The sequence below is a fragment of the Janthinobacterium sp. GW460-12-1-14-LB5 genome, assembly GCF_059423585.1.
The window spans coordinates 112,201-169,871 of record NZ_JBWKYD010000015.1 but is presented as its reverse complement, the minus strand read 5'-3'; the positions used below and the strand labels follow the sequence as shown (position 1 = coordinate 169,871).

Sequence of the window (57,671 nt, the reverse complement as noted above, 5' to 3'; positions counted from 1 at the left end):
GCCATTGCGCCGTCGCCAAGGTGAACTTTAATCTGCCGGTTCATGGTTACACGCGCACCACAATGACAGCCCTGGGTGACGCGCGCCAGCCGCCGCCTCACGGCCTTGTACAACTGAATGCGTTCGGAGTACATCTCGGGACTGCTTTCGTGACTCATCTTCTTTAATGCCACAGCATATTGAATATTTTCATAGCAACCTTTGTATACATTAAATGTTGACGTGCCAAGATCCAGATAGGCCAGGTCAAAATTCGGTGGAATGGCTTTGGTCAGCACATGAAGCGTGGCGCGGCGCTTGGTTTCATGATGGGTTAAGCTGCTGACTGGCAAATGCCAAGTATGCCAATCACGCCAGTTCAGTGTGCTGGCGGCCAACGACTGTAGCCACTTGGCCAGCGGCGACAAGAGACGCGCCGCATCTGCATACAGCTGGTGGTTACCCCACTGCGCCATATCACTTTGCTCGGCGTATGGCGTCAGACAAGATGGGCAGTGAAATGGGATTCCGAACCCTGCTTCCGCGAGCGCATAAGGGGGGGTAGACAAGCCGCATGCCGTGCAATTCGCCAGAATAGGAACGCCATGAATTGGGCATCTCGCTATCGCCTCAATCTGGTAAAGAAAGCTCTGGAAGCCATGTCGCAGGCACTCGGGACAGTATCTTAGCGATTTATCCGTGGCTATCAATGACGTCCACCGCCCTGCCCTCGCGCTCAGCGTTGATTCGATTGTCAGGCGTCGGATAGCCGCTATGCCCTTTTCTCCGGTTTGGTCTATCCAATGGCTGTCAAGAAGTGAGCGGGCATGTAGTTGTCCATATGTTGGCGCCTGATTTAGGTTCTGGCCAAAAACTGCCCCGCACAGTTCGCCAGCACCGATCCCGTTGGCAACTGCAAACTTCAGCAGCAACGTGTAGGCACCCTCGTATGGCAGCTGCCACTCGCGTAGCCAGGCAATTCCTGCCAGCTCGCCATGTAGTGGAGTCGCGTTGTGCATGTGTTATGTGATGTAAGTGACGCCCAATGAATCCTTAAATCCCGATTGGGCAACGGCGGCTTTCCAGCTATCTGGGTCTCCACGAAATCCAGGATGATCATATTCCAGGTTTGCCATGAAAAAACGGCGAATGCTGTCGGCCACCCAAAGCATGCCAACTTGGTTCAGGCCACCGCTGGCTTGTGCTGCCAGCTTGTACTGCGCCCACAGTGTTTGAACCTCGCTCTTTAACCGCCAGCCGTTTTCGTATGCCTGCCCCATAAGGAAATGGCTGTAGCTATAACCACTACCGTCTGGATATTCTGACACTTCCGGGTCGTCGTAGAACGACATGATGATTGCAAGGTCTTCGGGTGTTAGGACACCACGGAACTCGTACTGCTGGATCATGAAGCGCCCGATCAAGTCTATGCGCCCGGACTGAACCAAGGCTGTGCGTAACGAAGTCAACTCTGGCGTGCCAAAAAGCACTGCGATGAGTTGTACTTTATGTTCCATTGCAAGTTCGTTGGCAAGGTCACGCAGTGTGGTCAGTTCTGGCTCATGCCAATTCTGCGCTTCGTCGATGAATAACATGATGAGGTCGCTATTGCGTGTTTGTGCCTGCGTCCACATAAAATTACGCAGCCTTGCCCTGCGCTGCTCAACTTTCCCGACCGATGCCATCACGTGCGTACACGCAGTCAGCAGTTCCCCCATGAAGGTGAGTTCTGAAAAGCGAGGATGCCATGCCGCGCTAACAGAAAATATCGGCATACCGGGAAATGACTGCGCCAGTTGGTCGGCAAGGACAGAAATACCTTCCGTCTTGCCAAATCGCGGGTGCGCGAAAAAGCAGCATCCTGGTGCCCGCTGGAAAGCTGTATTGGCTAACACATCGTACGCTGAGCGTATCGAAGGCGTAGGCAGGCGAATTTTGCTACGCAATACAGGGTGACCAGCAAGTTGTTCAGGAGTACGTAGCCCCTCTCCATTAGCCTTTGCCTTATGACTCATGAGCATTCCTTCCAGTTAACGCAAAATCGTTTTCCATGTAGGGGGCTGTACCAGACTTGTTAACGGTTGACGAGGTGGTTCAGGTAGTGTCGCTGCGGGAACGAGCTTTGGTGGCGATTCTGAGAGAACGGCATGATCAATGGGAAGGCCTGTCTCTGCACTTGCTCTGGCCAAACGGGTCGCAGAGCGAGAGATCTTTCGAGGCTTTTTTGCGGCGTCTTTGGCTGTTTCCGTTTGCAGGTGACGTAAAAGCGCGACGATCGGATTGTCGTTGTATCTGACTTCTAATTGTCCAGAATCTCTTAGGGCGTTGATCTCTTTTCGCATTTCACGCGTATGCTTGGTTCTGCCCCATGCTCCTTGCGCCGAAAGTACGCCCAATTCCTCTCCCGACTCGTGAAACGCGCGCACTGTGCACATGTCGGTCGCGCGTATGTGCACACGCAATTTTCTTCCGATAAGGGCGAATGCACTGCTGAGTATAGGACTGGTGTAGCGAACTCGATCAATCTCAACGTATGGTCGCCGGCCGTTTTCTGGATCTCCACGAACTGTCTTGATTTCGACTTCAATGCCGAGATCAGGAATCGTGGCGGTCGGAGGTGGAAGCCTGCGAGGCAGCAAGCCCATCGACTTTATTGACGCATAGTCACGTAGCATGCTCAGTGATGAACGATTTCCGAGCCCCTCATTGGCTCCTGCGTTGTAATCTGCGATCGCCACGTCTATTACATCAAGAAGTTCTCCCCATCCAATCCCCAGATCAATCGCACTTTTTGCTGGATCGCCTCTCTTGGTGTCCGACGGGCCAGATCCCGTCGTCGAGGGCAAGCGCTGGAAACCGTAGGTTTCCAGCTTCCTAAATACGCGCTCCAAAGCGCTACGATGTTCCCAATGTCCGATGGGGCCATAGTTAACACCGCACCCGATCCTGCGTCTGGCACGTTCCGCGATCGCGTCAGAATAGTGAACAGCGGCGTTATCGACCATCATGGCGGCCCAGGCTCTGCCGGATAGCTCAGGAATAACGCCAGAGGGTAGGCCTGAGTCCGGAGTGTACGTCATGTTCGATACGATGAGCTTTCGCGGCTGCCAAGTCGACATGGCGGAAATGATGGCTTGCTCGATCGTGACTGCCGAGCATTCGGTGCGTATACCAACGCTGTAACCCAGTATCGCGCGCGAGAAATCATCGACTACAGGAACGATCCAAAGACGTTCTATCGCAACACGTTGCGGGCCCTTTGGCCCGGCAATCCGCACTGTGCCAATGCAGTCAATCTTGTGCGGATCAATACCTACCACATCGTAAGGAGCAAGGGATATCACGCCAGATGGCCTTCCTTTCCCAACTGATAAATGCGATTTTGCGACCTTTCCAAAACGGCCTGCAGTTGCTGCTTCAGTTTGGAAGAGGATGAGCTGTTTTGCATAGCGCTCGATCGAGCGCCGGCCTCTAGATTTACTATTAAGCGGATAGACATTTCCCGTCACACCAGCCTGCTCGCAGCTATAAACAAAAGCTGCATGCAAATCTTTGAACGAAATTCTGGCTTCATGAATATGTCCCTTTTCTGGGCGTTTGAGGATCAAGCCGTCAATTTTCGCTTTGATTTCAGGATGCATTTCCATGAACATATCGAAGGCACCAGCGGTAATCGCTTTAGTTCCCTGTCCACAAGGAAGCTCTACAGTCCTCCGATAATCTTTGGTTCGAAAATTTGGGATCAATGCAGTCCATCCGTAAGGCCTGCCATCTGCGGCTGTGACTACGCAGCGGTTCAGCTGTCGAAGAAGATCCGTGCGAGAGATACCGTACGGGCTACTTGATACCTTCAAGCGTCCGGTACGAAGGTAGGCTTCAATCGCCGACTGGTACTTTATAAATCGCTTTTGCTCCTCTTCCTCCAACGCGCCGACATCAACAGTTCGCCACGACGAGGTATCCGCCAATTCTGCCGGTAACGTATTGAAGGTCAACAATTTCATATCCCATTTTCTGTACAGATGACAGTTTCTGGTGAGAGGCTAGCAGTATCAATGTCTATTTTGTAGATGCCATGAAGCACATCTTGAAACACTGAAGCTGCATACAAGGGGAAAGCGGCCTCTCCGAAAATTCTTTCGACATCGGCAAACGTGAATTTCTCCTGGGACCGAAACATTGATGCAATCTCTGCGCTGTATCCGGCCAAAGAATGTTCTCGCGCCGCAGCGAGCCAAGCGACAATCCGCCGCATGTTTGCTAACTCCACTGGATTGCGGCGAATATCTATTTCGGTCCAAGACTCGTACCGCATCCCTGCAGTAGAGGCCAGCTCGATTAAACGTGCTACTTGCTTGGGATCGGAGCTCCGCTTGCGGTCATCTTGCGAATAAAAAATGTGTCTATAGCCAATTTCACCAGTTTTATAGGTGACGACTACTGTCACCGGAACATCTACATTGCCGTTTGGCAACGCAACAGTGCGGTTATCAGGTGCGTAATCGCATCGCGCAATATCAAGATCAAACTCGGCGATGAAAAAGTGATCCCATTCCAAATCACTGCGCAGTACCCAGTCGCGCTTGGTCCGAGGGCTGTAGACATACCATAGACTATTTAAGGCCTTCCCACGATGCCCATAGCTAGCGGCCAGCTTTCCTCGGAATTGGGTACCAAGCCTCGAACCAGCTGATCGCGACGACGCCATGAATCACTCCGACAAAAACACCTGTCAAGCATAGGTTGAGATAGAGGGTATCGGCAAGATGAAAGGAGGATTGTCTTGAAGAAGATCAACTTGCCGTTGATGAGTCGGACTGCGTATGAGGTAACTTAAAATACGATTTGAGGGAAAGATTTGAATTTGATTCCTAGAATGCCGTCAACAAACTTTGCGAGCGTTCCTCAATTACTTCCTCATGCCGCCACTGGCTCCCGCAGCCGCTGATAGGACGCGCGGCTATCGATGAATGCTTCAATCCCCCTCCGAACTGATATGTTCCGGTTTATCTGAACTTGCAACTGGGGCACCTGACGCCACCGGCGCGAGCTCTTGCTGCGCCTGCCAGAAGGTTTTAAACATAAGTGAGAAAACGAACCACCAGGCATACAAGCCTGCGTCCGATTCGCAAGCGTACCTAGTGATCAGTCCGTGTGCAACTTCATTACGCAAATTCGGACCGTTCTGATCGCAGAACAGGGCCGTCAGCTCGAACGTAAGATCGTCGCCGAACACCTCGGCCATTTGTGGCAGCTTTACCAAGGTGCTCATGCCATTTTCCATGACGATTCCCTCTTTCGACGTGGTGGTGGTGATGGCGCCACCGTATTGCAGGTGTGTCCTGACGATGTGTTCAACCTGTGGCACCAGAATGTGTACCGCCTGGACCAAGTCACCACAATAGCCGGCGTAGAGGCCTTGGGCCACGAGCATTGCCCGCTCGGGCGGCACAAACGGTGACGCGTCGCAAAGCGCTTCCATATCCCAGATGGTGAACACGTGCTGCATCTGCATGGCTGAGAGAGCCGGAGCGATGCCGGAGTGAACGACTAAACCGATCAATATCTTGTAGTCGCGCACCATATCTGCCCACAGCGCTGCCCCGCTGACGTCACCGTCGGCCGCCGGCTGGCGGGCGATCGTGTTGCCTTGCGCGGAAATCACGGAGCTGCTGAAAAGTCGCCCGAACAGGCTCTTGTCAAGATGCACCTGTGCATTTTTGCGTATCGTTTGTACACTGGCGCCGCCATAAATTTGGGCGAAGGCGGCGAGCGCGTCCAATGGATCCTTGTCGGAAATAGCCGCAATAGCCATGTTGACCAGTTCAGTGATGTCCTGACTACCAGATTGAACCGTCTGCATCTGGGCCAAAGCGGCTTGTCCGGCCGCACTGACTTTGCCCATCAGTGAGGTAATTGTAGTGTCGGCCGCGCGTACGGCGCGGTCTGGAACAGGCACGGTTCGGAGGAGTTTGATCGCATTTTCGTACGAGTGCAGCGCACCCAGTCCAACTAGCGCGTCGCCCTCTATTTCCCAGCAGGTTGCGGCGCGCACTGTCATAGATATTGCCTTTTCACGGGAACGTTCACGCGCATACCACTTTCCTGCTGCTCCGAAATAATTGACGGCCTGGCGATACCGGGCGGATGCTGCATTGGCCTCGGCCAGCGCCTCTAGGCGGGCAGCGATGTCGCCATGCATGGCCGCACCCAAGCGATTATCCAGCAGAATACGGGAGATCTCCAGCGGAACATAGCCGTGCCCGTGGTCTGCCAGCGCAGCTCCGACGAGTGCAGCTTCTATGGAGGTGATACGCGCCGCGTCCCGAATCGTCAGGGCCAATGACAGCGCCCGGCTCCAGCCTTCGCGACCACCGGCGAACCACGTATCGGAGTCCAGTGGCGATTCACAATAGGCGTCAATGGCCAGCGGTACCGTAGCGATACCGAGCTTGCGATTACGTACCCAGACCAGATCGGCAAGACGCGCGCGCAACTGCGGTTGCTCAACAGTGGCAACAACGCTGGCGAACAGTGTGACGTCGTCGTCAGTAAAGTCGGTTGGGATCGGCGATCGGCGATCGCCAAATTGCGCCCAAGGCTGGAAGGGAGTGGTCTTGTCCTCAGGTGTCAACATCATTGAAGTGACGCGAGCCAAGAGATGCAGGACGTCGCCGTCTTTGGTTCGGCCCTCCTCGTCTGCCGCTTTAGCGGCAATACCAAGGCGCTGGGACAGTACCCAGCTGTCTGTGCCGAATTCGTCCCGCAAGACGTTATCGTAGCCACTGGCACGGAAATCATCGACAGTTATGGAGGTATCGAGTGATGGTTGGTCGGTAGTCATATGGGCTTTCATCTGGCCGCCGGCACCACCAAGGAGCCTTCAACGGCAAATTGTCCCATGATAGCGGTTTCATCCCAAAAACCATTGGCAACGCAGTGATCCCAGAGATTATCAGCGACGGGAAATTTTGCGGCCAAAGAACGAAAGGCTTACGGGTTAATAATTACTTGATCGTAGGACGACATTTTGAGTACTCTCGCGACAGCACGTTGACACTTTGTTAGAAGCAGGGAATTTCGGCAGAAAAAGATCAAATTGCTGTCGTTTGACGGTTAGGCTCAAAAAGATCAACTTGCTGTCTCCAGCACGAAAAAGATCAACTTGCTGTCGAAGAATCGCGACAGCAAGTTAGGTCACTTCGTTGGGAGCTAAGAGGGGAGACGCGGATATTTTGAGTACCTAGAATGCTGTCGGCGTACTTTCCTCGAAAAAGTCTAGCTTTTTACGAAATTATGTAAAACGCCAAACACCCCTCTATTCCCCGCATTGCAGCCCCGAGGCGCCGGGGATTATATCCGAATGAAAAAGACAACAACCCGCCGCAAGCCAAAGCCGCCAGCAGCCTATTTTTCCTACCAGCTACGCCAGCCAGCAATCGACCTCTTCGGAGAGATTGTCGTCATTGAGGACGATTTGTACGACTGGGTGGCATCCGTCGCGCCGCTACACCTCAGCCCACGAGCCTTCGCCAACTACGTGCGCGGCTACGATGTGGCCGCCAAGGTGCGCCATGCGAAGTTGCATGGCCTGTTCGACGCAATCAAGGATCGCCCGTCCCGCCCATGGCATGCCCGCCTGGCCATGCACGCCATCATGTAAAAAGGCCCGCGATCTGCGGGCCCTTTTCTATGCTCGACGGACAATAGCTTGATTTATCGCTTCGACCACCTCGCTCACGAACGGCTTTACCTTGCTTTTCAAGGCCCGATGCTCCCCGGACGCGCTGGCAAGCGTGACCGTATAGTGAGTTCGTTGAAAGCACATCCAAATTAGCCCTGGAAGCAAGATAATGGCCCAGTGCCAGATAGACAGAGTTACCAAGTTCTTGCCACTTGTGAGCGCCAATAATTCAAAAATTATGAGCGCCGCTGGCAAGATCCTATTCGGCTTTTTCACCTCAAGCTTGACCGATGTAATGCCACTAATTGCATGAGTTTCGCCATCGACCATGAAACGGGCATTTGTGACGGTTACCCTGTCATTCGTGTAATACGTGGTTTCTGCCGCGCCGCTCATTGTTTCCCCTAAGAAATGAGATTCAATGTTATCAAGAATTCTCGATTCGGCCTAGCTCTTGTACGCCATCGGATAACGATCGTTCAGCACGTTGGCCGCCTTGTGCTGCTGGTACATGAAGTACGCGGCCACGGCGGCGGACAGGATCAGCATGTGTTTCTGGCTTAGCCCGCATCCTACGAGGTAATTCAGGACGTTACCAGACACCGAGGCCATGCGGCTACTTCCTGGCAGAACCAGAACCGAGTCGCGTTCCGTCAGGCGCGCTTGTGTAAAACCGATAGGATCACCATCGACCAGGACTGGTACGTGACTATGAACAGCGCATTGACGTGTCAGAGAACATGATTTACATGGCCATGGGCTCGTTGCTTTTCCGTCGACTAAATTTTCTTTAGGTTATTAAACCGTCTCTCGGCTAATTGCATGCAACTCGGACCATTCATGCCTCGGGGGTAACACCGTTGAGTGTGGCGGGACCGATCAGCGTGTAGCGATCTCTGCTTGTAAAATCACCTAGCGATATCTTTAAGGTTGAACGACAACGGCGCCACAAATGATGCCCCGGAGAAAACCAAACAATCCCCCACGGCAGCCCATGCCATCGGTACTCCGGCGTGTCATTTGGCAAGATACAAAACGTAATGATTCTCATTTATAGTATAGTGCGCACAGTTTTTCTTCCTATAACCTTGCGCCCATGCCATCGATGCCGACCTTACGCTCCGCTCCAGCCTTTGCCCATCATCCCCTCGCCGCCCGCCTGATCCTTGCCGGCCTGCTGCTTGCCAGCGTCCCTCCGTGCGCGCTGGCGCAAACGCTTGCCGGCACGCCGAATGCGCTGGCCACCGTGGTCGTCACCGGCCAGGCCGAGGCCGATGCGGGCGGGCAGATCGCCAAGAGCGCGCGGGCCGGCATGCTGGGCGAAAAAGACTTGCTCGATACGCCCTTCAGCGTCAACAGCTACACCAGCCAGCGCATGCTGGACCAGCAGGCGCTGACCCTGGCCGAGGTGCTGGGCGGCGACCCGTCCACGCGCTTCACGGGCCAGATCGGCGGCGTCACGGATTCCTTCTTCATCCGCGGCTTTCCCCTGAACGAGGGCAATTTGAGCGAAGTGGCGTTCGACGGCGTGTATGGCGTGTCGCCCAATTACCATTTATTTACCGAATACCTGCAAAGCGTCGAGGTGCTCAAGGGGCCGGCTGCCTTGCTCTACGGCATGTCGCCGAATGGCGGCGTGGGCGGTGTCGTCAACGCCGTGCCGAAACGTTCGCTGCCGCGCGACCTGACGCGATTGACCTTCGATTACGGTTCCAGCGCGCAGCTGGGCGCCGCCATCGACGTCAGCCGCCGCTTCGGCGAGGAGCGGCGCTTCGGCATCCGCTTCAATGGCTTGCACCGCCAGGGCAAGACGCCGCTCGACCACCAAAGCTCGCGCGCGGAAGTGGCGGCCGTCGCCCTCGATTACCAGGGCCAGCGGCTGCGCGCCTCGCTTGATGTGATCGAGCAATACCAGTGGATCGACGCGCCCACGCGCCCTTTCCTCGTGGCCGCGCGCCTGCCCGTGCCGGCAGCGCCCGATGGCCGGCGCAATATCGCCCAGTCCTGGGGCTGGTGGAAGTCCAACGACCTGGCCACCCTGGGCAAGGTCGAGTACGACCTGAACGACAACCTTGCCGTCTTCGCCGACGTGGGCGGCACGCGCTCCGACGTGTCGCGCTATTCGGACCAGACGCCGACCATCACCAGCGCGGCGGGCGACATGACGGTCACGCCCATGAACTGGAAATTCCGCGTGCGGCGCGCCAGCGGCGACACGGGCGTGCGCGCGCGCTTTCGCACGGGCGGCGTCGAGCATGCGCTGGTCGTGATGGGCAATGTCTACCGCGACGAGTTCGGCAGCGTGAGCAATTCCGGCAAGCTCATCACCTCGAATATCTACCATCCCGTGGCCGTGGCCGACCCCGGCGTTCCCGCGCCGGCCCGCGCGCCGAAGTTGTCCGCCTCTACCCTTTCCAGCCTGGCCGTGGCCGATACGCTGGACATGCTGGACCGGCGCGTCCAGCTGACCCTGGGCGTGCGCCGCCAGCTGGTCGAATCGAAGAACTACCACGCCGCCAGCGGCGCCCTCACCACGCATTACAAGCAAGACGCGCTGACGCCGCTGGCCGGCCTCGTCGTCAAGCCGCTGCGCCACGTGTCGCTGTACGCGAACTATATCGAGGGCTTGAGCAAGGGCGATATCGCGCCGAACATCGCCGATAACGCGGGCCAGGTCTTCGCGCCCTACAAGAGCAAACAGTATGAAGTGGGCACGAAGGCCGATTTCGGCGTGGTGCTGGCGACCCTGGCCGTGTTTCAGGTGAGTAAGCCCAGCGGCCAGCTGTATGGCAAGGTGTACAGCATGGACAGCGAACAGCGCAACCGGGGCCTGGAGCTGAACCTGTCCGGCGCCGCCAGCAAGGCCGTGCGCCTGCTCGCTGGCGTGACCCTGCTCGACGGGCGCCTCGTCAAAACCAACAGCGCCGCCACCATGGGCAAGCGCCCCGTGGGCGTGCCGACGTCCATGGCCAACCTGGGCGGCGAATGGGATTTGCCGTACTGGCCGGGCCTGACGGCCACGGGCGCCGTCAGCTACACGAGCAAACAGTTTGTCGACCAGACGAATCTGCAATCGGTGCCGTCGTGGACCAAGGTCGACCTGGGCCTGCGCTACCGCACGGCCATCGCCGGCAAGGCGACGACCTTGCGCGGCGGGCTGATGAACGCATTCGACCGCCACTACTGGGCCGGCGTGGCTTCGTACGGCACGGTGTCGCAATCGGCGCCCCGCACGGTGCAACTGTCGGCGGCCGTGGATTTCTGACGCGGCGGGCAGCCTGGCCGGCCGAACCCGCGCCGGCTCCGGCCGCCGTCTTTAATTCTTGGCAACAATGCCCATGCTTTGCATGACCCTCGCCGCATTATCCTTGCAGTCGAGATCCTCTGGTTTGGCATCGATCAATTGAATCAGCGACAACAGATGCGCCTTGTTCTGCGCCAGGCGCACTTCCAGCGATTCGATATCGGCGATCTTCTTTTTCAGCGCCACCATCAGCTCATCATGTTTCCATGATGAAATATCCTCCGGCAAGACTTGCTTGATTTCGTCGAGCGTAAAGCCCGCCTGCTGGGCGTCGCTGATAATCGACAGCACCGCCACCGCTTCCAGCGGATAGTCGCGGTAGCCGTTCGATTGCCGGTCCACGGCTTTCAGCAAGCCCTTGGATTCGTAGAAGCGTATCGTGGATGCCGCCAGGCCGCTGCGCTTGGCCAGTTCGCCTATTTTCATCGTTGTATTCCTGCTCAATTATCGTGGCTTGTCGTCGCGGCCTGATCTATAGGCCGTGCATCACTATAAGCTTGAAGCCAGCTTGAATGTCAAGCGGCGGATGGCGGCATGTGCGCGAACCCGTGTCGCGAACGGGACACAGGCAAAAAAAATCGCATTTCAGGGCTTGACCTTCAAGTTAGCTTAAAGCTTATCGTGAGGCTATCGCAACCCTGGAGATCAGCATGAAACCCTTTACCGCACTGATATTGCCCAATGGCGCAATCATACCAAACCGCCTTGCCAAGGCCGCCATGGAAGAAAACATGGCCGACAACGATCACGCGCCCTCAAAGGAGCTGATCCGCCTGTACCAATCGTGGGCCGATGGCGGCGTTGGCCTGATGATCACTGGAAACGTGATGATCGACCGGCGCGCCATGACGGGACCGGGCGGGGTCGTGCTCGATTCCGGGCAATCTGGCGCCCGCTTCGAGCAATGGTCGCGGACCGCCCGTTCACGCGGGGCGCACATCTGGATGCAGATCAACCACCCGGGACGCCAGATGCCGGCCGCCATGGGACAGCAAACCATGGCGCCATCGGCCGTGCCCATGGAGCTGGGTAATTTTTCCAAGCAGTTTGCCGCACCACGCGAGATGACGGAAGCCGATATTGCCGATGTGAAACAACGCTTTGTCGCCAGCGCCCGGCTGGCGGAACGGTTCGGTTTTACGGGCGTGCAAATCCATGCGGCGCACGGCTACCTGCTCAGCCAGTTCCTCTCCCCTCTGACGAATAGACGCACGGACCGCTGGGGCGGCTCGCTCGAGAACCGGGCACGGCTGCTGGTCGACGTCGTCAACGGGGTGCGGCAGGCCGTGGGCAAAGGCTTTGCCGTCGCCGTCAAGCTCAACTCGGCGGATTTCCAGAAAGGCGGCTTCACGCAGGAGGACGCCAGGCAGGTGGTTTCCCTGCTCAACACCCTGGGCGTGGATCTGATTGAGTTGTCTGGCGGCAGCTATGAAGCCCCCGCCATGCATGGCCAGACCCGCGACGGCCGCACCCTGGCCCGCGAAGCGTATTTCCTGGAATTCGCCAAAGACATCGCCACCGTGGCCACGATGCCCCTCATGGTGACGGGCGGCATACGCCGCTACCAGGTGGTCGAGCAAGTGCTGGGCAGCGGCATTGCCATGGCGGGCATGGGGACGGCGCTGGCCATCGATCCGCAGTTGCCGAAAGCATGGCTTTCCGACCGGTCGGCCAGCCCCATGCTCAGGGCCATCACCTGGAAAAACAAGGTGCTGTCGTCGATCGGCTATATGGCGATGGTGAAGTATCAGCTGCGGCGTTTGAGCCAGGGCAAGCAAACCAGGCCCGATGTGGCCCCTGCCCTGGCGCTGCTGATGCAGCAACTGGAAACCAAGGTCAGGAATTGGCAGTATCGCCGCCGGATGAACCGGCTGGCGCCCGGCGGCTTGTCGCTGAATTGATTCCAATCCAATACGAAAGGTGCAAGAAATGAACATGAAAATTGCCGCGGCAGTATCCGCATTGCTATGGAATGCCGCCGCAGCCCCGTCGTGGGCTGACAATCCTGCCGAAAACAAGCAAGTCGTCATTGATATCGCCGGCCATGACGTGCCGGTGGCGGCCGGCGGCCTGTACGACCGCTTTCGCTCGAACCCGCCTCTATCGGTGATCGCGGCGGAAGCGCCGGAGCTGGACCTGAGCTGGTTCAAGGGGATTCAAAAAGAAAAGGTCGCCATCGGCTTCGAATCGTATTCGCCGAATTTTTATTATAAAAACAGCAAAATCACGGCTGTCTTTACGGCAGACCTGGCGAAGTTGAAGGAGCTGATGCCGGAAGATATTTTGCGGGAAGTCCAGCCCCTGCAAGTATGGCCGGGCCGGGGCGCGGTGGCGTTGACGGCCTACGCCTATGAATACTGCGACAACGACAGCTACAATGAAATTTCGTTGGCCATCGTGACCAACAAGCCCGGCACCACCAGTTTCGGCCCTTTCACCTTGCTGGGCCAATCGCTGTCCAACGATTTCTGGGGCTATGTGCTCAAGCTGCCCGTGAACACGGAACTGGCCCGGGTGCGCGGCGTCGTTGGCTACAATCTGCCCAAGTGGCTGACCGGTATCGAGCGCAAGGATACTGAAGGTCACGTTGCCTTCGAGGTCATGGACAGCGCAACGGGCAAGCTCGATTTTGTTTTTGCGGGCAAAAAGCTGGGCGGCCTGTCGCACCAGGCCGAGCTGGTGACGAACAGCTTCACCAACAAGGATGGCGCCGGCAAGCTCACTTACGGCTATGCCGTTTCCCGCCAGCTCAGCCATGCATCGAGCACGAGCGCGGAAGCGGTCGACCTGAAACTGGGCGACGGCAGCTTTTCCAGCTATATCAAATCATTAAAGCTGGGGAAGCTGATGAAATATGAATACGTACCGGAATTTCAAGGCGCGCTGTATGCCCCGAAGCCACTCATGGGACATTAATCGGCCAAGAATCGGCTATTAATCGGCTATTAATCGGTTATTAATGGCCCACGGTGCCGCATTCCAGCTATGAGCATTGCGCGGGTTCCCCCTCCACCAGGGCGATCTCGCCGGCGAAGCAGTATCCGACTGAATGCACGGTACGGATGGGGATATCGACGCCGGTCTGGCTGACGATTTTGGCACGCAGGCGGCGCACCAGCGAATCGAGCGAGCGGCCGCTATGGTAGTCATCGCGCTGATACAGCTTGGTCAAGATCGTCTTTTTTTGTACCGGCAAACCAGGCCTGCTTGCCAGCAATTCGAGAAACATCAATTCCTTCAGGCTCAGCGCAACCTGAACATCCTGGGCCAGATGCAGTTCCCACTGCGTAGAAAAGACAGTCCACCGGTCCGGGATGTCCGGTACTTCCACGCCCGTTTTCTTGACCCGCTGCGCCATGCTGGCGATTACCGCCGACAATTCGCGGCAGTCGACGGGCTTGACCAGATACTGGTCTGCGCCAGAGCGATAACCCTTGAGCTTATCCTCTATCGCGCTGCGGGCGGTCAGGATGATGATGCCCATATTGGTATTGCTTCGCACATATTCGGCCAGCACGTAACCATCCTGATCCGGCAGGCCGACATCGATCACGGCTATCTGACAATCGCATTTCGGCAAAGCCTGATAAAACTCGGCCGCATTACGCACGGCGATGATATGCATGCCATTCAGTTCCAGCCATTCCACCACGCTATCGCGCAAATCCTCATCATCTTCGACCAATAACACTCTAATATTCGATGGCACCGCTTTGCGCCTCCTCTATCGGCAATGGTAAGGTGATCGTCGCTGAAGTGCCGCCGCCAGGACGATTCGCCAGAAGTATGCTGCCTGCATGTTGCGCAATGATGCGCCGTACCAGATACAGGCCGATGCCGCTGCCGGCAATGAAACCGGTGCGGCTGCCACGGAAATACTTGCCATAGACCAGACCGAGCTCATGTTCTGGAATCCCGGTGCCATTGTCGTCTACCGTGAGAAACAATGCAGCATTATTTTTCCGCAGCTGAACACTGACAAGCCCCTGTTTCGGTCCATATTTGATCGCGTTATCGAGCAGATTCAAAAAGGCAGTCTTCAGCAGCTTGCGGTCACCATGAAAAACGATGGTTTGCGCATATGTCAATTCCAGCCGCGGCGCACGCTCGCTCCAGAAGTCGGAGGCTTCTTCGATGACACTGCGAAGAAAGTCCGGCATGAGAATCGGTTCGCAGACGATATCCGCTTTTCCCTCGCTATGCTGATCCCTTTGCAGTGCGGTTTCTGCCACTTCCAGCAGCCGCAATACCGCGCGCTGCATCTTTTCGAGGTTGGAACCGAAGTGCCGGCCGCTGGTCTGCTCCTTGCTTTGCAGAATATCCAGATTGGTGCGGATGACGGCCAGCGGCGTACGGTATTCGTGCGAAAACATCTGCACGAAGCGTGTCTGGTTTTCCAGCGCTTCCTGCTTGGCTTCCAATGACAGCAATAATTGATGCTTGATGCGCTCGAAATACAGCAGCAGCAAGGCCGGGAAAAATAACAAGGTGCCGGCGAGAGGGACCAGATACACGGTGATGATATTGATCTGGGACAGTAATGCGGCACTGACGGTTGCAGGTTTGTAGAGTAGAACGACGAGGCGCAACACATGCGCAGCAATCAGCATCAATAATCCGACAATCGCCATTTCCCTGGCATAGCCAAGCTTGCCGGAAGCAGCTTCCGGATTGCGTGCCAATAACGTTTGCAGGCACAGTATAAAAACCAGAACCAGGCTGGCGCTGCTGAGGCAGGCACGGGCGGAAAACTCCGCCTTGTTTTCTATCAATAAAAAATACGCACATGCAAACAAGGCGACAAGAATATACGCCCAGCGGCTGATGGGTTTTCCAAAAAAAGCTCTCAGCCCGACCCACACGACGATACAGCCAGAAAACAATGCAGTATTTCCCAACATCAACAGCAAGCCTGGCGGGCGGAAAGCGTTGAGTATGATGATGGTCATTCCAGCCGCAGTCAGCACCCCGGACAGGGCCCACAGCCGCGTATAGCGCTCGACGGGCGCGGCCACATAGACGCCAATCATCGTCGCCGAAATACATAACTGTGTAAGGGACAAGGCAATGCTGGCTGTTTGATGATCCATGGGGACAGTCTGTTCGGGTAGCGTAGGAAGGCCGCCGGGCGGAGCCGACGGCCCAGGCGGCGGCCATTATCTTGCCTATCTTACCAGATCGGCAAGGGCCAAAAATCAGAAACCCTTGCCCGCGACCAGCCACGCGCGCACCGACGACGGCCTGGCCAGCATGGACGGCGCCGCCCCCAGGCGCGTTGCCACGGAAACGCTGGCGCGCCACTGGCCGGGGCCGGCCCAGTTCAGGCCGACACCGGCGCCGGACAGGGTCGCGCTATTCTCCGCCCGGGTCCAGGGATGGCGGTTGACCTTGACATGGGCGCTGTCAATAAACGCCAGCACTTGCCATTTCCCGAACGCCGGCGCCCCCAGGTCATGGCGCATTTCCACCGTAGCCACATAGCCGGCGTCGCCGGACAGCGCGCCGCTGTCATAGGCGCGGACGGTATACGGGCCGCCGGCAGTCATTTTTTCGGCAGAATCAAGATTGCCGTCAGCCCATTGCCCGCTGAAGTTGAGGTACAGCGAGTCGCGCGGCGTCAGCCCCTGCAAACGGGCGATATTCGCATTCCACTTGGAAAAGCCGCCGCCGGTGCGGGCGGTAGCGGCATCGGCTGCCGCTGCCGATCCATTGTCGAAGCCGCCACGTCCGCTGGTCCAGCCCAGACTGGCAATGCTCATGCCGCCGCCCAGCAGGCCGTCGCGCAGGTCGCCGTTCACGCTCGCGATCCAGTTATGCAAATGCCGGTCGGTACGCAGGCCGCTGACATCGATATGATCGCGCAGATTTTTGGCATCGTATTGCAATTGCGCATAAACGTTGAATTGCTTGCTGCGTATCAATGGCTGTTTCGCCCACAGGCTGGCCACCCTGGCAGTACCATTCGCATCGAGCGCCCTGGCGGTGCTGCCCAGCTTGTAATGCAATGCCGAATACGCGCCACCGATCCGGGTTCCCTGGCCGTTGAGCAAGGTGTCGTATCCCAGCCGGCCATAAGTCATGCCCTCGCCCGTGCTGATGAGGTTAGCGCTCAGGATATCGCCATGATGAAACGGGTTGACGATATTAAAGTTGCCGCTCAGGCGGGTGCGCCCGATGTAGCGGCTGCCGTAGTTGTCCAGCGAAATGTTCGCCAGGGGAACCCTGACGTAGCGCGCCTCGACATCCATATCGGCCGTACCGACCGCCGAGCCCGGTTTGAGAACCGCATTCACGCCCACGCCCGGCACATCGGACAGCAGCAGCAAGGCGCGATCGAGGTCGGCATCGGCGATCAATTGTCCGCCACTGAGCGGCGCCAGGCTGGCCTGGAGCAAGGCGTCGCCGACTTCGCTGCGGTTGTTGAGCCGGACTTTGCCGTAGTGCGCCTCGACGACTTGAATCAGGATGACGCCGCCGGTAATCGACTGGACCGGAATGATGGCCCGTGTCATTGGAAATCCACGGTCCTGGTAATAGGCCGTGATGCGCCCGGCCAGCTCGTCGAGTTGTGGCAAGGTCAGGCTTTTACCTTCCTGCTCGGCAACCAGCGCATGCAGCGTCTCGGTGGAAAACGCGGTATGGCCGGTGATGCGCAGCGCCGTCACTGGAATCGGCTGCGACGGCGGCAAGCCGGCATCGCTCTTCGGTTTTACCTCGAGCGTCGGCGCATTCGGCTTCGCGGGAGCAGGAACCGCCGGTTGCAATTGTTGCAAGATCGATCCGGCATTCGGCGTCGTTTGCGGGTCGGCGGCATAGGCATCGAGTGGCACCAGCAACAAGGCGGCGTACAGGGGTTTCATCAACATGGGTTGCTTGAATAGGGTGGTCATGTGGTTCTTATTCTGCGATGCTGGTGGCGACGAGCGGCAACTGTATGCCGCCATTTTGAATGTGCAGCATCGGCGCAGGCGTGCCGAATCCTGTCGTGGTGTTGAGCAGCGGCGCGCCGGCCGCTTCTTGCGCACGCCCGGCTTCGCCGCTGCCAGCGCCGCTCCGCTGCACCACGAGCGTCGAGGACAGGTTCAATGCCTGCGGCTGCGCCAGGGCCTGCGGCGGCAAGACGGACGACTGCACTTGCGTTACCGCGCTCTGGATCTGCTGCAGTTGCGTGGCGTTGACCTTCACGTCCGGCGTGACGGGCGTGACGACAGGCGCGGCCTTGATGCTGGCAAAGGCGCGCGCTTGTCCGGTAATGATGTAATTGCCGGCATCGGCCCCGCCATAAACAGTGTGCAGATCAACGGCCTTGCCGTCGCCAGCGGCCGCGTCAGCGAACTGGCCGGTCGCGGCCAGCGTGATCACATCCGAAGCGAACTTGCCCGCCAGCATGGCATTGCCCGTATAGACCGTGGCCCCCGTGGTGGCGTCATACACCTTGTCGGCCGCCGTGATGCCGCTGACCGTCATCGATGCGGGCGTAATGCTGGCGGTCAGCACCTTGCCATCGACGATATGGTAGTTGCCGGCGTCCGCGCCGCTCAGCGCGTAGCCGCTGATGGTCACGGATTTGTTGGCGCCGACATGTTTATCGGCGAATCTGGCAGTGCGCGTGCCGCTCAGCGAGACGCTGTCGCCCAGCATGACACCGGAAAGACTGGCGGTGCCGTTCATCGCCGCCGCAGTCGTGGCATCGTAGACCTTGTCTGCGATAGATAAACCCGCCAGCGACAGCCCGGCCTTGCTGATGGTGGCGCTCAAGCCTGTCGGCTGCGTGACGACGTAGTTGCCGGCGTCAGCCCCGCCCAAACTGAAACCGGATACGCTGACGGTCTTGTTGGCGCCCGCATCCTTGCTGGCAAAATGGCCGATACCCTGCCCTGCCAAAGCGAGCTGATCCCCTGCAACCATGCCGGAATACGCCACATTGGCCGTATTCAGGGCCGCCGCCGTCGTCGCGTCATAGGTCTTGTCCATGGCGCCGATGCCGGTCAAAGTGATGCCCTTGGCCGTCACCGTATAGCTGCTGCCGGCCGTGCCGAGCGCATTGTAGTTGCCGGACAAGCCGCCGTTGCCGCTGCTACCCAGGACGAGGCCCGTGGTGCTGCCCAGCGCCGCGCCGGCTTGCACGTTCTTACTGGCAAGATTGCTGGCGTCGCCGGCGCCGCCGACGCTGAAGGTCTGCCCCGCCACGCCCGTGGCCGTCAGCGTGCCGCCCGCCACCGCTGTGCTGCCGTCATAGGTCTTGCCGCCGGACAAGACCAGATCGGCCTTGTGGATGGTGGCCGTCACGCTGCCCGGCTGCACCACGTTGTAGTTGGCCGCATCCGTGCCCGTCAGCGTGTAGCCGTTGACGGCAACGCTCTTGCCGCTGCCGGCGTTGGCGTCGGCAAAGCTGCCTGTCCCCGTGCCGACGATGGAAACGTTGTCATTAAGAAAACCGCTGACCGTGGCCGTGCCGTTCAAGGTCGCACCGGTGCCCGCGTCATAGGTTTTATTCAAGGCGCTGATGCCCGACACCGCCAGGTCGGCCTTGCCGATCGATGCTGTCACGCCGGTCGGCTGCGTGACGACGTAGTTGCCAGCGTCCAGTCCGCCCAAGGTGAAACCGGAAACGCTGACCGTTTTATTCGCGCCCGCATCCTTGCTGGCAAAATGGCCGATACCGTGCCCTGCCAAAGCGAGCTGGTCCCCTGCCATCATGCCGGAATACGCCACGTTGGCCGTATTCAGGGCCGCCGTCGTTGTCGCATCGTAAGTCTTGTCCACGGCGCTGATGCCGGACAGCACCAATTCTGCCTTGTTGATCGTCGCCGTCACGTTTGTCGGCTGCGTGACGACGTAATTGCCGGCGTCCAGCCCGCTCAAGGTGAAACCGGAGACGCTGACCGTTTTATTCACGCCGGCATCCTTGCTGGCAAAATGCCCTCCCCCCTGGCCTGCCAGACTGAGGCTGTCGCCCGCCATCATGCCCGAATAGGTCACATTCGCCGTATTCAGGGCCGCCGCCGTCGTCGCATCGTAGGTTTTATCCATGGCACTGATGCCGGACAGCACCAACACAGCTTTGTGGATCGTCGCCGTCACGCCGCTCGGCTGTGTGACGACATAATTGCCGGCATCGATCCCGCTCAAGGTGAAGCCGGAAACGCTGACCGTTTTATTCGCGCCCGCATCCTTGCTGACGAAATGGCCGACACCCTGGCCGCCCAGGCTCAGGCTGTCCCCCGCGACCATGCCGGAATACGCCACGTTCGCCGTATTCAGGGTGGCCGTCGTCGTCGCGTCATAGGTTTTGTCCACGGCGCCGATGCCCGTCAAAGTGATGCCCTTGGCCGTCACCGTATAGCTGCTGCCGGCCGTGCCGAGCGCATTGTAGTTGCCGGACAAGCCGCCGTTGCCGCTGCTGCCCAGCACGAGGCCCGTGGTGCTGCCCAGCGCCGCGCCCGTTTGCACGTTCTTGCTGGCCAGATTCGACACATCGCCGGTGCCGCCGACGCTGAAAGTCTGTCCCGCGACGCCCGTGGCCGTCAGCGTGCCGCCCGCCAGCGCAGTGCTGCCGTCGTAGGTCTTGCCGCCGGACAAGACCAGATCGGCCTTGTGGATGGTGGCCGTCACGCTGCCCGGCTGCACCACGTTGTAGTTGGCCGCATCCGTGCCCGTCAGCGTGTAGCCGCTGACGGCGACGTTCTTGTTGCCGCCGGCGTTGGCGTCGGCAAAGCTGCCTGTCCCCGTGCCGACGACGGAAACGTTATCATTAAGGAAACCGCTGACCGTGGCCTTGCCGCTCAAGGTCGCGCCGGTGCCCGCGTCATAGGTTTTGTTCAAGGCGCTGACGCCCGATACCGCCAGGTCAGCCTTGTTGATCGTCGCGCTCAAGCCTGTCGGTTGCGTGACGACGTAGTTGCCGGCATCGATCCCGCTCAAGGTGAAACCGGAAACGCTGACCGTTTTATTCGCGCCGGCATCCTTGGTCGCAAAACTGCCGACACCCTGGCCGCCCAGGCTCAGGCTATCGCCCGCGACCATGCCGGAATACGCCACATTCGCCGTATTCAGGGCGGCCGTCGTCGTCGCGTCATAGGTTTTGTCCATGGCGCCGATGCCCGTCAAAGTGATGCCCTTGGCCGTCACCGTATAGCTGCTGCCGGCCGTACCGAGCACATTGTAGTTGCCGGACAAGCCGCCGTTGCCGCTGCTGCCCAGCACGAGGCCCGTGGTGCTTCCCAGCGCCGCGCCGGTTTGCACGTTCTTGCTGGCCAGATTCGACACATCGCCAGAGCCGCCGACGCTGAAGGTCTGCCCAGCCACACCGGTGGCCGTCAGCGTGCCGCCCGCCACCGCAGTGCTGCCGTCATAGGTCTTGCCGCCGGACAAGACCAGATCAGCCTTGTGGATGGTGGCCGTCACGCTGCCCGGCTGCACCACGTTGTAGTTGCTGGCATCCGCGCCCGTCAGCGTGTAACCGCTGACGGCGACGTTCTTGTTGCCGCCGGCGTTGGCATCGGCAAAGCTGCCGCTGCCCGTGCCGACGACGGAAACGTTATCATTAAGGAAACCGCTCACCATGGCCGTGCCGCTCAAGGTCGCGCTCGTGCCCGCGTCATAGGTCTTGTTCAAGGCGCTGATGCCCGACACCGCCAGGTCGGCCTTGCTGATTGTCGCGCTCAAGCCTGTCGGTTGCGTGACGACATAATTGCCGGCATCCAGCCCGCTCAAGGTGAAACCGGAGACGCTGACCGTTTTATTCGCGCCCGCATCCTTGGTCGCAAAGCTGCCGACACCCTGGCCGCCCAGGCTCAGGCTATCCCCCGCGATCATGCCGAAATACGCCACGTTCGCCGTATTCAGGGCGGCCGTCGTCGTCGCGTCATAGGTTTTGTCCATGGCGCCGATGCCGGTCAAAGTGATGCCCTTGGCCGTCACCGTATAGCTGCTGCCGGCCGTGCCCAGCACATTGTAGTTGCCGGACAAGCCGCCGTTGCCGCTGCTGCCCAGCACGAGGCCCGTGGTGCTGCCCAGCGCCGCGCCCGTTTGCACGTTCTTGCTGGCAAGATTGCTGGCATCGCCGGCGCCGCCGACGCTGAAAGTCTGTCCCGCGACGCCCGTGGCCGTCAGCGTGCCGCCCGCCACCGCAGTGCTGCCGTCGTAGGTCTTGCCGCCGGACAAGACCAGATCGGCCTTGTGGATGGTGGCCGTCACGCTGCCCGGCTGCACCACGTTGTAGTTGGCCGCATCCGTGCCCGTCAGCGTGTAGCCGCTGACGGCGACGTTCTTGTTGCCGCCGGCGTTGGCGTCGGCAAAGCTGCCTGTCCCCGTGCCGACGACGGAAACGTTATCATTAAGGAAACCGCTCACCGTGGCCGTGCCGCTCAAGGTCGCGCCGGTGCCCGCGTCATAGGTTTTGTTCAAGGCACTGACGCCCGATACCGCCAGGTCAGCCTTGTGGATCGTCGCGCTCAAGCCTGTCGGTTGCGTGACGACGTAGTTGCCGGCGTCAGCCCCGCCCAAACTGAAACCGGAAACGCTGACGGTCTTGTTCGCGCCCGCATCCTTGGTCGCAAAGCTGCCGACACCCTGGCCGGCCAGGCTCAGGCTATCGCCCGCGATCATGCCCGAATACGCCACATTGGCCGTATTCAGGGTGGCCGTCGTCGTCGCGTCATAGGTTTTGTCCACGGCGCCGATGCCGGTCAAAGTGATGCCCTTGGCCGTCACCGTATAGCTGCTGCCGGCCGTGCCGAGCGCGTTGTAGTTGCCGGACAAGCCGCCATTGCCGCTGCTGCCCAGAACCAGGCCCGTGGTGCTGCCCAGCGCCGCGCCCGTTTGGACGTTCTTGCTGGCAAGATTGCTGGCATCGCCGGCGCCGCCGACGCTGAAAGTCTGTCCCGCCACGCCCGTGGCCGTCAGCGTGCCGCCCGCCACCGCAGTGCTGCCGTCGTAAGTCTTGCCGCCGGACAGAATCAAATCGGCCTTGTGGATGGTGGCCGTCACGCTGCCCGGCTGCACCACGTTGTAGTTGCTGGCATCCGCGCCCGTCAGCGTGTAACCGCTGACGGCAACGCTCTTGTTGCCGCCGGCGTTGGCGTCGGCAAAGCTGCCTGTCCCCGTGCCGACGACGGAAATGTTGTCATTAAGGAAGCCACTGACCGTGGCCGTGCCGCTCAAGGTCGCGCCGGTGCCCGCGTCATAGGTCTTGTTCAAGGCGCTGACGCCCGATACCGCCAGGTCAGCCTTGTTGATCGTCGCGCTCAAGCCGGTCGGTTGTGTGACGACGTAATTGCCGGCATCCAGCCCGCTCAAGGTGAAACCGGAGACGCTGACCGTTTTATTCGCGCCCGCATCCTTGGTTGCAAAGCTGCCGACACCCTGGCCGCTCAGGCTCAGGCTATCCCCCGCGACCATGCCGGAATACGCCACATTCGCGGTATTCAGGGCCGCCGCCGTCGTCGCGTCATAGGTTTTATCCACGGCGCCGATGCCGCTCAAGGTGATGCCCTTGGCCGTCACCGTATAGCTGCTGCCGGCCGTGCCGAGCGCATTGTAGTTGCCGGACAAGCCGCCATTGCCGCTGCTGCCCAGCACGAGGCCGGTGGTGCTGCCCAGCGCCGCGCCCGTTTGCACGTTCTTGCTGGCAAGATTGCTGGCATCGCCGGCGCCGCCGACGCTGAAAGTCTGTCCCGCGACGCCCGTGGCCGTCAGCGTGCCGCCTGCCACCGCAGTGCTGCCGTCGTAGGTCTTGCCGCCGGACAAGACCAGATCAGCCTTGTGGATGGTGGCCGTCACGCTGCCCGGCTGGACCAGGTTGTAGTTGGACGCATCCGTGCCCGTCAGCGTGTAGCCGCTGACGGCGACGTTCTTGTTGCCGCCGGCGTTGGCGTCGGCAAACGTCCCCGTGGCGGAGCCGCCTGCCAGCGAAACGACATCGCCGCCGACCAGGTCCGACGACGAAATGCCTGCCCCCGTGAGCGTGGCGGTGGTCGTGCCATCGTAGGTCTTGTCGCCGGCGGAAACGCCGCTGACGTTGATGCTCTTGGGCGTGATCGTCCCCGTCTTGCTGTCGAGGCCATTCAGATAGTAGTGCTGGCCATTATAGGCAACCGTGGTGCCGCCGCCAGTGAACCTGACGCCGGTGATGGTCACGGCCTTGTCGGTGCCGGCATTCTTGTCGGCAAAGCTAGCCGCCTGGCTGGCAGTATCGAGCGTCAGGCCGGTCGGCATGGCCAGCAGGCTGCTGACCCCGGCCAATCCGGCGGTCGTCGTGCCGTCATAGACCTTGGGAGCAATCGAAGCGTTCAGATTGACGGCCATATAGGCGGTCAGCTGAGCTGGATTATTGATGTACGGGGTAAAGTCCGCCGGGGTGCTGTAGCTGCCGGGGTTGTAATAGATGCTGACAGTGCCGGCATTATTTGCAAGGAAAATATTGCTATCAATGGCGGAAAGGTCGTCAAAAAAGACTGTGCCCGTGCCCCTGGCGCCATTGTCGGCCTTCAGCACGATATTCACCGCCCCTTCAGCCACGATGCCTCCGCCAAGATTGCCGATTGCTCCCCCATAAGAAACATTATTCGTCAATTTGAACTGCACATTGCGATAGGCACTGAGCGTCAGCGTCGTGTTGCTGGTCCAGTTAGGGATGCTGGGATTTCCATTGACGGAGTAGTCATTGCCGTAACCGATACCGTCGAGGATGATGATATCGCCATTGCCGGGCTTGCCAGGGGTACACGTCGTGCCCGTGCAACTGGCGGAAGCGCCTGTGGTCTTGATGGTCACATTGCCGTTATTGAGCGCCGTCGACAGGACGCGCGTATCGACATTGATGCCGTAGTCATTTCCCCAGATGCTGGCATTGCCGATCAGGATATCATCGGGGTCCAGCAGCCATTCCCCCGCCGCGCCATGGGGCGCCGCCGTACTGACGGAGGCGCTGGCGTTGACCTTCAAGGCCTTGCCCGAAGTTTCCACCTTGCCGCCATTGCCCGACACCGCGCCGCCACGCGCCGTGATGCTGCCATTGAATTGCGTGCTGTTATCGGACCAGACGGCGACATTGCCGCCATTGCCGCGGCTGATGGCATCGGCCTTGATCGAGGCGCCGGCGTCGACGATGGCCGTGTGCGCGCGTTGCTCGCTGCCGCTGCCAAGAAAATTGCCGCCGATCAAAGCCGTGCCGCCGCCCTCGCCTGACACATCAATCGCGCTGCCCGCCGCCAGCTTGACCGTGCCGCCAAGCACCTTCACGCTGCCGCCGCCCGCGCCGCCGCTGCCGGAAGCATCGAGCGTGCCGCCATTGTTTGCGGTGCCGGCATTGCCAGCCGTCAGCACAATGGAACCGTTGACGTTCTGCACGCTGCGCGCCTGAACGATGCCGGTGTTATTGATCACGCTGGCCACCAGCGCATCCCTGGCGCCGGCCGAGAGCCAGACCGCGCCACCGTCGGCTTTGATGAGACCGCCGTTTTCGGCCAGGTTGTTCAGCGTGCTCTGCTTGACCTGCAGATTGACCAGGCTATCGCCGGAAAACGACAGCGTGACGTCGCTGCCCGCGCCCAGCGCCGCCGCACCCGCTGCGGCGTTGATGGTGCCCGTATTGCTGACCGTATTGCCGATGAAGGCAACATAGCCGCCCTTGGCGGCGTTGATCGTGCCCTGGTTGACGATGCTGCCCGTGCCGCTGCCGCTGAAATGGCGCGTCGCGCCGCCCAGGCCGGCATCGCTGATGTCGAGCGTCGAGGCCACCAGGCCGCCCACGTTGATTTGCGATCCGGCGCCGAACAGCACGCCATTCGGATTGATCAGGTAGACCTGTCCATTGGCGTTGAGCTGGCCAAAGAAGCGGGTGGCATTCGTGTCGGCGATGCGGTTGACGGCAATGGCGCTGGCCGACGGCTGGACGAAATTGACGGTTTCCTGGCTCGTGGTGTTGAAAGACTGCCAATTCAATGACAGGTTCTGGCTCGCTTGCGTCACCGTGGTGGTGGCGCCGCTCTGGCTGATGGTGCCGTTGCCGGCTGTCACCTGGCCGCCCGTCGGCCCCGCCATGGCAACAGGGGTGGCCGCCAGCAAGGCGCTGAACACGAGGCTGCGATTCGCCGCCTTGCCCCGGCCCTTCGTGCGTTCCGGGACGATTACCCATGCATGGTGCACATGGCTCCAGATGAGTCGATAGATTCTGTTCATAGAGGCATGACGCATGATGGTTTTCTCTGGTTGGCGGCGGCATGCGCGGATGGCATGCCGCTTGTTATATATGTATTAATTTGCGGAAAATCGGCCCAGGTGCTCGGCGACCCGGCGGTCCAGTGCAGGCTTCCACTCTGCCGGCATGACTTGATTGACCAGTTGCGCAATCCGTTCGATCTCGGCCAGTTCCGCGGTATTTTTCGTGGTGGCTTGGGCAGCGCTGTTCCACATGTAAATCTTTGCCAGACTGGCCGGCGTCAGCGCGCCAGTGGCCGGGTCGGGCGCGCTGTTGGCGTACAGGATGGCCACCGGCAAATAGGCCGGCGCATAGCCTTCGGAGGCCGCATGCTCCAGCCATGACAAGGCCAGCGCCAGGTTGACATCGCCGCCCTCGCCCTGCCCCAGCATCACGCCCAGGCGGTATTGCGCCGGATGGTTGCGGTGTTCCGCCGCCTGGCGATACCAATGACGCGCGGCCGCCAGGTCTTGCGGCACGTCCGTGCCATCCTTGTAATAGTCGGCGATGCGCAGCATGGCCGGCACCGACCCGACCTGCGCCGCTTGCGCGCACAGCCCCAGGCCGTGCCCGACATCCTTGCCGACGACCTGCCCGCCGATATACAGTTGACCGGCCGAACAGAGCGCATAGGCGATGCCCGCCTGCGCCGCCTTGCGGTACCACGCTTCGGCCGCCTTGCCGTCGGCCGCCTGTCCGATGCCTGCAGCCAGGCAATCGCCAAAAAACTGTTGCGCAGCGGGAATGTTGCCCTGCGCCGCCTTGCCGAACCAGCCGCAGGCGGCTGCCCCATTGCGCGCCCGCCCCCATCCTTCGCGTTCGATCAAGCCCAGATTGAATTGCGCCAGGGGATTGCGGGCGGCGACGCGCGCATATTCCTTGTAGGCGAGTCCGTAGTCCTGGGCGGCCAGCGCCTTGTCGGCGCGCTTCAGCTCAGTGCTGAGGTCGCGCGGCGCGGCGCCGGCCTGTGGCGCGGCAAGCAGCAGCGCGGCCATTGTTGTAACGGCAAGAATACGCAAAGTGCTAATCCCTGTTTGGATACAGGCCATTGGAGGCCGCGATGTAATACGTCAAGGCGATAAAAGATGGCCGGATATCGATTGCATCGCCACTTCCGACGGGAAGCGTCTGGCCGCTGGCCGTTGCGGTGCCGCCGATGACGCCGTCCAGCGCCTGACCAACCGTAGTCACGGTTCCCGCCATGCCAGGCACCGTGACCGAAACGGTGCCACCGGTGATGGCGCCGGCATTCAGTGTCGCATCCGGTGCCGCCGAGGAATAAATGTTGGAGGACGCAGAGATTGCCTTGCCCAGATAAGCGCCCGATGGCGAGGAGCCCCCATTGGCGCTACCGGACACATTCATTTTCAAGTCCGCGACCGTGCCTGTCGCAACGGTACTGGGAATGAGTGCCGTGCCCGTCAGCGCAGGCAAGGCCACGCCGACCTTCAGCTTGCTCAGGTCGACGGGAACCGCGGCCAGCGCGAACGTATGGGGCGGCAGTTGTGCAACCTTCAATTTGATCGCATTTGCACCGCCCTTGTCGCCAGCCATGTAGTCCTCGCCGTTGGCGCCGATGATGAACTTGCCGCGCAGGTCAGGCAACTTGAACGTCGTCTGGGTAACGACGCCATAAGCGTTACCAATCAGGGAATACAGTGCCACATTCGTATTGATATACATATCGCGTCCGTCAGCCAGCACATACTGCCGATTGAAACTGCCGAAATTGTATGGCACGGCCATGATGCAGATGCTCGCCAGGACGGGGCTGTCGGAACAGGCAAAACTGTTGGGCGCCCAGGCTGCCGAGACGATGCCGGCGATCAGTGCGGCGCGAGAAAAGTGTTTCTTGACTACCGATTTCATTTTTTATTTCCCCTTGATGTGAAGCAAACGTAGATGTGCAAGGCGGGCCTCAGGCTTCCTGCCCCGTAACCAATGGCGCCGCTGGCCGCAGCCCGCTGCCTGTATCCCGGTGAAGGATCTTTTCCAGTATTTCGACGATCTCCGCGATACGGCGCGTAGCATCCTTGAATTCGATAACGCCAGGAACAGTTGGCCCGTGCTCGATCGCCAGAAAATCCGGGCCGAGTATCTCTTCGATGTACGTCTTGACATGCTGCACCCCGGCCATGGTCAGGTACGCCGCGGCGGTGGCAGGGGCAGGCCCCGGGGCGGCGCCTGAAAATGCGGCGCCCGGCAGAGCGGCGTAGAGCGTCTTCGAGGCGGCGGAATCGGCCAGGGCAAGCAGCACCACGCCATAGATCTGTTCCGGCAGCTTTACCCCGCCTTCGGCATCGGAATTGCCGTAAAGGGTAGGCAATTGCAGCAGCGTGCCCAGGGCCCAGGCATGCGGCACGATATCGTATTGATTGTGGATCAGGACATTCCAGCTCTGCCAGGCTTTGCCGCCCGCGGCCTGGCGCGGAAAGGCATCGGCAAAGCGCCTGGAAAAACTGGTATTGCCGGGAGAGGCGCCCGCGGTCGGATAAACCCGTACCCGCTCGAATGCGGACAAGGCGCCGTGTTCCTTCAGGTACAGGGCAAAAGTCGGCGCCAGCGCGCCAGCAAGGCTATGCCCGGTGAAGATCATGCGCGTCCCGGCGCTTGCCGTGCCATTGAGCTGCCCGATAAAATCGGCAAGGCTGCTTGTTCCATGCGCAGGATCGGTCGGCGTCAATGCGGCAATGTGCCGCACGCCAGTCGCCGTGCCTTTGGAAATGAGCGGCATGGCGGAATTGGGCGCAGCGGCAACGGCAAACGGCATGGCCGGATCATATTGCGCCCAGTTGACGGTGGACGACACCGTAAAATCCTCCACGATCCAGTCATAGCCGGAGATGAAATTGGTGGCCGCAATGGCAACCACATAGCTTGCGGCTGTCGTTCCATCCTCGAACGCGACTTCCGGATTATAAAAAACAACGGCGGCATTCTCTGCCACCCGGGACTTCGCGCCGCGCCAGACCGCCGGCCCCCAGACGATTTCCCAGCCAGTCCCCAGGCCAGCCGAGACCGCCGGCTCAGGCAAGGCGGCCTGGATATTCGCCGCCAGCTGGGCTTCCAGCGGATCGCCGTGCGTGCCCGGAACATAGCGGTCCCTGGCGATATAGTTGGAAGCCAGATTCGATAATAAGGACAGGGCAAACGTCTGTTGAAAAACATCAAAATGTGCTGACATGGTCTCTTTCTATGCCAAGAACTTCGTGAATAAGACGGTATTCGCCGGGTAAAAAATCATGCTGTTTTTATATGCGGCTTTCATTGCGGTGCTCAGCGAGTTCTTTTTATTTATTTTTATCGCCAGCCAGGGATGAAAAATCGGCTTGAATAATGTACTTTTTATCTTTCCATTATCTTTCCATTATCTTTCCGTCCCTGATTTGCTTAGTATAGTGACTCCGTTACTTAAATAACAAACCACCAATACCCACCAGAAGTGACCAATTGTGACGGTGGCCGCCTCCTTCCCATTGGCAGCCGCGCGGTGCCGTCCCTTGGTCGGCGCCATCCGCTCGGCGGCATAGTGCGTACGCTGTTTTAAATAAGGGGGATTTATCCGAAACCGCATTCGGGGCATTGAATGTGGCGCGTTTTAATATATTGATGTAGATCAATCTATTTTCGAATTGCATGCAGCAGAATGTGACCATACGCAAATGTCTGTTGAACAGACTATGGCAGCACGACGCATGATCAACTTGATAAGGAATGATATGACACCCACAACCATGAAAGCCGCCGTTGTCGAGCAACTGGGCCAGCCGCTGGTGCTGCGCGAGGTTCCCGTGCCGGTGCCCGGTCCCGGCCAGATCCTGGTCAAGACGGAAGCGTGCGGCGTGTGCCACACGGACTTGCATGCGGCGCGCGGCGACTGGCCCGTCAAGCCGACGCCGCCGTTCATTCCCGGCCACGAAGGCATCGGCCTGGTGGTGGCCATGGGCACGGGCGTGACGGAAGTGCAGCTGGGCGACCGGGTCGGCGTGCCCTGGCTCTATTCGGCGTGCGGCCATTGCGAACATTGCCTGGCAGCCTGGGAAACCGTGTGCGCCGAGGCGCAGTTCGGCGGCTACACCAAGAACGGCGGCTTTGCCGAGTACATCCTGGCCGACCCGCGCTACGTCGCGCACATTCCGGCCGGTCTTTCCGCCGTGCAAGCCGCGCCCATCATCTGCGCCGGTGTGACCAGTTACAAGGGCATCAAGGAAACGGGCGCGCGGCCCGGCGAATGGCTGGCAGTGTCCGGCATCGGCGGCCTGGGCCACCTGGCCATCGAATATGCGGTGGCCATGGGCTTGCGCGTGGCGGCCGTCGACATCGATGAAGGCAAGCTGGAGCACGCGCGCGCCCTGGGCGCCGAAGTCACCATCAATGCGCGCCAGGGCGACCCCGTCGCGGCCCTGCGCGAAGCGACCGGGGGCGGCGCCCACGGCGTGCTGATCACGGCGCCGTCGATCGATGCCTTCCAGCAAGGCGTGGCGATGACGCGCAAGCGCGGCACCTGCGTATTGGTCGGCTTGCCGCCGGGCGACTTCCCGACGCCGCTGTTCGACGTCGTCGCCAATTGCGTGACGATACGCGGTTCTTTTGTGGGCACGCGCCAGGACATGGCCGAGGCGCTCGCCTTCGCCGCCAACGGCAAGGTCAAGGCCGGCGTGGAATTGCAGCCGCTGTCGGCCATCAACGAGATCTTCAGCCGGCTGGAACATGGCAAGGTTGCCTCGCGCGTGGTGCTCGATTTCAGCGGCAGCTGAGCGGCACGCCAACTGCGCCGGTGTGTCGTGCGACGGCAATTATATTTCCATTACTATAATTGCATATCATAAAGGACACACCGATGAAAATATCTCTTGCTGGCTTGCTGGCCTGCGCCGCCCTCGCCTTCTCCGCTCCCGCCAGCGCGGCCGAGCCGGCCGCGTCCTCCCTGCCCGGGCATTATTACCTGCAAGGCGTCATGGAAGTGGGTTCCGAACTGCTGCTGAAAAAGGACGGCAAGTTCGAATGGATGCTGAGCTACGGCAATACCGACGAGCAAGCCAGCGGCGAGTGGCGCGTTGCCGGCGACCTGGTGACCCTGGTGGCGGGCAACGGCGGCCAGGAGCCGCAGTTCCGCCTGTTCGAGGAAAACGAAATGCGCATCCAGAAACCCGCCGAAGCGGGCCTGTGGGTAGCCATCGTCGGCTTTCCCCAGCTGGGGCCGATGGCCGGCGTGGAAGTGAAGTTCGAGGCGCAAAGCGGCAAGACGGCCACGGCCGTCAGCGTGGCGAACGGCGACGCCATCGTGCGCATGCCGGCGTCGGAGCGCTGGGTGCGCGCCGGCTTGCGCCGCCAGGGTTCGAAGGCCGGCTATCAATGGCTGGCCGTGCCGCCCGAACGCGCCAAGGACCGCCTCGTCGCCTTCGCCGTCACCGACGCCAAGTGGCTCCAGGGCCAGGCCTTCCAGAAACTGGCCTTGCGCGTCGTCAAGGGCGGCCTGAAAGTCGACGATGCGGACAATGGCCTGGCCAGGGGCCTGTACACCAAGCAGTAGCCTGAAACGGCAATCCCGGCCAGACCGCCACGGCAACTGGCCGCGCACGTCCACCACGACCATCATCCTCTCCTCCCTGCCGGCCGGCGCCAGGCCGGCGCGCCGCACGGCCGGAATCGACCATTTCCACGCGCAATTCAGTCCGCGCGCACCCGCGCGCCGTTGACACTGCGCACCGTCTGTCCTATAGTCGCCGGGTTAACAAGAAATGAGAATGAGAATCATGTTCATTAAAATACGGAAATGGCTCGCCTGCTATCCCCTGCTGGCCGCTACCCTGCTGCTGGGCGCAAACGCGCAGGCGCAGGCGACGGATCCTGGCGCCGGCGCCAAGCAATTGTGGCAATTGATCGATTATGTTGCCGTCGATTACAGCGGTGCCGTCGAGCACGGCAAGGTGGTCAGCGAAGCGGAATACGCGGAAATGCTCGACTTTACCGATAACGCGGCAACGCAGATCGCCGCCCTGCCCGCTCACGCTTCACAGGCGGCCATCGCCGCCGCCATCGCGGACCTGCGCAAAGCCGTCGTGGCCAAGGCGGACGGCGTGGAAGTCAAGCGCCTGGCGCACCACGCGAACGGCTTGCTGATTGCCGCCTACCCGATCCCCGTGGCGCCGAAAGTGCTGCCGAACCTGATGCGCGGCGCGGCCCTGTATGCGGCCCAGTGCGCCTCCTGCCACGGCGTGGCCGGCGGCGGCGACGGTCCGCTGGCGGCCAGCCTGGAGCCGAAGCCGATCGCCTTCACGGATGCCGAGCGGGCCCAGTCGCGCAGCGTGATGGCGCTGTACCAGGTCATTTCGCAAGGCGTGGCGGGCACCTCGATGGCCAGTTTCGGCCAGCTGTCCGAAAACGAGCGCTGGGACCTGGCCTTCTTTGTGGGCGGCATGTCGCACGACGCGGCGGCGCGCAGCCACGGCGAAAAGCTGTGGCAAGACGATCCACGGGCCAAACAACTGTACGCGGACCTGGCCGCCGTGACGACCGTGACGCAGGAAGCGGCGGCCGCCAAGCTGGGCGCGGATGAGGCGCATGCGCTGACGGCGTACCTGCGCAGCCACCCGGACAAGGCCGAGGCGCACAAGCCCGCGGGCCTGGCCCTGTCGCGCCTGCGCCTGGCCGAAAGCCTGGCCGCCATGCGCGCGGGCGACCGCGCGGGCGCCACGCGCCTGGGCCTGTCGGCCTACCTGGACGGTTTCGAGCCGATCGAACCGATGGTGGGCGCGCGCAACAAATCCCTGCTGCTGGCCGTGGAAAACGCCATGCTGGCCTACCGTTCCGCCGTTGCCAAGGGCACGGTGGCCGACGCCGAGGCGGCCGGTGAAACGCTGCAGCAACTGTTTACCCACGTGGAAGCGGAACTGGGCGACGCCAAGGCCGACCCGATGACGACTTTTGTCGGCGCCCTGACGATCCTGCTGCGCGAAGGCGTGGAAGCGCTGCTGATCGTGATCGGCATCATCGCCTTCCTGCGCAAGGCCAAGCGCAGCGACGTCATGCCCTACGTGCATGGCGGCTGGATCAGCGCCCTGGTGGCGGGCGCCCTGACGTGGGTGGCGGCAACCTATCTGGTGACCATCAGCGGCGCCAGCCGCGAGGTGAGCGAAGGGCTCGGTTCCGTGTTTGCCGCCCTGGTCCTGCTCAGCGTGGGCCTGTGGATGCACCAGAAGAGCAGCGCCGGGCGCTGGCAGGAATATTTGCACGAGAAACTCACGGCGGCCATGACGCGGCGCTCCGCCTGGGGCCTGTTCGCCCTGGCCTTCATCGCCGTCTACCGCGAAGTGTTTGAAACCGTGCTGTTCTATTCCGCCCTGGCGGCGGACGGCAACGGCGGCGCCCTGCTGGGCGGTTTCCTGGCGGCCATCGTGCTGCTGGTGGTGATCGCCTGGGCCTTGCTGCGCACCAGCGCCCGCATGCCGATTGGCAAGTTCTTCTCGTGGACGTCCGCCTTCGTGGCCGTGCTGGCCGTGATCCTGATGGGCAAAGGCGTGGCCGCGCTGCAGGAAGCGGGCTGGGTCGGCGTCACCCCCGTCGATTTCATGCGCATCGACTTGCTGGGCATCCTGCCCACGGCGGAAACCCTGCTGGCGCAGGCGGCCATCCTGGCCATCATCGCCACCGGCTACGGCTGGAACCGCTACTCGGCAGGCAAGCACAAGCTGGCCTGAGCTTGAAGCTTCATCCCTGAAACGCGCCGGCACGGGCGTTTCCGCCAGCCCCTGATCGCTGCCTGCAGCCATCGGGGGCTGTTGCATTGCGGCCGCTTACTGCGCCATGGCGCCCGACGACTTGTTGTTGCCGTGTACTTTCACTCCCGCCAGCCAGGTCTCCTCCACCGCGATGTCGCGCAGCTTGCGCACGCTTTCGTCCAGCGGGTCTTGCGCCAGAATCACCAGGTCGGCCCGCTTGCCGGCTTCCAGCGAGCCGACCAGGTGGTCGAGGTGGCAATGCCAGGCGGCATCGAGCGTGACGGCGCGCAAGGCGGCCATGCGGCTCAGGCACTCGTCCTGGTTCAGCACCTCTTTCCCTGGCGCGGCTTCCATGGTGCGGAACACGGCCTGCTCCATCATGCGCAAGGGCCCCAGCGGCGAGACGAAATGGTCCGAATGCAGGCTGATGCGCATCCCGGCATTCAATGCCGACTGGCAGCGGTCCAGCATCTGGACCCGCTCCTGGCCAAAAATGGTGCGCTGGAAGGTGTGTCCCCAGTAGCCGACGTGACCGATGAGGAAACTGGGGTTCAGTTGCAGTTCCGCCATCTTGTCGATTGCCGCGTCATCCAGCAGCGATGCGTGTTCCACGCGCAGCCGCAGCTGGCGCCGCTTTTGCGCCTCCTCTTCGCTGAGGATGCCCGGCCGTGGCGTCAAGACCTGCCGGTAGCTGTCCAGCACATAGTCCACCGCCTTGTCGCCGTTGGCGTGCACCAGCACGGGCCAGCCGTGCCCCACCGCCTTGTCCAGCATGCTGGTGAACACGGACGTCTCGGGGTAGTTGCTCAGGCCGGTGTCCGGCACCCCGGGCACGGAGTGCTCATGCGCACAGGCATAGGGTTCGTTCTGGTAGCCCGTCAAGCCCTGGTTCGAGCCATCCGCGATCAGCTTGATCGCCTTGATGCTGAAACGCTGGTCGCCGTGGCTGTCCAGGTCCGGCGTGTAGTGCTGCAGCCACTCGTCCAGCGCCTGTTCTTCGGGCTTGGTAAACAGCGCGGCGCCGATGCGCACGGGCCCCAGGAGGGCCGCCAGTTTCAGCAGGCCGATTTCCAGCTGCGGGTGCTCGGTGGCACCCAGGCCGGCATCGAATACGGTGGTAAGGCCCATGGCGGAAGCGTTGTCCAGCACCTGCTTCAGGCTGGCCACGAATTCCAGCAGCCTCGGTTGCGGCGCGGCCTGCAGCGCCTTGGCGATGTTGATCTCGGTCAGCACCCCGGAAGGGGTGTCCGTGATGCCAGCCGCGTTCAGCGCAGCGGTATTCAGATAGGCAAGGTGGCCGGACGAGTTCATCAGCAGGATGGGCACCTTGCTGCTCAGCGGGTCCAGTTGCGTGACGGTGATGTCTTCCCAATCGAGCATCAGCGACGGATCGACGCCGAAACCGAGCACCCAGGGCTTGCCACCCTTGTCTTTCGGCAGCGTGTCCGGCTGGGCCAGCGCTTTACCGATCTGCAGGCTGATGCTGTGGAAACTGTACTCCGGATCCAGCTCCTGTTGCCGCGGGGGCTGCTGGAAGGGCGTGAGCGGCAGCCAGCTCCTGTACAGCGCGCTGGGCAGGACGTGCATGTGGGGTTCGACGAAGCCAGGCAGCAAGGTGCGGCCATCCAGATCCACCTCGCGCAACGCATGCGCCTGCATGGCCTGGCGCACGTCGTGCAGCGTGCCCGTGGCAATGATGGTGCCGCTGGCGATACCCAGGGCCGCCACCCGCTCGCTGCCGCCGCTGGCCAGGGTGTGAATGATACCGTTATGGAAGATGGTGGCGTGCGGCGCCAGTGTCAGGGCGTGCCGGGAATACGCTTGTTGAAACGCCGCATCCAGTTCGCTACCGGGTGCGGTGTCCGGCAACAGGCCGGCGGTCCATGCCGGCAGGTGAGGCAGGTTGCAGCAGGCGCAACCGAGGTGCTCATGGCTCATGCAGATTCCTATCAGAAGTAAATGATTAACGAGAAAAGAATGAATGCATTCTTGATTCAAAATCTCTATAACTTCCTCATAGAATAACGAATTGACAATCAAAAAAACTCAAACTTTGTCACGCCTATGGAAATAACCACCGCTGACTTCGTCAATCTCCCCGCACCTTATTTATTTTTCTCCGCATTTTCCATGCCACCTGTTTTACCATTCGCTCCGCTCCCGTCCAGTTTCTAGCAGGCGGAAATGAAAATATTTTTCAGCACGTGACAATTGGATAGTAATATTTTCAAAAATTTAACTATATTCGATATTGCGGCGATGCTGCCGTTCGCCGGACACTGGCTGTATCACAAACTATTTCCATTGCATGCACCACTAACGAAAGTTTATCGATGAACGCTCAACGCACAACAATCTGGTCGCTGGGTCTTATTGTGGCAGGCGCCCTGTTATCGTCCCATGCCTATGCGGCGAAAATCCCCGACTGCGGCAAACGGGAACCGAGCAAAACCCTGCCCACCCCGAAAAACAGCGAATATGACGCCTACCGCAATGCGAAGGCGAGCGCGGTGGCCGGTGGTGCGGGCAATACCGTCTTCAATAACAATGAAGGCCGCCTTCCCGCCGCCGGCAAGGACGAGGTTTATTATGAATACTATCTGGGTATCGGCGGCGATGGCGGGGCCGGATCGCATCGCGCCGTATTGCTCGTGCAAACACCGGCGGGCAAACGCAAACTGGTGGAACGCTATTACACGCAGGACCACTATGCTTCCTTCTGCAGCCTGAAAAGCTAATCTGTTGATTTAAAAATCAGGCGGCGCCGAGGAAATAGCTGATGCCGCTTGATTCCCCGGCGCATTAAAGTCGAGCCATTCGACTGCCTGCATGATCTCCCCACAGCACTGCCTCACCCCGGCGCATCGCGCGCATCCACATAGGCCCAGGCTTGCATGCCCGACGCCAGGGTGACGCGCTCGCGCCGGTAATCGGGCACCTCGTAGCCGTCCGCCTGCCGCAATTCCTCCAGCGAGACGGCCAGCACGGCGCCCGGCACGCCATCCGTCGGAATCTTGCTGCGCGAGGCGATCGGATGATGCGTCTTGCCGCTGGTCGCCACCACCTGCGCATCGTCGATGGCCAGCAATGCCAGACGGTAGCCGGGCAAGCGGTCGGGCCGGCTGTCGAGCAATCGGCCGAAGGTGGCCAGTTGCACCTCGGGCTGCTGCAAGGTGCCGTAGGAAAACAGGTGTTCCGTCGCTGCCGCTGGAATAGTTGCCATTTGCCGCTCCTCGTCGATTGTCGATAGCGTCTATCGTAGCGCCTTTTGCCGGCACAGGCCCTGCGCGGTTTTGAAAACTGCGATATGATGACCATCATGCAGAACTCATCCAACCAATCATCTGACAAGAAATCCCCGGCGCACAGCCGCAAGGAAGCCACCCACGAACGCATCGTCGAGGTGGCCACGCGCGCCATCCGCCGCAGCGGCTATGCGGGCACGGGCGTGGCCGACATCATGAAGGAAGCGGGCCTGACGCACGGCGGCTTCTATGCGCATTTCGCCTCGCGCGACGCGCTGCTGGCCGAAGCGGGCGACCGCGCTGGCGCCGAAGCGGTGGCGCTGCAAGCCATGCTGGCCGCCTACCTGTCGCCCGAACACATCGCCGCCATCGAGGTAGGCTGCCCCGTGTCGGCGCTGGGTTCGGAAATGCCGCGCCAGGCGCCCGAGGTGCGGCGCGCCGCCACCATCCACATCAAGGAAATGATCGACCTGTTCGCGCGCCAGTTGCCGAACTGGGGCCAGCCCGAGGCGCACGCGCAAGCGATGGCGACGGTGTGCGCCATGATCGGCACCACCATCCTGGCGCGCGCCGTCGACGAGCCGGCCCTGTCGGACGCCCTGTGCGCGGCCACCCTGGCGCAGTTTCAAGATGCAAATCAGCCGTAACGCCCATGGCCCGGGTCCGTCCCGGGCTTTTTTTTCAAACTACAATATGACGATCATCATATTTTGTACTCTCCACCAGTGAAGGAACTGCCATGAACAACAAGAAGATTGCCCTGGTCACCGGCGCCTCGTCCGGCATCGGCGCCGCCTCGGCCCAAGGCCTGGCGCAAGCGGGCTACACGGTGTACGGCACCAGCCGCCGCGGCGACCAGGCGGCCGCATCCGGCCATGCGATGCTGGCGCTCGACGTCACCAGCGATGCCTCGGTCGCTGCCGCCGTGGCCGAGGTAATGCGGCGCGAAGGCCGCATCGACCTGCTGGTGAACAATGCCGGCTTCGGCGTGGCCCCGGCGGGTGCCGAGGAAAGCAGCATGGCGCAGGCGCAAGCGATCTTCGACACGAATTTCCATGGCGTCGTGCGCATGACCCTGGCCGTGCTGCCGCACATGCGGGCCCAGGGCGGCGGGCGCATCCTCAATATCGGTTCCGTCGTGGGCTTCCTGCCCATGCCCTACGGCGCGCTGTATGCCGCCACCAAGCACGCCATCGAGGGCTACACGGAATCGCTCGATCACGAAATACGGGGCTGGGGCATCCGCGCCAGCGTCATCGAACCGGCCTACACGAAAACCACGTTCGAAGCCAATCTGCTGGCGCCCGATAGCCCGCTGTCCGCCTACCGGCAAGTGCGCGCGGACGTCACGCGCCGGCTGCAAACGCTGATGGCCGGCGCCGATGGCCCTGGCGTCGTGGCCGAGACCGTCCTGGCGGCGGCGCGGGCAAGCCGGCCGAAATTGCGCTACACGGCCGGGCCGCTGGCGGCACGCCTGCGCCTGATGCGCCGCTTCCTGCCCGCTGCGCTGATGGACGCGGGCTTGCGCAAGGACCTGCGCCTGGCCTGAGCGCCGCGCCTTTCACTATCCGAAGAGAACATCATGCGAGCATTGCAACTCAAACAATACGGCGGCCTCGATCACGTGGCGTTTGCCGACCTGCCCCGCCCCGCGCCCGGCCCCGGCGAACTGCTGGTGCGCGTGCACGCCGTGGGCCTCAATCCCATCGATTGCCTGATTCCCAGGGGCGACTTCAAGCCGATCTTGAAAATGCGCTTGCCGGCCACCCTGGGCAGCGACCTGGCCGGCGTGGTGATGGAAGTCGGCAGCGGCGTCACGTGTTTTAAAGCGGGCGACGCCGTGTATGCGAGTATTTTCGACACGCCGCACGGCAGCCTGGCCGAATTTGCCGTCGTGCCGGAACAGGCGGCCGCCCTGAAACCGGCCAGCCTCGATTTCGTGCAGGCGGCGTCGATACCGATGGTGGGCTTGACGGCGTGGCAAGCCATGCACGAGCGCATGCGGCTGCGGCCTGGCCAGAAAGTGTTCATCCCGGCCGGTTCCGGCGGCATCGGCACGTTTGCCATCCAGCTGGCCAGGCACCTGGGCGCCCGCGTGGGCACGACCACCAGCACGGCCAACGTGGAACTGGTGCGCGGCCTGGGCGCCGACGAGGTGGTCGATTACAAGAAACAACCGTTCGAGGAAGTGCTGCGCGATTACGACGCCGTGCTGGGCACGGTGCGCGGCGACGGCCTGGAAAAGGCCTTGCGCATCGTCAAGCCTGGCAGCCGCGTCGTCTCGCTGGTCGGCCCGCCGGACGCCGCCTTCGCCCGCGCGCGCGGCATGCACATGGTGCTGAAACTGGTGTTCGGTTTACTCAGCCGCAAGATCATCGGTCAGGCGCGGCGGCGCGGCGCCAGCTACGCCTTCCACTTCGTGCGTCCCGACGGCGGCCAGCTGGCGCAGATCGCCGCCCTGCTCGACGCGGGCACCATTCGCCCCGTCATCGACAAGGTGTTTCCTTTTATTGAGGCGAAACAGGCGCTGGCCTACCTGGCGCAGGGCCGCGCACGGGGCAAGGTGGTGGTGCGGCTGCCCGTGCCTTGACCGCGCTGCGCCGCAATGGCGTTGGGCGCCGTGATTATGTGTGAGTTTTGCGTTGGCAATTTCGGCCATACTCGTTGTCAACCCTTTACCTATTGATACCTGTCAACTTCAATAAAGGTAGCTCATGCGCTGTTTCCGGGAATGCTGCTGGTTCGCTATCGCCCTCGCCGCCGGCTCCGGCCATGCCGCCGAACCGGGCGTGACCGATACGCACATCCGGCTCGGCATGGTCAACGCACAGACGGGCGCCGCCTCGGGACTGGGGCGGGCCATGCTCGACGGCGCGACGGCCGTGTTCCAGGAAGCGAACCGGGGCGGCGGCATCCATGGCCGCAGCATCGAGCTGGTGGTGGCCGACGATGGCTACGATCCGGACCGGGCCATCAGCGAAACGCTCCGGCTGGTCGAGGAAAAACAGGTATTCGCCCTGTTCGGCAACGTGGGCACGCCCACCACCAACGCCGTCATCCCGATCATCGAGGAAATGAAGGTGCCGCTGGTGGGGGCATTTACGGGCGCGATGACCCTGCGCCGCCCCGTGGTGCATGAAATTATCAACTTCCGCGCCAGTTACGACGATGAGTCCGATGCCCTGGTGCAGTATTTCACCAGCCGGGGCATCCAGCGCTTCGGCGTGCTGTACCAGGACGACGGTTTCGGCAATGCCGTGCTCGACGGCACGGTGCGCGCCCTGCAGCGGCGCGGCATGGAACTCGTTGCCAAGGGCTCGTTCCAGCGCGGCACGACGGCCGTCAAGGCGGGCCTGGCGGCCCTGATCGGCCACGACCTGCAGGCGGTGGTCATGGCCGGCCCCTACACGCCGGTGGCCGCCTTCGTGCGCGAGGCAAGGCAGGCCGGGCTGAAGGCGGCGCTGGCCACCGTCTCCTTCGTCGGCACCGACAGCCTGCTGCAGCTGCTGGGCACGGAAGGCAACAACATTGTGATTTCGCAAGTGGTGCCCCTGCCGGAAGACCGCACGCTGCCGATTGCCGCCGACTGCGCCGCGCTGCTGGCCCGGCACGTGCCGGCGGCCAGGCTGTCTTTCGTCAGTTTCGAAGGCTGCATCTCGGCCACCCTGATGGTGGCGGCGCTGCGCCGCGCGGGCGCGGGCCTCACGCGCGAGCGCCTGATCCAGAGTTTCGAAACGTTCGACCGGCTCGATCTGGGCGGCTTGCAGGTGACGCTGCAACCCGGCGACCACCAGGCGTCGACGGCCGTTTTCCTGACCCGCATCGCCGACGGCAGGATCGTCCCGGCGGACCTGGCGCCTGCCGCGAAGTGATGCGCGCCCCCCTGCCCTGGAACCCGGCATGAAAATCAGGACCAAGCTCATCATCAGTACCAGCGTCCTGCTGGCGGGCGTGGCGGCCATGGCGGCGGCAGGCCTGCTGCTGGTGAAAGGCATCGAAACCCATGTCCACGGTTTGACCGACGAGACGGTGCCGCTGTACACGGACGTGTTGCGCCTGCGCTATACCGTGCAAGACATGGCCTCGGACTTTTTCGAGCTGGGCAAGGCGGAAGACCTGGCGCAGCTGGAGCAGGTGTCGAACAAGATCGGCGCCAATATCCAGGCCGCCGAGCGCCTCAGCGACGATTTGCGGCGCCATGGCGAATCGCAGGCGCCGCGCTACCACGCGGCCTTCGAACGGGAATTCCAGCGCATGCGCGTCGCCGTGCGCAAGCGCCTGGAAAACGAGGCCTATTACAAGGCGCAGGCGACGGAGATGCGGCAAGTGCTGGCGCAGATCAAGGCCGCCGCCAAGGGCGCGCGCGGCAAGATCCGCCTGATCGACAGCCAGGCCCAGGCCACGGCCGCCGAGGTGCAGCTGCAAAGCCAGCGCCTGAACCAGAATGCCCGCTACCTGACGGATTTGCGCAAGAGCATCCACGACATGCAGATTGCGCTGGCCGAAACGGAAGCCGTGAAGAACCGTTTCCGCATTGCCCCCCTGCGCGAGCGGCTGACGGCGGCCGTCGCGCACCTGGCAGGCACCAGCGAGCGCGACATCAGCCCGTCCCAGCTGGCGCTGCGGGCGAAACTGCTGGCCACAGCGCGCCAGATGCTCGATCCCGCCGCCGGCTTGCTGGCCCTGCGCGCCGGCCTGCTGGCCGAAGGCGGCGCCGGCGCGGCGCGGCAGGCCGCCTATCTTGCGCTCAAGGAGCAAACCAGCGCCGCCCTGGCCACTGCCCACCTGCGCCTGGCCGAGGAGCTCGACCCCATCGAACTGCAGCTGGCCATCGGACGCGACCGGCTGGCCGAGGCCGGCCGCTACATGCACACCTCGGCCCGCATCGAGGATGCCAGCGGCGAAATCAACCTGGCCGTCGACGCCATCAGCATCGACGTGGGCGAAGTCATGCTGGCCACGGCCGCCGCCGACGTCGCGCGCCTGGGCCGCGATATCGACCGGCGCATCAGCGCCCTGCACCGCGACATGGCGACCATGCAGACCTTGCTGCAAAGCATAGGCCAGCTGGGCTTGCTGGCCGAAACGCGGACCGTCAACACCTACCTGGACGCCGTGGAGCGCTCGGGACGGCGGCTGGTGCAGGCCAAGGGCAGCGTGCTCGACAGCCAGACGGCGCTGAACGACGTGATCGACCATGTGCGTGCCTTCGAGCGCGAACAGGCCGCCTATTCCGCGCAGCAGGTGGCGCGCATCACGGGGCAGCAGCAGCAGGCGGTGGCCAAGGTGCGCGATGGCGTGCGGCATGCCTTCATGCTGATCCTCGGCATCGCGCTGGTCCTGCTGCTGGCCTGCGTGGCCATCACGGGCCTGATCAGCGCGTCGATCGCCAGGCCGCTGGCGCGCCTGTCCTACGCCATCGCGCATATCCGCGACGGCAAGGCGCTGTCGGTGCGCGTGGCGCAGCATGGCAGCGATGAACTGGGACAGCTGATCATGGGCTTCAACGGCATGCTTGAACACGTGGAACAGCGCGACCTGGCGCTGACGCAGGCCAAGGCCGAGGCCGACGCCGCCAACCGGGCGAAATCCGAGTTCCTGGCCAAGATGAGCCACGAAATCCGCACGCCGATGAATGGCGTGCTGGGCATGACGGAACTGCTGCAGCGCACGGAACTGAGTCCCACGCAGCAGCGTTTCGTGCACACGGTGCACCGCTCGGGCGAAAGCCTGCTCAGCATCATCGACGACATCCTCGATTTTTCCAAGATCGAGGCAGGCAAGCTGGTGCTCGAACACATCCCCTTCGACCTGCGCCAGGTGATCGACGATGTGGTGGCGCTGTTTGCCAACGGCATCGAACGCAAGGCCATCGCATTTACCTGCCGCATCGCGCCCGACGTGCCGCAGCACATGCGCGGCGACCCCGTGCGCCTGCGCCAGATCCTGACCAACCTGCTCAATAACGCCACCAAGTTCACGGAACGGGGCGAAATTGCCGTCGACGTCAGCTGTCCCGCCGCCGGCCAGCTCCGGCTGGAAGTGCGCGACACGGGCATCGGCATGACGCCGGAAGCGGCGGCGGCCGTCTTCCAGCCCTTCCGCCAGGCCGACAGCACCACCTCGCGCAAATACGGCGGCACGGGGCTGGGCCTGGCCATCATCAAGCAGCTGGCGGAAATGATGGGCGGCAATATCGTGCTCGAATCCGTGGCGGGCCAGGGATCCAGCTTCGCCGTCACCGTCGTCGTGGGCGCGGTGGCGCCCGGGGACGCGCCGGCGCCGCCGATGAAGCCCGCCCTGCCCGCCGCGCCGGACGGCGCTGGCGCAGCGCCGGCGCCGCTGCGCATGCTGCTGGTGGAAGACAACGCGATCAACCAGGAAATCGCCCTGGCCATGCTGGAAGATACCGCTTACCAGGCCACGCCAGCCGACAACGGCCGGCGCGCGCTGGCCCTGTGGGAGCGCTCCCCCTTCGATGTGATCCTGATGGATTGCCAGATGCCGGAAATGGACGGCTTCGAGGCGACGCGGCGCCTGCGCCGCATGGAAAGCGAGCAAGGCCGCAGCCGCACGCCCATCATTGCCCTGACGGCCAATGCCATTCTGGGCGACCGCGAACTGTGCCTGGACGCGGGCATGGACGACTACCTCGCCAAGCCGTACACGCGCGCAGCCCTGCTGGCCGTGCTGGCCCGCTGGCGCCCCGCATCTTCCGTACCGGCGGCAGCAGAGACGCCGGCGGCGACGGCGCAGGCCGCCCCGGCGGCGGCGAGCGGAGCGAGCGCCATCCTCGACGCGGCCGCCCTGCAAAACCTGCGCGCCATGCGGCGCCCGGGCCGTCCCGACGTGCTGGGCCGCATCATCGACCTGTTCTACAGCGACGCCCCGCGCCTGCTGGGGCAGCTGGAAATGGCCGCCGGGGCCAGCGATGCCGCGGCCCTGCAGCTGGCGGCGCATACCTTCAAGTCCAGCTGCGCCAACGTTGGCGCGCTGGGCTTGTCCGCCACTTGCCGTGAAATCGAACAATACGCGCGCAGCAACGACGTCGGCAGCGCGCTGCGCCATATCCGCGGCATCCAGCAAGAACTCGACCGTGTCCTCGCCGCCCTGGCCCTTGAAAAGGAAGCCCTATGAATACCGCACTCCCTCCGCACGCCCTGATCCTGGTGGTCGATGACGACGCCATGACGCGCCTCCTGGTGACCGAAGCGCTGGAGCCGGAAGGCTTCCGCATCGAGGAAGCGGCCAGCGGCCTGGAAGCGCTGGCCGCCTTCCAGCGCGGCGTGCCCGACCTGGTCCTGCTCGACGTCGCCATGCCCGGCATGAGCGGCTTCGAATGCTGCGCCCAGCTGCGCCGGCTGCCCGGCGGCGCGCACGTGCCCATTGTCGTTCTTACCGGCAACGACGACGATGACTCCATCAAACAGGCGCTGGAAGCGGGCGCCAGCGACTTTATCTCCAAGCCGATGCAATGGCGGCTGCTGGCGCACCGGCTGCGCTACCTGCTGCGCGCCAGCAGCGCGCTCACCGAGTTGAGCCGCATCCAGGAAAGCCTCAGCCACGCGCAGGCGCTGGCCCGCCTGGGCAACTGGGAGTACCGGCTCGCCGACGGCGACGGCTACTGGTCGCCGGAACTGTTGCGCATCCTGGGCCTCGATGCCGATTCCGGCCCCACCAGCTTCGAGCGCCTGCTGCAATGCCTGCCGGAAGACCAGCGGCCCCTGCTGCTCGACGCCTTCATGGAACTGCATGCCAGCGGCACCGGCTACAGCCTGGAACACAAGGTGCTGCAGCCGGGCGGCGGCGAGTGCATCGTCTTCCACCAGGCCGAGGCCGTGCGCCAAGGCCGGCAGGTGCTGCTGATGCGCGGCACGGTGCAGGACATCACGGAACGCAAGCTGCAGGAATGGCGCATCGAATACCTGGCCAACCACGATGCGCTGACGGACTTGCCCAACCGCCAGCTGCTGAACGACCGCATCGGCCAGGCCATCGCCCACGCCCGCCGCACCCGGCTGCACCTGGCGACCCTGATGCTGGACCTCGACCGTTTCAAGTTCGTCAACGACAGCTATGGCCACCCCGTGGGTGATGCCCTGCTGCAGGAAGTGGCGCGGCGGCTGCAGCACGCGGTGCGCGAAGGCGACACGGTGGCCCGCCAGGGCGGCGACGAGTTCGTCATCCTGCTGACGGACTTGCCCGATAGCGACACGGCCGAAGACATCGCCAAAAAGGTGCTGGCCGTGTTTGCCGAGCCGTTTGTGCTGGGCGAACATACCTTGCACGTCAGCACCAGTATCGGCGCCAGCCTGTTTCCCTGCGACGGCGACAGCGGCGACATCCTGTTGAAGACGGCCGACGCGGCCCTCTACAGCGCCAAGGACAAGGGCCGCAACGCTTACCAGTTCTACAATCACAAGATGGGCGTGCTGGTGGAAGAGCGGGCCGAAATCGAACACGCGCTGCACCAGGCGCTGGCGCAGGGCGAGCTGGAATTGCACTACCAGCCCAAGGTCAACCTGGTCAGTGGAAAAGTCTATGGCATGGAAGCGCTGCTGCGCTGGCGCCGGCCCGGCATCGGCATGGTGCCGCCGGACCGCTTCATTCCCCTGGCCGAAGAAGCGGGCATGATCATTGCCATCGGCGAATGGGTGCTGCGCACGGCCTGCGCCCAGCTCGGCGTCTGGCATGCCTACGGCTTTACGCACCTGACAATGGCCGTCAACGTCTCGGCGCGCCAGTTCCGCCAGGTCGACATGCCGCAACTGGTGCGCGAAGTGCTGGCCGACAGCGGCGTGCCGGCCGACTGCCTGGAGCTGGAGCTGACGGAGAGCGTGCTGATGCAAAACCGCGACCTGGTGGTGCGGGCGCTGGAACAGTTGAAGGAAATCGGCGTCACCCTGGCGCTGGACGACTTCGGCACCGGCTATTCCAGCTTGTCCTATCTCAAGCAATTCCCCATCGACGTGGTGAAGATCGACCAGTCGTTCATCCGCGACGTGACCGACAGCGAGGACGGCGCTTCGCTGACCCGCTCCATCATCGCCATGGCCAAGTCGCTCAACATGCGCACGGTGGCCGAGGGCGTGGAAACGGAAGGACAATTGGCATTTCTCAATACCAATCACTGCGACGCCATGCAAGGCTATTACTTCAGCCGCCCCCTGCCGGGCGCCGAGATGGACAAGCTGCTGTATGCGGGTACCCATTTGCCGCCCGACAACTGCCATGCGGAAGTGCCGCAGCGCGTGCTGCTGCTGGTCGACGACGAAGAGCATATGCTGTCCGCGCTGCGCCGCTCGCTGCGCAAGGAAGGCTACCAGATACTCAGCACCACCAATCCGCAGGAAGCGCTGGAACTGGTCGCCTCCAACGCGGTGGGCGTGATCCTCACGGATGCGCGCATGCCTGGCATGTCCGGCAACGAACTCTTGCGCCGCATCAAGGGCATCTATCCGGAAATCGTGCGCGTGATGCTGTCCGGCTATCCTGAATTGCATTCGGTCACGGCCGCCATCAACGAAGGCTCCGTGTACAAGTTCATCACCAAGCCCTGGGACGAAACCTTGCTGAAGGAGCATTTGCAGGAAGCCTTCCTGCGCTTCGAATCGGGCGTGCAGCGGCCGCCGCTGGGGCCGCCGATGGGGCCGCGTGTCGTCCAGATCAGCAACCGCGCCGCCTAGGCGCGCCGCCAGGAGCCATGATGCAGGAGCAACTGTTCTTCGCAGGCTTGCGCGCCCTGGCCGAAGCGGCCTTTCCCAAGCATTGCGCCTGCTGCGGCCGCGTCTTCGCCACGGCGGATGAGTTCATCGGGCAGACGCAAGCGATGCGGCAGGATGTCTCGGGGCTGAAGCAGAGCTTCGATGACAACAACGTCGCCATCGTCGAGGTCTACCGCAATTGCCTGTGCGGCTCGACCCTGATGGATTTCTTTTCGGACCGGCGCGACACGTCCGAGGCATCCCGGCAGCGGCGCCAGTTGTTCGAACAATTATTGCCGCTGTTGCAAGAAAAAGGCATGGACCGGACTGCGGCGCGCGCCTACCTGCTGGAAGTCGTGCGCGGGCGGTTGCCGTGACGGCGGTGCTTGCCTATATGATACCGCCTGTACACACTCACAGGGAAAGGCAGGCGGCGGAGAATGACAACGATCAACGGGCGATTGCGGGAAGCCGGCTTCGATGCCGGACAGGCAGATACTTTGGCGCAGGATATTAAACAGAAGAAATATGGTCCCTTGCTGCAACAGTTGCTGCTGCGCGGCCTGTGGGCCGACGTCGTCGACGACAGCTTGCCGCAGCCGCAGTGGATAGCACGCTGGCGCGACCTGGGCGAGTCGGATTTTCCCTTCATCAACGCCCCTGCCCTGCAGCGTTTGCTGGACGCGGGCGTCGACGTGCACGACTTGACGGACGTCGTGCGATCCGCGCAGGTGTTGACGATCTACAATATTGCCCAGCTGATCGACGAACCTTGCCGCGACCTGGGCTACGACCTGGAAGCAACGCCGGACCTGGCGCTGGCGGCCGTCGACGACGGCGGCGCCCTGCACCGCTACGGCAGCCTGCACGACGCGCTGGAGGAAATGGACCCGGCGGGCCGCCACGGCCAGCCCCGCTCGCTGGAATTGCGCCGGTTCGGCGGCTTGCCGGACGATCTGCAGGCGCAGCTCAGGGACTTGCTGGCAAAACAGGCGTGGTCGCAGGCGGCCGTCCTGTGGAAGCGCGCCGTGGGCGGCGAGCTGGCGCACTGCCTGGCGGCCATGCGGCAGCTGGCGCGCCAGCTGTAGCAACGGGCATTACCAGTAGCCGAGCACCTTCCACCACGTCGTGCCGACGACGGCAAAGATCAGCAGTTCCACCACGCACATGATGAAACCGACTCTCCACCAGTTGCCCATCGTCACGAAGCCGCTGCCGAAGATGATGGGCGAGGTGCCCGTCGCGTAGTGGGTCAGCGTCATCATGATGGCCGAGCCGGCCGTCATCATCAGCATGAAGGGCACGTGGTATTCGGCCGGGATCAGGTGCAGGCCCACCGTCAGGAAGGCCAGCAGCATGGCGCTGATGTGGGCCGTCGTGCTGGCAAAGAAGTAATGCGAAAAGACAAATACCAGTACCAGCACGCCGGCAATCGGCAGCCAGTCCATGCCGCTGGCGACGATGGCCGCCTTCATGCCGGCCGAAAACCAGGCGATCACGCCCGTCTTGTTCAGCTGCTCGGCCATCATGACGAGCGCGCCGAACCACACCAGGGTGTCCCAGGCACTCTTTTCCGACAGCACGTCGTCCCAGTCGATGGTGCCCGTGATGATCAGCACGAACAGGCCGACAAAGGCGACGACCGTCGCATCGAGCGAAAACGCGGGACCGAACAGCATGGCGGGAACGTTGGCCCACAGCAAGAGCAGCAAGCCGAAGGTGCCCAGCATGACTTTTTCCGGCGGCGACAGCGGCCCCATGCTTTTCAGTTCCGACTTGGCGTAGGTGACGGCGTCCGGCGTAGCTTTCAGTTCCGGCGGCGACAGCCAATAAATTACCAGCGGCATCAGCAGCAGGCAAACCAGGCCCGGCAGCAGCATGCACAGGGCCCAGGTGGTCCACGTCAGGTGGAAACTCTGGCCGCTGGCCTTGGCCACGAAATCGACCACCAGCGGGTTCGGCGCCGTGGCCGTCAAGAACATGGCCGAGGTGATCGGGTTGGCGTGGTAGTTGACGAGGGCCAGATACGTGCCCACTTTCTTTTCAGTGCCCTTGGCCGGATCCGAATCGAAGGCGTTGGCGATCGATTTCATGACGGGGTGGACGATGCCGCCGCCGCGCGCCGTGTTACTGGGCGTAAAGGGCGCCAGCACCAGTTCGCAAATCGCCAGGCCATAGCCGATGCCCATGGTGCGCTTGCCCAGCAGCGAGATGAACAGCAGGCCGATGCGGCTGCCCAGCCCCGTTTTCTTGAGGCCGCGCGAAATCAGGATCGCCACGACGATCAGCCAGATCAGGGGGTTCGAAAAACTGCTGAGCGCATCCGTGATGGCGCCCTTGGACGAGGTCGACGTCACTTGCGACAAGGACACGATGACGATGGCCATCATCGCCATTACGCCGATGGGCATCACTTTTAAAATGATCGCCAGAATCGTCGTGAGGAAGATCGCTACCAGGCCCCAGGCCTTGGGCGTCAAGCCGTCCGGTGCCGGCAGCAATAACATGCCGACCAGCAAGGCGGTGCAGATCAGGGCGGGGACGAGGCGGAATGGGACGGCTTCCTTGAAATGCAGGAACATGTCGCGCACTGTTTTATACATCTTTATGACCTTTCGCTGTGGGTCGGGCATCCTGGCGGCCGGAATCGTGCACGCAGATTCATGGGCTGGCAGGCACGAGAAACCGCGCCCGCAAGATGATAGATGCCCAACAATTCTGTTCGGCAATATCATACACGCAAGGCGTCCCCGCCCCCGGCTCCATTCGGCGCGCCCTTCCCGGCAATTGCAAAATTATTGACCTTTGAGCGACAAGTGTCGCATAATTGCCCCTCGTGTCACCAAAACCGACGGGGAAACCATTGCAAGCACGCAACCACCATATTGACGCCTTGCGCGGCGCCGCCATCCTGTGCGTGCTGCTGCTGCACTTCGCCCTCGCCTACGGCCTGAAGAATAGCCCGCTCGAAATCCTGCCCGCCTGGCTGCTGCGCGCCGCCTACCAGGGCAATTACGGCGTGACCATGTTTTTCGTCATTTCCGGCTACCTGATCACCTCGACTTCGCTGCGCCGCTGGGGCGACTTGGCGCGCATCGACCTGGCGGCGTTCTATCTGTATCGCGTCGCCCGCCTGCTGCCGGCGCTGCTGCTGGCCCTGTCCCTGATCGTGCTGCTCGGTGTGCTGGACGTGCCCTTCTTTGCCAACTCGGACGGCGGCAAGGACTTGCCAGCCAGCTATTTCGTCATCGCCATCGCGTCCGTGCTGACCTTCTGGCACAACGTGCTGATGCAAAGCGCCGGTTACTTCAATTACTGCCTGAACGTGTACTGGTCGCTGTCCGTCGAGGAAATGTTTTATCTGCTGCTGCCGCTGTCGTGCCGCTTCCTGCGCCGGCGCCAGGCGATCATGCTGCTGTGCGGCGCCGCCATCGTGGCCGGGCCCGTGTACCGCAGCCGGCACGCGGATAACGAGATTGACTTCATGTACGGCTACCTTGCCTGTTTCGACGCCATCGCCATCGGCTGCCTGACGGCCCTGCTGACACAACACTGGCAGCCGGGCGCGCGGGCCGGGCGGTTCCTGCGCTGGACCGCGGGCCTGGCCCTGGCGGTTCTGTATGTGCGCGGCATCGGCGGCCATGAAGTCTTCGGCTTCAGCGCAATCGCCCTGGCCAGCGCCGCCTTCATCGCGGGCGCCACGGCGGTCCCGGCAGCCGGCCAGGGCCGCCACGGCCCGCTGCAATGGCTGGGACGCCACAGCTATGAGCTGTACTTGTTCCATATCATCGTGCTGGCCGGCATGCGCAACGTGGTCGACAAGGCGGGCCTCGGCTACGCGGAACGGCTGCCGTGGCTGGCGCTGTTCCTGGCAGCGACGGCGCTGGCGGCCGCCCTCGTAGCCCGCCATGTGTCCGACCCGGCGAATGCCGCCCTGCGACGGCGCTTCGGGCGCCGCGCCACGGCCGCGCCGGCATGCGCTGGCGGCAGCCCTGGCGCGGCACCCTGAAAAAACTGAGCCAGGTCAAGAGAGCGCATGCCCGCGCCCCGTTTTGGGGCCAATTCCAGCCCCGCCTTGCCATTCGCACTATAATGTCGGCACCGCGTGCGGCAGCAATGGCGGCGATAGACGGTAACAATTTCGTGTGGAGGCCAGTACAATAGCATCTGGGCCTACACAGGGTTTCACTTTTGCCAGCAGTTGCCAGCAACTAACCATTTTTTTGACCAGCCAACAAATACTATGAGTTCGATGAATGAAGAGCGCGTTTTAAGCGTGCACCACTGGACGGATACCCTGTTCTCCTTTACCACCACGCGCGACCCGTCGCTGCGTTTCTCGAATGGCCATTTCACCATGATCGGCCTGCGCGTCGATGGCAAGCCATTGCTGCGTGCCTACAGTATCGCCAGCGCCAATTATGAAGACCACCTGGAATTCTTCAGCATCAAGGTGCCGGGCGGCCCATTGACGTCGCGTTTGCAACACTTGCAAGTGGGCGACACCGTCATCGTCGGCCGCAAGCCGACGGGCACCCTGGTATCCGACTACCTGCTGCCGGGCAAGCGCCTGTACATGCTGTCGACGGGCACGGGCCTGGCGCCTTTCCTCAGCATCGTGCGCGATCCGGACATCTACGAGCGCTTCGACGAATTGATCCTCGTGCACGGCGTGCGCCAGGTCGACGAGCTGGCTTACCACGACTTGCTGGAAGAGCACCTGCCCAAGCATGAATTCCTGGGCGAAATGGTCAGCGACAAGCTGCGCTACTACCCGACCGTGACGCGCGAAGACTTCCGCAACATGGGCCGCATCACGGAATTGATCGAGAACGGCAAGCTGGCCAAGGACCTGGGCGTGCCGGAACTCAATCCTGCCGAAGACCGCGTGATGATCTGCGGCAGCTCGGACATGCTGCGCGACCTGAAGGAAATGCTGGAAGCGCGTGGCTTCAAGGAAGGCAATACCTCGACGCCTGGCGACTTCGTGGTCGAGCGCGCATTCGCCGAGAAGTAATCGGCAAAGTATCGGCAACATCCCAGGGGCCCGGCCCCGCCGCTTCCTGCGGCGGCGCCGGGCTTTTTCATTGCGGGATCAACGGGCCAGCGCTGCCCCGCGCTGGTACTGCAAGCCATTCATGAAGCGCTGCACGGGCGTAAAGGCGCTGCTGAGGATATCGTCCTGCGCCGCATAATAGCGCGTCTCGATCTTCAGCAAGCCCAGCACGGTCGCGTCGAGCTTGTCCGTCTGGTAGGGCCGGTTTTCCAGCGCGGCGCGGGCGGCCGCCGACTGCGGCGCTTGCTGGTTGTTCCAGATCAACATGGGAATTTCATAGCCGCTCTTGTCCGAGGCGGAATGGCCCGCGTGATTGCGGCTGTAGCCCACTTCCTGCCCGTGGTCGGAAACGAACAGCAGCGAGGCGGCGCGCCCGGCCTTGGCTTTGTCGGCCATGCCGATCAGGGTGCCCAGCACGTAATCGCCGTAGCGGATGGCGTTATCGTACTCGTCGCGCTGGTTGCGTATCCAGCTGGACCTGCCCTGGCTGGCCATCTGCGCGCTGACGGCGTCGTGCGCCCGGTCGAAATGCGCGAAACGGCTCGGGTAGCGCATGTCATAGCTGGGATGCGCGCCCAGCAAGTGCACGACGATCAGCTTTTTCGGCGCCGCGTCGCGCAGCGCATGGGCAAACGGCTGGAACAGGTTGCCGTCAAAATTGTTTTCGCCGCGGCCAGTGCCGTAATTGATGAAATCGCTTTCATCGGCCTGGCCCGCCAGCAACCCGATCCAGCCATCGTTGCGCGTCTGGTTCGACACCCAGAACGTCTTGTAGCCGGCCGCCTCGGCCAGCATCAGCAGATTCGGCTTGGCCATCCACGCATCGGGGTTGCCGATATCGGCCGGCGTGAGCATGGTCATCATCGATTCCACCGTGCTGGACGCGGGCGAAATCACATCGTTAAAAACCAGCAGCTTAGCCCGCATGGCGTCGAGCTGGGGCGTGGTGGCGCGCGGGTAGCCATACAGCGACATCGAGGCGCGGTTGGTGCTCTCGCCGATCACCAGGATGACGGTGCGGGCATCCTCGCCCGCATAGCGCACATGCCAGTCGCGCGGCGCGGCCATGGCCGCCGTCAGCGCGTGCTGCATCGATTTCATCGCATCCAGTTGCGCGCTGTACTGCTGGTAGCGCAGCGGCCAGAACAGGGCCGGATTTTCGCGCCGCATGGTGGTATTGACGTGCAAGGACACGAGAAAGACAGCCATGAAGACGGCAAACCCTTTTTGCGGCCAGCCTGGCGCGGCATGCCCGCGCGCCGCCTGCCAGCGCTGCAGATAACGGTCGCCCAGCAGCACGGCCGCCGTCACGAGCACAAACCAGGCGGCCGCTTGCGCCAGGGCGGCGCCGTTGTGCAGGAAAAACTCGCCCGTTTCGGCTTGATCTGTCGCAAACATGGCCTGCAAAACCGCATTCGGGTTCGGGCGCATGCCAAAATAGCCGCGCAAGAAGCCTTTTACGGCGGCGTCCAGATAAAACACGGGCACGACGACGCGCACCAGCACGTTGATCGCGCCGGCGCCGGCATTGCCGCGCCACGCCTGCAGCACGCCGCCCACGCCCAGCAGGAATGCCGCCAGCAAGGCGCTCAATTTCAGGCATTCATTCGCGCTCAATTGATCGAAGAGGAAGAAAAGCAGCAGGCCAGCAATGCTTAACAGGACACGGCAAAACAGAATCAGCATGGAGGCGTCAGAGAGTGAACATGGGACAGGGACAAGCCCGCGCGGACGGGCCAGCGATTGTAGCGTAGTCCCTTGCAACTTGTGCAATCATTTCATGCGCGCTCCTGACAGAAATTGTCAGTGCTTTTTATTATGATTTCGGCACCAGCTGGCCAGCCAGCCTGTATTACTGTATTCATATCGATATCTCCACCTGCGACAGGACTTTTCATGACACGTGCCATTACCATACTGACCGAAAACTTTGCCGATTGGGAAACCGCCCTGCTCAATTCCACGGCGCGCCTGTACTACGGCTTTTACACGCAGTTCGCCACGCCGGGCGGCTTGCCCGTCACTTCGTCCGGCGGCATGCTGGTCACGCCGCAACTGGCGCTGGAAGAGGTCAATCTCGATGAACTCGATTTGCTGATGGTGTGCGGCGGCAGCCATTGGCAAAGCGGCAAGGCACCCGACCTGGGCCCTCTGCTGCGCGCCGCCCGCGACAAGGGCGTGGTGCTGGCCGGCATTTGCGACGGCACGCGCGTGCTGGCGCAGGCGGGCGTGCTCGACACCGTGCGCCACACATCCAACAGTGCGGACAACCTGCTGCAAACGGGCTATGCGGGCGCGGCCCTGTACCAGGACGTGCCGTGGGCCGTGGCCGACCAGCGCATCGTTACGGCACCGGGCACTTCGCCCGTCAGTTTTACGCGCGAAGTGCTGCGCAGCCTTGGCATTCACGACGACAACCTGACGGCCTACCTGGCCATGCACGGGTCCGAGCACGGCCAGGCGGAACGCTAGTCGGCGGCCAGCACGCGCAGGCGCGCCACGGCGTGGGCGTTGTCCGGGTCCAGCTCCAGCGAACGCCGGTAATGCGCGATGGCCGGCGCCGTGGCGCCATCGGCCTCGTACGCTTCGGCCAGGCTGTCGTGGCCATTCGCCCCTTGCGGGTACAGCCGCACGCCCAGCTGGAAGACGGCGAGCGCCTGTTTCGGCTGCTGCCGGCCCAGCAGGCGGTAGCCCCAGGCATTCAAGTCGTCTTCGGCGGGTTCAGGCAGCCCATGCTGGCGCCGGATGACGGCCAGTTTCTGTTCCAGCCCGTCAAAGCCGGTACTGGCCGCCTTGTTGCGCAACAAGTGCGCGGCATACGCGCCGCCCCGCTGCTGGCGCAGGGCGGGAACATAAAAGCCGGCGACGGTGTCGATCAGCTGTTCCGGCTGGCCGCCGGCCAGGTTGCTGAGGATAATGATGGCCAGGCCATCGTCCGGATACACATAAAAGGCCGAGCGGCCACCGCCGATGCCGGCCACGGCGCGGTGCGCAGCGCGGCCGATGCTGGGCCAGCCCAGTGCCCACGGCGCCGGCTTGCCGTCGTTCAGGCTGGTCGGCTGCCACAGCTTCTCCACGCTGGCGGGCGCCAGCAAGCGTCCCGACTGCAGCGCGATCAGCCAGTTGGCCAGTTCGCCCGCATTGCTGTTGATGCCGGCCCCGGCGCGCATGAACACGGGGAAATCTTCGATCACGTTGCGGTAACCGTTGCCGCCCCGCTCCAGCACGTAGGAACTGGCCTTGCCCACGACCACGTCCTTCGCGTCGCCAAAGCCGCTGTGCGGCATGCCGGCCACGTCGAACTGCCGGCGCTGGATGAAAGTGGTAAAGGGCTGGCCGCCCTGCTGCTCGATCAATTGCGCCAGCAACACGTAATTGGTCTGGTTGTAGCGGTAGCGCTGGCCTGGCGGCGCTTCCACGGGCAGCGCCTGCACGGCAGTCCACGCCGCAGCGGCGTCGTCCGGTTGCGGCCCCACCAGCTTGCCGCTGCGCTGGTCCAGCACATCGGGCAAGCCCGAGCTATGGTTGAGCAACTGCGTCACCGTCACGGCTTGCCAGGCTACGGGCAACCCCGTCAGGTACTGGCCGATGGGCGCGGCCAGGTCGATCTTGCCCTCCTGCACCAGTTGCATCACGGCCACGCCGGCAAACGCTTTCGTTGCCGAATTGATGGAAAACAGGCTGGCGTCCGTCACGGGCACGCCGTACTGCAGGCTGGCCAGGCCGAAATTGCGCGTCAGCACGACCTTGCCGCCCTGGATCACGGCCAGTTGCAGCCCTGGAATCTGGCGCTCCCGCATTTCGCTGCGCACAAAGGCGGCGATATCGCGCTGGACCTGGCCTTGCTGCTGCGCGGCGGGCAAGGCGCTGGCGCCCGTGGCGGCTGCCGGAAATGCCGTGGCGAGCGCCAGGGCCAGGGCGGCGGATGAAAAATGGACACGCATCGGACGGCTCTCTCTCGTAATCTGGATCATGCTGGGCAAGCGGGCCTGCCGCGCTGGCGCGACCCGGACGACAAAGCGCCGCATATCCGGCCAAGCCGGACATGCGGCGCATGGCGGCCCTGACGGGCCACTATTGCAAAATAGCACTATTGCAAATAAATGTATAGAAGAGGATACGCCAGCCTGTCTACGTCAACGCTCCCTCCCCCTGCAGCCTGGGCGCCGGTTCGGGATCCAGCGCTCCCAGCAGTGGCGGCAGCACGCTGCGCTGCAGCATGGCGCGGTGCGCCAGCGCGCGTTCCAGCAAGGCATGCGTTTCCTGGCGCAGCCGGTCGACCAGGGGATCGCGCCCCACATCGTCGGCTTCGCGGCCGGCACGCGCCGCCAGGGTGGCGCGCAGGCGCGCGCGCGCCGTCTCGGCACTGGCCTGGCCCGCTTGCAGCATGGCCGCTACGGGCGGACTGAACTGGTTGCCTTGCGCGCTGCTCGCCAGGCTCGTCTGGCTGGCCAGATAGGCGCCCAGGCGGCCCGACGTCCAGATCAGGCTCAGCGTTTCCGACATGGCCGTCTCGGCCAGGCCCGCCAGCGCCATGAACTGGATCAGGCGCGCCACGCTGCCGTCGAGCGCCGCCAGTTCCGCCTTCGCATCGGCCGCGATGCGGCCGTTGTACTGCGCGATCCAGCGCTGCTGCACGGGCTGCACCGCGCGCTGTATCTGCACCAGCAGGCTATTACCGATGATCAACAACTGGCTGTCGACCACCTGTCCCGCCACCAGGCGCAGCTGCGCCACCGGCTGGCGCGCGCCGCGGAAGGCCACCCACAGCGTGACTTGCCCCTCGTCGCTGGCCAGCGACAGGTCGGCCACGCGCAGGACGTGGGCCACGGCCAGCACGCGCTGCAGCTTGACGGCGCGCCAGCCCAGGCTGGGGCTGGTCAGGAAGCGCGACAGGCTGCCCAGGTGGCTGGCGCGCTCGGCCAGTTGCGTTGCCGCAACACTCTCCACTTCCAGTTCGGCCAGGTCGAGCACGGGCACGGCGTCGAACATCAAGCCATGCAGCAAGGCCGCGTCGCCCAGCCGGCCTGGCGGCAGCCGCCAATCCTGGCTGCCCTGCACGGGAATGATGGCGCGGCAGCGCGCCGCCAGGCTCGCCAATGCCTGCACATAGTCGTCGAGCAAGCCGTCGAGGAACGGTTGATTGTCGGCAAAATCGCTGAGAAAGCCCTGCAGCGTTTCCGACGGCGCCACGATCAGCTCGTCCAGGTCGGCAATCATGCCCTGCGGATGGTCGGAAAACTGCATCAGGTGTTCGGAGACCCATAGCAGCCGGCTGGCCAGCGTCTTGCCATAGGCGGCAGAAAAATACACGCGCTGGCTGGCTTCCTCGGCCCCCGTACTGCGGCGCACATAAAAATCATGGCAGTCGCCGATGCGGTTGATGCTCACCTGCCCGGCCTGGCGCGACGCCACGCCCGCCGGCAGCGGCCAGGTTTGCAGCCAGCTGCTGTCGAGCGTGTCTTCCAGCTTCCGGCGCGGCAGGCCCAGCAGCTTGTTGCGCACGCCGTTCACCAGGCGGTTGCGGTAGTCGGCCAGGCGCGCGGGATCGTCTGCCAGGCGCGGGCCGTCGGCCGCCGCCGCCGTCGCCCCGTGCAGGCTTTCCGTTTCGGCGTTGGCGATGGCGATATCCATCGTCGCATAGTCATCCATCAGGCTGACGGTCATCATTTCTTGCAGATAATGCAAGTCGCTGCCCAGCCTGTCCTCGATCAGGTCGAAACGGCGCTCGACGCTGTCGAAGCCCCGCTGCATGGCCAGCAGCACCTGCGCCGTG

39 protein-coding genes and 1 pseudogene (2 of these 40 only partly in view) are annotated in these 57,671 nt (G+C 62.3%); 20 read left to right on the top strand and 20 right to left on the bottom strand.

The features are described 5' to 3' along the window. The 5 genes from AC07X6_RS17215 to AC07X6_RS17195 form a co-directional block, all read right to left on the bottom strand. On the bottom strand, positions 1 to 998 hold the start of the coding sequence (locus tag AC07X6_RS17215; protein ID WP_494791758.1) for a TniQ family protein. 1,759 nt of this gene lie to the left of the window's left edge; the window shows 998 of its 2,757 coding nt (coding positions 1-998); it begins with the start codon at positions 996 to 998; the stop codon falls past the left edge of the window. 3 nt (positions 999 to 1,001) lie between these two features. Next, entirely contained in the window at positions 1,002 to 1,994 is a 993-nt protein-coding gene (locus AC07X6_RS17210; protein WP_494791757.1) for an ATP-binding protein, read from the bottom strand. Positions 1,995 to 2,009: 15 nt separating this feature from the next. Beyond that, entirely contained in the window at positions 2,010 to 3,983 is a 1,974-nt protein-coding gene (locus AC07X6_RS17205; RefSeq protein WP_494791756.1) for a TnsB C-terminal domain-containing protein, read from the bottom strand. Further along, complete coding sequence (locus tag AC07X6_RS17200) at positions 3,980 to 4,687, bottom strand: hypothetical protein (protein WP_494791755.1); 708 nt, start codon at positions 4,685 to 4,687, stop codon at positions 3,980 to 3,982. Before AC07X6_RS17200 ends, AC07X6_RS17205 begins: the two co-directional genes overlap by 4 nt. 267 nt (positions 4,688 to 4,954) lie before the next feature. Then, a complete protein-coding gene (locus tag AC07X6_RS17195; RefSeq protein ID WP_494791754.1) occupies positions 4,955 to 6,823 on the bottom strand; it encodes a DUF7380 domain-containing protein in 1,869 nt (622 codons plus the stop codon). 519 nt (positions 6,824 to 7,342) lie between these two features. Between AC07X6_RS17195 and AC07X6_RS17190 the strand changes: the two genes are divergently transcribed. Next, positions 7,343 to 7,642, top strand: coding sequence for a hypothetical protein (locus AC07X6_RS17190; protein WP_474291235.1), 300 nt, complete (start codon positions 7,343 to 7,345; stop codon positions 7,640 to 7,642). A 27-nt stretch (positions 7,643 to 7,669) separates the two neighbouring features. Here the strand turns inward: AC07X6_RS17190 and AC07X6_RS17185 are convergent, their stop codons facing one another. Continuing rightward, a complete protein-coding gene (locus AC07X6_RS17185) occupies positions 7,670 to 8,059 on the bottom strand; it encodes a DUF6232 family protein (protein WP_494791753.1) in 390 nt (129 codons plus the stop codon). A 302-nt stretch (positions 8,060 to 8,361) separates the two neighbouring features. Here AC07X6_RS17185 and AC07X6_RS17180 point away from each other — a divergent pair. Then, positions 8,362 to 8,457: pseudogene (locus AC07X6_RS17180) on the top strand (IS5/IS1182 family transposase); the annotation flags it as partial. Positions 8,458 to 8,768: 311 nt separating this feature from the next. Then, a complete protein-coding gene (locus AC07X6_RS17175; RefSeq protein WP_494791752.1) occupies positions 8,769 to 10,928 on the top strand; it encodes a TonB-dependent receptor in 2,160 nt (719 codons plus the stop codon). 51 nt (positions 10,929 to 10,979) lie between these two features. Here AC07X6_RS17175 and AC07X6_RS17170 read toward each other — a convergent pair whose 3' ends face one another. Beyond that, complete coding sequence (locus tag AC07X6_RS17170; RefSeq protein ID WP_494791751.1) at positions 10,980 to 11,393, bottom strand: MerR family transcriptional regulator; 414 nt, start codon at positions 11,391 to 11,393, stop codon at positions 10,980 to 10,982. 224 nt (positions 11,394 to 11,617) lie between these two features. Between AC07X6_RS17170 and AC07X6_RS17165 the strand changes: the two genes are divergently transcribed. Beyond that, positions 11,618 to 12,868 carry an NADH:flavin oxidoreductase/NADH oxidase family protein gene (locus AC07X6_RS17165; protein WP_494791750.1) on the top strand — a complete coding sequence of 417 codons (1,251 nt, stop codon included), beginning with the start codon at positions 11,618 to 11,620 and terminating at the stop codon, positions 12,866 to 12,868. A 34-nt stretch (positions 12,869 to 12,902) separates the two neighbouring features. Beyond that, a complete protein-coding gene (locus AC07X6_RS17160; RefSeq protein ID WP_494791749.1) occupies positions 12,903 to 13,883 on the top strand; it encodes an acetoacetate decarboxylase (ADC) in 981 nt (326 codons plus the stop codon). A gap of 67 nt (positions 13,884 to 13,950) precedes the next feature. On the opposite strand, the gene AC07X6_RS17155 is transcribed toward AC07X6_RS17160, so the two are convergent. The 7 genes from AC07X6_RS17155 to AC07X6_RS17125 all read right to left on the bottom strand — a co-directional run bounded on the left by AC07X6_RS17155 (position 13,951) and on the right by AC07X6_RS17125 (position 29,353). Further along, complete coding sequence (locus AC07X6_RS17155) at positions 13,951 to 14,652, bottom strand: response regulator transcription factor (protein WP_494791748.1); 702 nt, start codon at positions 14,650 to 14,652, stop codon at positions 13,951 to 13,953. A 7-nt stretch (positions 14,653 to 14,659) separates the two neighbouring features. Then, a complete protein-coding gene (locus tag AC07X6_RS17150; protein WP_494791747.1) occupies positions 14,660 to 16,057 on the bottom strand; it encodes a sensor histidine kinase in 1,398 nt (465 codons plus the stop codon). 105 nt (positions 16,058 to 16,162) lie between these two features. Further along, a complete protein-coding gene (locus tag AC07X6_RS17145) occupies positions 16,163 to 17,857 on the bottom strand; it encodes a ShlB/FhaC/HecB family hemolysin secretion/activation protein (protein ID WP_494791746.1) in 1,695 nt (564 codons plus the stop codon). 7 nt (positions 17,858 to 17,864) lie between these two features. Continuing rightward, positions 17,865 to 26,165, bottom strand: a complete 8,301-nt coding sequence (locus AC07X6_RS17140) for a YDG domain-containing protein (protein WP_494791745.1) — start codon at positions 26,163 to 26,165, stop codon at positions 17,865 to 17,867. A 60-nt stretch (positions 26,166 to 26,225) separates the two neighbouring features. After that, positions 26,226 to 27,164, bottom strand: a complete 939-nt coding sequence (locus tag AC07X6_RS17135; protein ID WP_494791744.1) for a tetratricopeptide repeat protein — start codon at positions 27,162 to 27,164, stop codon at positions 26,226 to 26,228. Positions 27,165 to 27,192: 28 nt separating this feature from the next. After that, positions 27,193 to 28,038 carry a phage tail protein gene (locus AC07X6_RS17130; protein WP_494791743.1) on the bottom strand — a complete coding sequence of 282 codons (846 nt, stop codon included), beginning with the start codon at positions 28,036 to 28,038 and terminating at the stop codon, positions 27,193 to 27,195. 49 nt (positions 28,039 to 28,087) lie between these two features. Beyond that, entirely contained in the window at positions 28,088 to 29,353 is a 1,266-nt protein-coding gene (locus tag AC07X6_RS17125; RefSeq protein ID WP_494791742.1) for a lipase family protein, read from the bottom strand. A gap of 535 nt (positions 29,354 to 29,888) precedes the next feature. Between AC07X6_RS17125 and AC07X6_RS17120 the strand changes: the two genes are divergently transcribed. From AC07X6_RS17120 to AC07X6_RS17110, 3 genes are all read left to right on the top strand, one after another. Next, positions 29,889 to 30,926 carry a zinc-dependent alcohol dehydrogenase gene (locus AC07X6_RS17120; protein WP_494791741.1) on the top strand — a complete coding sequence of 346 codons (1,038 nt, stop codon included), beginning with the start codon at positions 29,889 to 29,891 and terminating at the stop codon, positions 30,924 to 30,926. 83 nt (positions 30,927 to 31,009) lie between these two features. Then, the gene (locus tag AC07X6_RS17115) at positions 31,010 to 31,702 is read left to right on the top strand and encodes a hypothetical protein (protein WP_494791740.1); all 693 of its coding nucleotides are present in this window, start codon (positions 31,010 to 31,012) and stop codon (positions 31,700 to 31,702) included. A 223-nt stretch (positions 31,703 to 31,925) separates the two neighbouring features. Then, positions 31,926 to 33,869 (top strand): FTR1 family protein, encoded by a 1,944-nt coding sequence (locus AC07X6_RS17110; RefSeq protein WP_494791739.1) that lies wholly within the window; start codon positions 31,926 to 31,928, stop codon positions 33,867 to 33,869. A gap of 96 nt (positions 33,870 to 33,965) precedes the next feature. Here AC07X6_RS17110 and AC07X6_RS17105 read toward each other — a convergent pair whose 3' ends face one another. After that, positions 33,966 to 35,828 (bottom strand): amidohydrolase, encoded by a 1,863-nt coding sequence (locus AC07X6_RS17105; RefSeq protein ID WP_494791738.1) that lies wholly within the window; start codon positions 35,826 to 35,828, stop codon positions 33,966 to 33,968. A gap of 395 nt (positions 35,829 to 36,223) precedes the next feature. Here AC07X6_RS17105 and AC07X6_RS17100 point away from each other — a divergent pair, with 395 nt between their 5' ends. Then, positions 36,224 to 36,628: a ribonuclease domain-containing protein gene (locus AC07X6_RS17100; protein WP_230537683.1), complete on the top strand. Its 405-nt coding sequence runs from the start codon at positions 36,224 to 36,226 to the stop codon at positions 36,626 to 36,628. 113 nt (positions 36,629 to 36,741) lie between these two features. Here AC07X6_RS17100 and AC07X6_RS17095 read toward each other — a convergent pair whose 3' ends face one another. Next, positions 36,742 to 37,113: a gamma-glutamylcyclotransferase family protein gene (locus AC07X6_RS17095; protein ID WP_494791737.1), complete on the bottom strand. Its 372-nt coding sequence runs from the start codon at positions 37,111 to 37,113 to the stop codon at positions 36,742 to 36,744. An 84-nt stretch (positions 37,114 to 37,197) separates the two neighbouring features. On the opposite strand from AC07X6_RS17095, the gene AC07X6_RS17090 reads away from it, so the two are divergent. From AC07X6_RS17090 to AC07X6_RS17055, 8 genes are all read left to right on the top strand, one after another. Further along, positions 37,198 to 37,782 (top strand): TetR/AcrR family transcriptional regulator, encoded by a 585-nt coding sequence (locus AC07X6_RS17090; protein WP_494791736.1) that lies wholly within the window; start codon positions 37,198 to 37,200, stop codon positions 37,780 to 37,782. Between the two features lie 92 nt (positions 37,783 to 37,874). Next, a complete protein-coding gene (locus AC07X6_RS17085; protein ID WP_494791735.1) occupies positions 37,875 to 38,684 on the top strand; it encodes an oxidoreductase in 810 nt (269 codons plus the stop codon). A 33-nt stretch (positions 38,685 to 38,717) separates the two neighbouring features. After that, complete coding sequence (locus tag AC07X6_RS17080) at positions 38,718 to 39,725, top strand: NADP-dependent oxidoreductase (protein WP_494791734.1); 1,008 nt, start codon at positions 38,718 to 38,720, stop codon at positions 39,723 to 39,725. 124 nt (positions 39,726 to 39,849) lie between these two features. Next, positions 39,850 to 41,007 (top strand): ABC transporter substrate-binding protein, encoded by a 1,158-nt coding sequence (locus tag AC07X6_RS17075; protein ID WP_230537678.1) that lies wholly within the window; start codon positions 39,850 to 39,852, stop codon positions 41,005 to 41,007. Positions 41,008 to 41,035: 28 nt separating this feature from the next. Beyond that, positions 41,036 to 44,272, top strand: a complete 3,237-nt coding sequence (locus AC07X6_RS17070) for an ATP-binding protein (protein WP_494791733.1) — start codon at positions 41,036 to 41,038, stop codon at positions 44,270 to 44,272. Continuing rightward, positions 44,269 to 46,821, top strand: a complete 2,553-nt coding sequence (locus AC07X6_RS17065) for an EAL domain-containing protein (RefSeq protein ID WP_494791732.1) — start codon at positions 44,269 to 44,271, stop codon at positions 46,819 to 46,821. Before AC07X6_RS17070 ends, AC07X6_RS17065 begins: the two co-directional genes overlap by 4 nt. A 20-nt stretch (positions 46,822 to 46,841) precedes the next feature. Beyond that, positions 46,842 to 47,216, top strand: coding sequence for a hypothetical protein (locus tag AC07X6_RS17060; protein WP_494791731.1), 375 nt, complete (start codon positions 46,842 to 46,844; stop codon positions 47,214 to 47,216). 63 nt (positions 47,217 to 47,279) lie between these two features. Next, positions 47,280 to 47,927: a hypothetical protein gene (locus AC07X6_RS17055; RefSeq protein WP_494791730.1), complete on the top strand. Its 648-nt coding sequence runs from the start codon at positions 47,280 to 47,282 to the stop codon at positions 47,925 to 47,927. Between the two features lie 9 nt (positions 47,928 to 47,936). On the opposite strand, the gene AC07X6_RS17050 is transcribed toward AC07X6_RS17055, so the two are convergent. Further along, complete coding sequence (locus AC07X6_RS17050; protein WP_230537673.1) at positions 47,937 to 49,442, bottom strand: DASS family sodium-coupled anion symporter; 1,506 nt, start codon at positions 49,440 to 49,442, stop codon at positions 47,937 to 47,939. A gap of 260 nt (positions 49,443 to 49,702) precedes the next feature. On the opposite strand from AC07X6_RS17050, the gene AC07X6_RS17045 reads away from it, so the two are divergent. Further along, positions 49,703 to 50,848, top strand: a complete 1,146-nt coding sequence (locus tag AC07X6_RS17045) for an acyltransferase family protein (RefSeq protein WP_494791729.1) — start codon at positions 49,703 to 49,705, stop codon at positions 50,846 to 50,848. 234 nt (positions 50,849 to 51,082) lie between these two features. Continuing rightward, entirely contained in the window at positions 51,083 to 51,856 is a 774-nt protein-coding gene (locus tag AC07X6_RS17040; RefSeq protein ID WP_230537671.1) for a ferredoxin--NADP reductase, read from the top strand. A 78-nt stretch (positions 51,857 to 51,934) separates the two neighbouring features. On the opposite strand, the gene AC07X6_RS17035 is transcribed toward AC07X6_RS17040, so the two are convergent. Next, complete coding sequence (locus tag AC07X6_RS17035; protein WP_494791728.1) at positions 51,935 to 53,581, bottom strand: phosphoethanolamine transferase; 1,647 nt, start codon at positions 53,579 to 53,581, stop codon at positions 51,935 to 51,937. Between the two features lie 210 nt (positions 53,582 to 53,791). On the opposite strand from AC07X6_RS17035, the gene AC07X6_RS17030 reads away from it, so the two are divergent. Next, a complete protein-coding gene (locus tag AC07X6_RS17030; protein ID WP_494791727.1) occupies positions 53,792 to 54,367 on the top strand; it encodes a type 1 glutamine amidotransferase family protein in 576 nt (191 codons plus the stop codon). On the opposite strand, the gene AC07X6_RS17025 is transcribed toward AC07X6_RS17030, so the two are convergent. Both AC07X6_RS17025 and AC07X6_RS17020 read right to left on the bottom strand, forming a co-directional pair. Continuing rightward, positions 54,364 to 55,839: a serine hydrolase domain-containing protein gene (locus AC07X6_RS17025; protein ID WP_494791726.1), complete on the bottom strand. Its 1,476-nt coding sequence runs from the start codon at positions 55,837 to 55,839 to the stop codon at positions 54,364 to 54,366. The two genes, AC07X6_RS17030 and AC07X6_RS17025, sit on opposite strands and share 4 nt — an antisense overlap. Before the next feature lie 187 nt (positions 55,840 to 56,026). Further along, a protein-coding gene (locus AC07X6_RS17020; RefSeq protein WP_494791725.1) for a glycosyl hydrolase family 18 protein crosses the window boundary here: on the bottom strand, positions 56,027 to 57,671 show its end. The gene runs 5,960 nt beyond the window's last position; 1,645 of the gene's 7,605 nt are visible here — the last part of the coding sequence; the start codon falls outside the window, past its right edge; it ends in the stop codon at positions 56,027 to 56,029.

Coding starts and splice junctions, on each gene's coding strand:
- AC07X6_RS17125 (WP_494791742.1), bottom strand. CDS start 29,353: ATGTCAGCACATTTTGATGTTTTTCAACAGACGTTTGCCCTGTCCTTA.
- AC07X6_RS17075 (WP_230537678.1), top strand. CDS start 39,850: ATGCGCTGTTTCCGGGAATGCTGCTGGTTCGCTATCGCCCTCGCCGCC.
- AC07X6_RS17055 (WP_494791730.1), top strand. CDS start 47,280: ATGACAACGATCAACGGGCGATTGCGGGAAGCCGGCTTCGATGCCGGA.
- AC07X6_RS17190 (WP_474291235.1), top strand. CDS start 7,343: ATGAAAAAGACAACAACCCGCCGCAAGCCAAAGCCGCCAGCAGCCTAT.
- AC07X6_RS17170 (WP_494791751.1), bottom strand. CDS start 11,393: ATGAAAATAGGCGAACTGGCCAAGCGCAGCGGCCTGGCGGCATCCACG.
- AC07X6_RS17175 (WP_494791752.1), top strand. CDS start 8,769: ATGCCGACCTTACGCTCCGCTCCAGCCTTTGCCCATCATCCCCTCGCC.
- AC07X6_RS17100 (WP_230537683.1), top strand. CDS start 36,224: ATGAACGCTCAACGCACAACAATCTGGTCGCTGGGTCTTATTGTGGCA.
- AC07X6_RS17115 (WP_494791740.1), top strand. CDS start 31,010: ATGAAAATATCTCTTGCTGGCTTGCTGGCCTGCGCCGCCCTCGCCTTC.
- AC07X6_RS17160 (WP_494791749.1), top strand. CDS start 12,903: ATGAAAATTGCCGCGGCAGTATCCGCATTGCTATGGAATGCCGCCGCA.
- AC07X6_RS17150 (WP_494791747.1), bottom strand. CDS start 16,057: ATGGATCATCAAACAGCCAGCATTGCCTTGTCCCTTACACAGTTATGT.
- AC07X6_RS17095 (WP_494791737.1), bottom strand. CDS start 37,113: ATGGCAACTATTCCAGCGGCAGCGACGGAACACCTGTTTTCCTACGGC.
- AC07X6_RS17040 (WP_230537671.1), top strand. CDS start 51,083: ATGAGTTCGATGAATGAAGAGCGCGTTTTAAGCGTGCACCACTGGACG.
- AC07X6_RS17140 (WP_494791745.1), bottom strand. CDS start 26,165: ATGCGTCATGCCTCTATGAACAGAATCTATCGACTCATCTGGAGCCAT.
- AC07X6_RS17030 (WP_494791727.1), top strand. CDS start 53,792: ATGACACGTGCCATTACCATACTGACCGAAAACTTTGCCGATTGGGAA.
- AC07X6_RS17105 (WP_494791738.1), bottom strand. CDS start 35,828: ATGAGCCATGAGCACCTCGGTTGCGCCTGCTGCAACCTGCCTCACCTG.
- AC07X6_RS17035 (WP_494791728.1), bottom strand. CDS start 53,581: ATGCTGATTCTGTTTTGCCGTGTCCTGTTAAGCATTGCTGGCCTGCTG.
- AC07X6_RS17110 (WP_494791739.1), top strand. CDS start 31,926: ATGTTCATTAAAATACGGAAATGGCTCGCCTGCTATCCCCTGCTGGCC.
- AC07X6_RS17145 (WP_494791746.1), bottom strand. CDS start 17,857: ATGACCACCCTATTCAAGCAACCCATGTTGATGAAACCCCTGTACGCC.
- AC07X6_RS17025 (WP_494791726.1), bottom strand. CDS start 55,839: ATGCGTGTCCATTTTTCATCCGCCGCCCTGGCCCTGGCGCTCGCCACG.
- AC07X6_RS17120 (WP_494791741.1), top strand. CDS start 29,889: ATGACACCCACAACCATGAAAGCCGCCGTTGTCGAGCAACTGGGCCAG.
- AC07X6_RS17085 (WP_494791735.1), top strand. CDS start 37,875: ATGAACAACAAGAAGATTGCCCTGGTCACCGGCGCCTCGTCCGGCATC.
- AC07X6_RS17210 (WP_494791757.1), bottom strand. CDS start 1,994: ATGAGTCATAAGGCAAAGGCTAATGGAGAGGGGCTACGTACTCCTGAA.
- AC07X6_RS17130 (WP_494791743.1), bottom strand. CDS start 28,038: ATGAAATCGGTAGTCAAGAAACACTTTTCTCGCGCCGCACTGATCGCC.
- AC07X6_RS17080 (WP_494791734.1), top strand. CDS start 38,718: ATGCGAGCATTGCAACTCAAACAATACGGCGGCCTCGATCACGTGGCG.
- AC07X6_RS17165 (WP_494791750.1), top strand. CDS start 11,618: ATGAAACCCTTTACCGCACTGATATTGCCCAATGGCGCAATCATACCA.
- AC07X6_RS17060 (WP_494791731.1), top strand. CDS start 46,842: ATGCAGGAGCAACTGTTCTTCGCAGGCTTGCGCGCCCTGGCCGAAGCG.
- AC07X6_RS17135 (WP_494791744.1), bottom strand. CDS start 27,164: ATGGCCGCGCTGCTGCTTGCCGCGCCACAGGCCGGCGCCGCGCCGCGC.
- AC07X6_RS17185 (WP_494791753.1), bottom strand. CDS start 8,059: ATGAGCGGCGCGGCAGAAACCACGTATTACACGAATGACAGGGTAACC.
- AC07X6_RS17195 (WP_494791754.1), bottom strand. CDS start 6,823: ATGACTACCGACCAACCATCACTCGATACCTCCATAACTGTCGATGAT.
- AC07X6_RS17050 (WP_230537673.1), bottom strand. CDS start 49,442: ATGTATAAAACAGTGCGCGACATGTTCCTGCATTTCAAGGAAGCCGTC.
- AC07X6_RS17065 (WP_494791732.1), top strand. CDS start 44,269: ATGAATACCGCACTCCCTCCGCACGCCCTGATCCTGGTGGTCGATGAC.
- AC07X6_RS17070 (WP_494791733.1), top strand. CDS start 41,036: ATGAAAATCAGGACCAAGCTCATCATCAGTACCAGCGTCCTGCTGGCG.
- AC07X6_RS17090 (WP_494791736.1), top strand. CDS start 37,198: ATGATGACCATCATGCAGAACTCATCCAACCAATCATCTGACAAGAAA.
- AC07X6_RS17200 (WP_494791755.1), bottom strand. CDS start 4,687: ATGGCGTCGTCGCGATCAGCTGGTTCGAGGCTTGGTACCCAATTCCGA.
- AC07X6_RS17205 (WP_494791756.1), bottom strand. CDS start 3,983: ATGAAATTGTTGACCTTCAATACGTTACCGGCAGAATTGGCGGATACC.